The following is a 57,671-nucleotide window of genomic DNA, read 5'->3' as shown; positions in this document are numbered from 1 at the left end:
ATTGAAATAAAGAATAGAGGTTGGGACAAAACAAAATAGTAGATATAAAACACGAACAATATTTCAAGTTAGCGAAAGAAATATACGGAGACTCCAGTCAGAAGAAAAGCTTTGATAAGGCACTGAAAGGCGAAGCCTGAAGGGTCTTATCAGCGCTGGTGGAAAGCGGAGTATATTTCTGTAGCGACTATTATAAACTTAGTCATTCGTGTTTAAATAACTCTTTCTAGCTTATGTCCCAATCTCTTAAATTTAATGAAACACAATTGTTTTATTATCTTTTACGATGATTCGATCTTGTAAATGCCATTTAACAGCACGTGCCAAAACTCTTCTTTCTACTTGTTGTCCTATTTTCTTAAGTGACGGGATATTGTCTCGGTGATCAACCCTTTCAATATCTTGCTCAATAATTGGTCCTTCATCCAAATCATTGGTTACGTAATGAGAAGTAGCACCGATTAATTTTACACCACGATCATAAGCGCGTTCATATGGGTGTGCACCTATAAATGCAGGTAAAAATGAGTGGTGGATGTTGATTATTTTATTTGGAAAACGTTTTACAAAACTAGGTGTTAAAATTTGCATATATCGAGCTAAGATAAGAACATCAATTTCATATTTTTCCATTAGTTCAATCTGTTTTGCTTCTACTTCTTCTCTAATATCTTTATTTGCTGGGATATAATAATAAGGAATTCCTAGTGGCTCCACGATTTCCCTTGCTGTTTCATGATTACTAATGACGAGTGGGATGTCTGTGTCCAAATCGCCACTTTGCCATTCCCATAACAGCTCAAGTAAACAGTGAGTTTCTTTTGAAACAAAAATGGCACTTCGTTTTTTGGTTTTATTATATGTGAAAGTAAAATCCATCTTAAACTTCTCTGCTAATTCAGTAAAATCATCTTCCATTTGAGCACTTTTTTCTGAAAGACCATCACAGTAATATTCAAAACGAATATAAAACATATTACTTTCATCATCGCTTGAATATTGGCTTGACTCAATAATATCCGCCCCATGCTCAAATAAAAACTTCGATAATGCTGCTACAATCCCTGGTTTATTCGGGCATTTTACTAACAAACGACCTATGTTTTCTTTTTCTTTATAATACTCTGTGAAAATTGACATAATATCTACGACTCCTACAAAAAAATTATTCTTTATTGATTATACATTAAGATGGCTAATAAATGATATTAATACAGTTGCGTTACATTTCTCACAGATGAAGTGAACTGCGATATAACTATGAAAGAATTTCTCGCTCTTCAAGATGATCGAGTCAATTTCCAAGATGTCGAGTCAATTTCCAAGATGTCGAGTCATTTTCCAAGACGTCGAGTCGAATTTCAAGATGTCGAGTCATTTTCCAAGACGTCGAGTCGAATTCCAAGATGTCGAGTCATTTTTCAAGATGTCGAGTCATTTTCCAAGATGTCGAGTCATTCTCCAAGATGTCGAGTCATTCTCCAAGATGTCGAGTCAATTTCCAAGATGTCGAGTCATTTTTCAAGATGTCGAGTCGATTTCCAAGATGTCGAGTCATTCTCCAAGATGTCGAGTCAATTTCCAAGATGTCGAGTCGATTTCCAAGATGTCGAGTCATTTTTCAAGATGTCGAGTCGAATTCCAAGACGTCGAGTCGAATTCCAAGATGTCGAGTCGAATTCCAAGACGTCGAGTCATTTTCCAAGACGTCGAGTCGAATTCCAAGATGTCGAGTCATTTTCCAAGACGTCGAGTCGAATTCCAAGACGTCGAGTCAATTTCCAAGATGTCGAGTCCTTCTCCAAGATGTCGAGTCATTTTCCAAGACGTCGAGTCGAATTCCAAGATGTCGAGTCAATTTCCAAGACGTCGAGTCGAATTCCAAGATGTCGAGTCATTTTCCAAGACGTCGAGTCGAATTCCAAGATGTCGAGTCAATTTCCAAGACGTCGAGTCGAATTCCAAGATGTCGAGTCATTCTCCAAGATGTCGAGTCAATTTCCAAGATGTCGAGTCGAATTCCAAGATGTCGAGTCATTCTCCAAGATGTCGAGTCGAATTTCAAGATGTCGAGTCATTTTCCAAGACGTCGAGTCGATTTCGCAATATATGAGTTGCCCCAGACATGGAGTTGATACAGTAATAACATGTAGACTCTTATGTCGCAGTTTATAGATTTTGTGATATACGCAACAAAAATTTTGATAATTGAGCAGATTACAGCTCAAATTTAAAAATGGGAATTACTGTTACTAGTAGGCTTTTGAATGGATAATGAATAAACTTTATTCGTTTGCCATGACAACACCGATAGGCTTTAACGTATGAAGTACTTCGACCGTTCCTGCATGGGAATCAAGAACTTCTTGAAGTTTACGGTAGACAAATGGGCTTTCATCTGTACCGGCTCCTCTTAATTCGACGCCATACCTTTTAACAGCCTTTTGCATTTGTTCTTCTGAAATCGCTCCACCACGTCTTTTTCCTGTTTTCCAGTTCATTCGACCTGCCGCCTTCGTTCGGCTCATAATTCGTCCTGCTCCATGAACTGTGCTGTAAAATGCTTCTTTACTTTTATCTGATTCAACTCCCTGTAAAATAACAGAAATATCTGCCATACTGCCACCTACAAAACCTAATTGTCCAGGTGCAGCAGGTGTTGCTCCTTTTCGAACAACGATATATTCTTTACCGAAATGTGTTTCCTTCCATGCATAATTATGGTGATTATGCACTTCAAAAGTAGATTCCGCACCTAAAATATCAAGTACTTGTTGAATTACATGATCCCGTCCTGCATAGGCATAACGCCCAGCAAGTTCCATCGCACGGTAATACATATCTCCTAACTCACTATCCATATCAAGTAAGGTAGAAGTTGCTTCCATCAATTCGCGAGGTGCATGATCGGAGAAGGCGAGTCCTTTTGCAAGGTTTAGAAATCCAGTAGCTGTCCGGTGCCCTAAACCGCGGCTACCGAAGTGGTTTCCAACCCAAACATCTGTCGTTTTTTCATCAATTAAAATATCAACATAATGATTTCCAGAACCGGTTGTCCCAAGTTGTGCTTGAGCCGTTGCTTTTAAATCGTCATGTTCATGTTTTCCAATTTCTTTAAACACGTTCCAATTCTCATCATCGAAAACTTCATGATCAACTCGAACAGGATTTTTTCTGCCAAATCCAAAGGGAACTGCTTTTTGAACTTCATCCATAATGGTCGACAAATTATTTTTTATATCGTTGTAAACTAGATTCGTTTTCACTGCTTTATTACCACAAGCGATATCATATCCAACACCAGACGGGGGAATTTGCCCATCATAGACGATCACCCCGCCTACAGGTTGCGAGTACCCATAGTGTCCATCTGCACACAGAACCCCCCCGACAACATTGCCTGTTTCTAAACAATTGTTAAATTGCTGGATTGTATCTTGTTCATGATTGCCAAAAATAACTTTTTTCAAGTATAATTCACCCCTCTAGTTTATTATACATAATTAGTGCTTGAACCTCCTATTTTCAACCATCTTTGCTTACATAGTGAAAATAGGAGTTTCTTTCCATTGAAATTTTAACCGATTAAGGTTATCATATATTTAGTAGCTGCAATGTTCGTAATTTACTTAAGTTTAACCTCTAAACAAGAATTAGGGAGTTTTAATATCGAGGGCCAAATGTCATGCCTCTACCGTGTGGAAGACAGGAAGTCACTCTGCAAACACCCACTTATAAAGAGTGGTGGTTAAAACTTACTAATTTATTACGGCATTGTGGCTGTGTTTTTAAAGTCTAAATCCGCTCTTTTATAATGGCGGATTTTTATTTTAAACTACAGATTTCAAGAATATTAAAATCATTTGGGAACCATTTCTATGAAAAAATTTTTCACTCATAAAAAGTGAATTTATGAGAAACTTGGCTAATTATTGCCAAGTTTTTTTTGTGATGAATGTTTGTAACATGCTACTTCAGATGTGCCCCCAGAAGCAGTGATTAGTAACAAAGTGCTTAATTTTCTGCATAATTTAGCGCCCATATTTGAAGCTCCTTATAATGCGTGTTCAAAAAGGAGGATAAAAAAAGATCAAGAAGTTCGAGGCGGCGAAGTTTCGAGCAGCGGAATGTATGCATTTAGATACATGAGTAGCGGAAAAACAAGCATTCGTGCGAAATTCGCAGTGTCATTTTTACCGGACTTTTTGAACATCCTCTTATAGTCTTTTATAAAGTAGAACTTCTAATTGTAAATTTTGTGTAAATTAATTGATAAAATCTATACTTATTCGACAGATTACGATACTATTTTAGGTGGTATTATGAATAAGGTGGGAAAATTATGTTTGGAAAAAAAGAAGACAAGTTCTCGGTGCATTTGAAACACATTGCTCAAAACTTAGTAGAGAGCGTGGATTTTTTTACGGAATATAAATTAACAAATGAAGCTGATTTGAAATTTTTTTACGATAAAATGAAAGAATTTGAAAAGAAGGGGGATTCCTTTGTTCACAAAGTAATCAAGGATTTAAATAAGGTCTTTATTACTCCGATTGAGCGAGAGGATATTTTGGCTTTAGCGATGCATATGGACGATGTGTTGGATGGCTTGGAACACACCTCAGCATTATTTGATATGTATTCGATTCATTCTGCTGATAATTATATGCTCCAGTTCGTTGATGCAATCCAAAAAAGTGTCATTGAAATGGAAAAAGCTATTAATCTATTATCCGAAAAAAAATTACCCCAAATTAGAAAACATGCTATCAGAATTAAAAATTATGAGTCGAAATGTGATCAAATTCGCCGATCATCGATTAAAGAATTATTCAAAATGGAAAAAGATCCCATTCAAATTATGAAATATAAAGAAATCTACGAAAAATTAGAAGATGTTGCTGACTGTTGTGAGAGTGTGGCCAATACTTTCGAAGCTATCATCATGAAAAATGCATAAGGAGTAATCTTGATCATGGATACTGTGCTTTTAATAACAATTTTAATTGTTTTTTTTGCTGTGACCTTTGATTTTATTAACGGATTTCATGACACAGCTAATGCGATTGCAACTTCCGTCTCTACAAAAGCCTTAAAACCTAGACAGGCAATTATCTTAGCCTCTGTTATGAACTTTCTCGGCGCTATGACTTTTACAGGTGTTGCAAAAACGATTACAAAAGATATTGTGGATCCATTTACTCTAGATAATGGGTCATTAGTTATTCTTGCAGCACTTCTGGCAGCCATTGCATGGAATTTAATTACTTGGTATTACGGAATTCCAAGTAGCTCGTCCCATGCGCTAATCGGATCCATCGCTGGAGCTGCGATTGCCGCTGCTGGTTTTAACATATTAAATTATAGTGGATTTACCTCGATAATCAAAGCACTTATTTTTTCACCGCTTCTCGCTTTTATAGTTGGGTTTATAGTATATAGCATTTTCAAAATAGTTTTTAAAAATGCTAATTTAGCTAAAACGAACAAAAGGTTTAGAAGAATACAAATTGTAACTGCAGCTGCCCAGGCATATTCTCATGGAACAAATGATGCACAAAAAGCAATGGGAATTATTACAATGGCACTTATCGTTAATAATTACCAAACTTCAGGTGATGTCCAACTTTGGGTTCAATTTATTTGTGCACTTGCCATGGCACTTGGTACAGCAGTGGGTGGTTGGAAAATAATTAAAACTGTCGGTGGAAAAATTATGAAAATCCGCCCAGTCAATGGAGTAGCTGCAGACATAACGGGAGCAGCAGTTATTTTTGGTGCTACATTTATTCATTTACCTGTCAGTACAACACATGTTATTTCCTCTTCCATTCTTGGAGTGGGTTCCTCGCATCGCTTAAAAGGTGTTAAGTGGGGTACAGCTCAAAGAATGATTTTTACTTGGATTATAACATTACCCATTTCTGCAACACTTGCCGGCATTTTTTATCTGATACTTAATATGTTTTTTTAAGAGTTTTAAGAGGCTGTTGTTAAAAATCCATAAACTGTACAGTAACTGAGTAATTTTCTTTGTAAATATCAAACAAAGTTGCGATGTAAATACCGCTACGGAAATACACTCCGCTTTCCACGGGCGGCTGATGAGCCTCCTCGTCGCTTCGCTCCTGCGTAGTCTCACCGAGGCCTTTCCTCCCGTAGGAGTCTCCGTGTATTTCCTTCGCTGTGATGTGCATAGTAACAACTCTGCACCGTTTGATACTACTATTATAATGGTTGATTGGAGCCGGAGGGCAGTCGACTCCTGCGGGAAAAGCACGTGTCTAAAAACCCAGCAGGAAGCGGTTTTCTTCCGAGGAGGGCTGAAGCCGTGCCTAAGGATGCGCGAACTGCCCGGAGGCGGAAATCAACGAAGCTGTTACTAATTTACAAATTTTCACTACTGCACAGTATACATCAACTATGCTGTTTAGAAACAACAAGGCGTAAAAGAGAGTTTTAAATAATAATTTTGATAGTTGTTTTTTTATGTGTCCTCTCATACTCTACATGTAAATCGCAAATTTCCTCACTTATTAGCATGAAGACTGTTCTGAAGTATTGCCCAACTAACTCTTCTTACAGGTAGTCCTATTCCATTATCAACCAATAAGGCATTTTCTACATAAAATTATTCGGGAGTACTATATATAAAGTACAGGCTTTAGATAATGGAGATGAGTCTAATGCAAGAGTTTGTTACAAAAATAATGGAGCAATTTGGTTATATCGGTGTATTTATTTTGATGGCGTTGGAAAATCTCTTCCCACCAATCCCGTCAGAAGTAATTCTGTTATTTGGGGGATTTTTGACGACCTATACTAAGCTGACACTGTTTGGGGTAATTATTACTGCGTCAACAGGCTCTATTATTGGTGCAATTATTTTATATGGCATAGGTAAAATATTGAATATAACACGTATGGAAAAAATAGTTGACCGATGGGGACATGTGCTTCGATTAAAAAAAGAGGATTTACATAAAGCAAATAAGTGGTTTGAAAAGTACGGCTACTGGACTGTGCTTTTTTGCAGAATGATTCCGATTGTGCGTAGTCTTATTTCCATCCCCGCAGGCATGGCAGGAATGAAGTTTTGGGTGTTTTTACTTTTTACAATGATTGGGACAGGCATTTGGAATACGGTTTTAGTAATAACGGGGGCTTTATTAGGACGGTCTTGGACAGACATCCTTCAATTTTTAGCGGTCTATTCCTCGGTAGCTTATATTTTAATTGCTATTGCCTTCCTGTTAATGTTTGTATTCTTCTTTAGAAGAGATAAAAATTAAATCAAATGGAATACGAAAATATTTAAAGTTCACAAAATTAATCGATAAGGATGTTTTTATTGAAATTAAGATATATAATATATGTTAATATCTAGGAGCAGCAGGGGTTGAGTATGTGACAGAATTTACTACACAAAGTTCGGAACAATATAATCGATTAACGATCGTTGCCATATTACTTGGTGGTTCTTTTTTAGCTATTTTAAATCAAACATTATTAATAACAGCAACGCCTCATATTATGACGGAGTTTAAATTGACAGAAAATTCCGGTCAGTGGGTGACAACCATTTTTATGTTAGTAAACGGAGTTATGATACCAATTACTGCGTTTTTAATGGAGACGTTTACGACGAGGCGGTTGTTTGTTGTTTCGATGTCTACGTTTATTGTTGGAACAATTGTCTGTGCATTTTCATTTAATTTTCCAATATTAATGGTGGGAAGAATCATTCAAGCAGCTGGAGCAGGAATTATCATGCCCCTTATGATGACGATATTTATGTTAATTTTTGCAGTGGAAAGACGAGGTTTTGCAATGGGAATGACTGGGCTCGTCATTTCTTTTGCACCTGCATTAGGTCCTTCTTTATCTGGATGGTTGATTGAATTTTTACCTTGGAGATCATTGTTTTATATTATTTTCCCACTTGCGATCATTGACCTTATAATCGGTTACTTTTTTATGAAAAATATTATTACTCGAACATTTCCGAAAGTGGATTACGTATCGATTGTATTATCGATGTTTGGTTTCGGTGGATTACTATACGGGTTTAGTAGTGTCGGAAATTACGGTTGGGCCAATAAAGGTGTAATGATCTCACTAATTGTCGGAACAATTACACTGACCATGTTTATCTTAAGACAATTCAAATTAAAACAGCCTATTTTAGAATTTCGAGTATTTACATATAAAGTTTATACGTTTACAACAGTTATTGGAATGATCGCTTTTACGATGTTAATTGCATCGGAAACAATTTTACCAATTTACATGCAATTGATGGCAGGTTTTACAGCACTGGAATCAGGTTTAATGATTTTACCGGGCGCATTAATTATGGGGATTCTATCGCCATTCATTGGGCGGATTTTTGATGCAATTGGTGCAAGATGGCTACTTATTATCGGTTTATCAATTATGTCAGTTACAACTTTCTTTTTTACAAATTTGACGGAAAGTACCTCATTAGCATATTTAACGATCGTTTTTGCAATTCGAATGATTGGAATTTCCATGGTGATGATGCCATCTACTACTGCCGGTTTGAATGTATTACCAACCAGACTGATTCCACATGGAACAGCAATGACGAATACGATGCGACAAGTCGCTGCATCGATTGGAACAGCGACATTGATCACAATTATGTCACTAACTGCTGATGTTTCTACAAAACACGGTTCACAAGCATTAATTCATGGCGTAAATATCGCATTTTACGTTGCGACAGCTACTACAATTATCGGCCTAATCTTATCCTTTTATGTTAAGGATAAAAATCAATTCATCCAGGAAAGAACAGTAGCAAAAATGTAAACCTACAAAATAGAGACAATTGTTTGAATTTACTGTGAACAAGCTTTTTTCAACACTCCTAGGGGTATGTTTTTATACGGTTTAAAGTTATAATGAAGCTGTAAAATGATTAGAGGAGGAGAAAAAATGCTAAAACAAAAACGATTATGGATAACTGTATTTGCTTCTCTATTTATTATCATAGGTTGTACAGTAAATGAAAGTGAAAATGGTGAAACGATTGATGAAGAGACTAATGAACATACCCCACCCTCTATGGAAGACTTGGATCCGGATGATCCAATGACCGAAGCAATTAAATACGGAGAAGAAATTTTTAATGAAACGAATGTGGTGATGGCAGATTATGTAGGTAATGAATTGTCTTGTCAAAGTTGTCATGCGGATGGCGGTTTATCACAAAGTTCATCTATGGTAGGGGTAACCGCAGACTATCCGCAGTATCGTCCGCGTGAAGGAATTACGTTTACGTTAGAAGATCGAATAAATGGTTGTATGATTCGTAGTATGAATGGTGAAATGATACCAAGTGATAGTGAGGAAATGCGTGCTCTAATTTCATATTTAACGTATATTTCGGAAGGTGTAGAAATTGGTGCAGAAAGACCTTGGGTGACAGTCAATTCAATGGATGAAGTCCCGGAGCCAAACGTAGAGAATGGTGAAGAATTGTATGAAAAGAAAAACTGTCTCAGTTGTCATGGAGATGATGGACAAGGTACTGGTGCAAATACAGGACCTGCATTATGGGGAGAAAATTCCTTTAATGATGGGGCAGGAATGGGGCGTTTAACAAAAATGGCGGGATATTTACAAAACAATATGCCGATAGGTGCAGAATATGAATTAACGGATCAAGAAGCCGCCGATTTAGCAGCATTTCTTCTTATGCAAGATCGTCCAGTATGGGAAGGTCATGACGATGACTTTCCGCATGGTAATAGACCGACCGATATAATTACCGAAGATCGACGGGAAAAGATAAGAAATGGTGAGTTCGACTGGAGTGAAATTGAGAATGTCGTGCCAAGAAAAGAATAGGACAATAAAGGCTCTCCGAGAAGAGAGCCTCTACCTGTTTCTTTAGAAGTTTACGATGTTGTTTGATTGTGCTCATTAATCGTTTGCTATCCATTAAAGTAGAGATGACGAATACACAGTTCCGAAAGTTAATGGTGTATAAACGAGACCAAAGCCGACTGTACTCCATACAATCCAGGGGACTGAAGATTTTTTTATATGAATAAGAACCGGTTTAATATTTCGTCGGTATCCTACGATTAGAAAAAGGAACGGTAGCATGAAAAGAATCGTACGGATGAACTCCAAATCCAACTCCCACCTTTCCAGTTCCATCGCCTGTTTTAAAATAAATGTCACTGAAAAAACATTGCAGCTAAAATTCCAATTATATAGGTCTCACAATAATCACACCTTTCTGTGAAAAATATAACGCTCAAAAACAGTATTCCCTATAGCTTAACATATAATTTTTTAACAGGATGAAAAAGTTTAATAAAATAAATCCTTGACATATTTTTGATCAGCTAATATAATCAATTTAACTTTAAAAAGCGCATATGAATTTTAAAAACGTTGATGAGAAAAAGTAGGATTTGGAGTTTTTTACAGAGAGCTTCGGTAGCTGAAAAGGAGCAAAAATGAGAAATTCGAAAAATGGCCTCAGAGTTTCGTGCTGAACGTACGTTAATGTATTAGTAGGTTCCGACGGGGATTGGTACCCGTTATCTATAACCAAAGTATTAATAATGTTTATGTTTTACATTTGCGTACTTAGTGAGGTTGTTTGTGTGAGCAAACAACGAAGTAAGGTGGTAACACGTATATGATAACCGCGTCCTTATCGATATTAACGATAATGGCGTGGTTTTTTAATTTTCTTAAAAATTTTTATTACAAACTATGGAGGAATGAATGATGACGAGACATTTAGTATTACAAACAGATTTTGGATTATGCGATGGAGCAGTAAGTGCGATGTATGGAGTAGCTTTATCCGTTGATCCAAATTTAAAAATATATGATTTAACTCATGAGATTCCGCAGTACAATATTTGGGAGGGGTCATACCGTCTTTATCAGACGATTACGTACTGGCCGGATGAGACCGTTTTTGTTTCAGTAGTTGATCCAGGTGTAGGAACAGATCGTTTAAGTGTTGTTGCAAAAACTGTGGATAATCAGTATATCGTATCACCTGACAACGGTACGTTAACACATATTACAGAAAATATTGGAATCGTTTCGGTCAGAGAAATTGATGAAACAATCAACCGCCTTCCTAATTCAGGAGAGTCCTACACTTTTCATGGACGTGATATTTACGCTTATACAGGGGCAAGGCTGGCAGCAGGAGTAATCAACTTTGAACAAGTAGGGCGCGAATTGCTTGTAGATGAAATTATAAAATTGACCAATCCGGAGCCGACAGTAAGTGAGGGAGTCATTTCGGGAAATATTGATATTCTTGATATCCGCTTTGGGAACTTGTGGACGAATATTAGCCGAGAGTTATTTATTCAATCTGGTTTAACGTATGGAGATTTACTTGAAGTAACAATTGAAACGAATGATCGTCTTGTGTATAAAAATGCAATGACTTACGGCAGATCTTTTGCAGATAGTCGTTTAGGAGAACCGCTAATTTACGTCAATTCAGTTGATAAACTAGGAGTAGCGATTAATCAAGGTTCGTTTGCCCAAGCCTATCATATTGGAACAGGAATCAATTGGAAAATTTCGCTTCGAAAGATTAATAATCACACATATAAATAATAACATGTACCTAGAAACTTCTAGGTCATTAAAAAAATTTAAGGAGAAGATAAGATGGAAAAAGGGTTATCAATTAAAACAATTGTAGCAATTGGAATTGGTTCAGCAGTGTTTGTTATTTTGGGGAGATTTGTATCCATCCCAACAGGAATACCGAATACATCGATTGAGACAGCGTATGCTTTTCTAGCATTAATGAGTGTTGTTTTCGGACCAATTGCTGGACTTTTAATCGGATTAATTGGGCACGCGTTAAAAGATGCTGTTTTTTACGGTTCTATTTGGTGGAGTTGGGTAATTGTATCAGCGTTTGTAGGGTTATTTATCGGCTTCTTTGCAAATCGAATTAATATTCAATCAGGCGTTTTTGCTAGTAAACAAATCCTTATATTTAATATTGCGCAAGCGGTAGTTCAAGCGATTGGGTGGTTCTTAATAGCGCCAGCACTCGATGTGTTAATTTATGCGGAACCTGCAAATAAAGTATTTGTTCAAGGAGTTATAGCAGGTATTTCAAATATTATCACAGTAGGTGTTATCGGAACTATTCTGCTCGTTTCTTATGCTAAGACTCGTAACAAAAGTGATAGTTTATCGGTCGAATAAGCATTTTAAAAAACTTCAGAAATTATTCTATTATTTTATCCATTTATAACTGTATATTAGTATATAATGAAGATAGTAAACAGCCTCTTCCGATGTTTTGGAGGGGCTCGTTTTCTATATGGGGTATCGAGGAGTTTTACATTTCATAAAGGAGAAAAAGATGAAAAAACCGGTTATTCATTTCGAAAATTTTACATTTAAATATGATAGTCAGAAGGAACCGACAATCCACGATATTAATTTGACGATTTATGAAGGCGAAAAAGTATTAATTGTCGGTCCATCCGGTTCGGGAAAAAGTACATTAGGTCATTGTTTGAATGGATTAATTCCTTTTTCATTTAAAGGAGATATAAAAGGAAGTCTTACTGTTAAGAGGCAGGAAACGAAGGATTTAAATATATTCTCCTTATCAAAAATGGTAGGGACTGTTTTACAAGATCCAGATGGACAGTTTATTGGGTTAACTGTCGGAGAAGACATCGCTTTTGCACTTGAAAATGATGCGACAACAAAAGAAGTGATGCATGAAAAAGTAATTGATATATCAAAACTAGTTAAAATGGAAGAGTATTTAGATGCTTCTGTTCACGCATTATCTGGTGGTCAACGGCAGCGAGTTGCTCTAGGTGGTGTACTCGTTGAACAAGTGGATATTTTACTTTTTGATGAGCCACTTGCAAATCTTGATCCAGCTACAGGGCGTCATGCGATTTCGCTGATTGACGAACTTCAACAAGCATTAAACTGTACGGTCGTTATTATCGAACACCGCTTGGAAGATGTCTTGGACCAAGATGTGGATCGCATTATCGTAATGGACAAAGGGCGGATCGTAAGTGACACAACGCCGAACGAATTGCTTGCATCGGATATATTAGAGAAAAGTTTTATCCGGGAACCGCTCTATATTACCGCGTTAAAATACGCTAACTGTGAGCTAACTCCTACGAAGGAACTTGAACATATTGAAAAATTAAAAGTTGATACGTATAAAGCACCTTTACAACATTGGTATGAGTATGCTACTTTTGAAAAACATATCCAAGATAGGTCACCTGTCTTAGAAGTAAAAGATGTAACTTTTTCATACGGAGATAAGGTCCCCACATTAAAAAATATTTCTTTTACGATTCAAAAAGGGGAAATGATCAGCATCGTTGGGAAAAATGGCGCTGGAAAATCAACCTTATCAAAACTTATTTGTGGTTTTGAAAGAGATCATCGTGGCAACGTCGTTTTTGAAGGAAAGGACATTACAAACGATACAATACGTGAAAGAGCGGAAAAGATTGGTATGGTTATGCAAAATCCAAATCATATGATTTCGAAACATATGATTTTTGATGAAGTTGCACTTGGACTTGTTATGCGTGGATATCCTGAAAAAGAAATAAAAAAAAGAGTAGAAAAGACATTACAAATTTGTGGTTTATATCCGTACCGTAATTGGCCAATTTCAGCACTTAGTTTCGGGCAAAGAAAGCGTGTCACAATCGCGTCGATATTAGTGTTGAATCCAGAAGTTATTATTTTAGATGAGCCGACCGCTGGACAAGACTTTTATCATTATACGCAGATTATGGAATTTTTAGTTGAGTTAAATAAACAGGGAATTACAATTATTATGGTGACACATGATATGCATTTAATGCTTGAATATACGCCTCGTAGTATTGTACTTGCTGATGGGGAACTACTTGCTGATGATGCTTCAGTGAATGTACTATCGGATGAAGAACTTGTAGAGGCAGCCAATTTAAAGCAAACTTCCTTATTTGAATTAGCTCGACGTGCAGATATTGATGAACCGACAGAGTTTGTCGCACGGTTTATTTCCTTTGATAAGGAGGTAAGAAAAATTGGCAACAGAAATGTTAGCGTACATTGATAGGAAATCTTTTATTCATGAATTGTCTGGAGCAACGAAATTAATTATTTTTATTATGTGGTCAAGTATTGCAATGCTTACGTATGATACACGTATTTTACTGTTCCTATTTATTTTCAGTATTGTTATTTTTAAAATATCTAAAATAAAGATTCGTGAAATTGGGTTTGTGTTATTATTTATATTAGCATTTTTATTATTAAATAATATTGCGATCTATATTTTTTCTCCGCAAGAAGGTGTTAAAATTTATGGCACTAGCCATGTGTTGTTTGAAATCGCTGGAAGATATAATCTGACGTTGGAACAGTTTTTTTATCAAACGAATATCACACTAAAATACTTTGCAGTCATCCCGGCGGCACTTTTATTTGTTGTCACAACGCATCCAAGTGAATTTGCTGCATCATTAAATAAAATTGGTGTCAATTATAAAATAGCTTACTCAGTATCGCTTGCTCTTCGTTATATTCCGGATATTCAAAGAGACTTCCGGACAATTGCTCAAGCACAACAAGCTCGAGGAATTGATCTATCAAGTAAAGAAAAGTTATTTAAACGAGTAAAAAATGCAACATCGATTGTATTACCACTTATTTTATCAAGTTTAGACCGAATTGATACGATAAGCAATGCGATGGAACTTCGTGCATTTGGGAAAAAGAAAAAACGAACTTGGTACAGTGAAAGAGGTTTTAAACAAAAAGATTATGTAACAATCGTAATCGGTGCTATTATTTTGGTAGTATCATTAATTATAACATTTTATGACGGGAGCAGATTTTATAATCCGTTTATGTAAACAATGAGGAAGAGAGCTAGTTTTTCTTCTTGGAAAAAATGAAGCATGATCACCGGTCTATTAATATTAATTTATTGTTTTTGCGACAAAATTCATAATCTGTGCAATGTGCTAAGGCTGTAGAGATTTGAGCACAATTATGACGTAAAATATCGCTTTATGAATACACGCTTTTAATCTTTTGAGGCTGAAAAACCGCAGACAAAAAATGCTTGAATAACCGCACAAAGTTGTTTGTAACCCGTTCTCGCAAACAAAAATTGCAGAAACCAAGTATGAAAATGTCGCAGCGTGTCGTCGCAGACAAAAATTACAGAAACAAAGCATGGAATTGTCCGCACCGTGTTCTTGCGGACAAAAATTGTAGAAATCAAGCATGAAACTGTCTGCAGGCATTTTTGCGTTTTAAATAAGCACAAGAAGGGATACTTTTACCAAATAACCATGCTGTTACTATGTTGTCGTATACTTCTACTAAGTAGAATTAAAGCAATAAAAATCATGAAAATATTTTAATAAATAGAGTAGGAGAGATAGGAATGGGTGAAAAAGAATTTCCACTAAAAGAGAAATTATTTGTGAATTATGATACATCATTGGATCTAAATGGAATAAATGGTGAGCGTCTTGCTTCACGGTTACACAAAATAGCTCAAATTGGGCTCACAGATGACAACGGTTCCAATCGTCCAGGTTTTTCACCAAAAGAGTTACAAGCAAAGAAGCTCATCTCCGAGTGGATGAAGGAAGCGGGACTGACAGTAACGACTGATGGAGCTGGAAATGTGTTTGGTCGGCTAGAAGGTAAAGATCCAACGAAAAAGACAATCTTAAGCGGGTCCCATGTCGATAGTGTGCCAAATGGTGGTCATTTTGATGGTCCGCTTGGCGTGCTCGCAGCGCTTGAAGTAGCACAAGCTTGGGAGGAAGAAGGGTATGTACCGGAAAGACCGTATGAGGTTGTCATTTTTACAGATGAAGAAGGATCCCGGTTTAATAGTGGTTTTCACGGGAGTAAAGCGGTAACTGGTAAAGGAAATGTGGAAGAAAGCTTAAAATTAACGGATCTAGCAGGACTATCTTTTACCGAAGTTTTACAGTCGATCGGCTTAACGGTCGATGGATATGTTGCCTCAAAACGCAATATGAAAGCATATGAACTTTTTGTTGAAGTTCATATTGAACAGGGAAAAAGACTGGAAAGAGAAAACTTACCTTGTGGAATTGTAACAGGTATCGCAGGCCCTTATTGGGTAGAGTTTACCTTTACTGGAGAGGCCGGACATGCAGGGAATACACCAATGAACGATAGAAAAGATGCGCTTGTTGCTGCAAGCGAATTCATCCAGCGCGTACCGGAAATCCCTATAGGTATTAGTGAAAATGCAGTTGCAACTGTTGGGAAAATGTCTGTAAAGCCGAATGGTGTAAATGTTATCCCAGGAGAGGTTAGTTTATATGTTGATATGAGAGATATTAATCAGATTGACCAAGAAACTATCGTTAAACAAGTGAAGGAAGCGGCAAAGGCAATTGCAGAAAAACACGGAGTAGGATTAGAGTGGGAGGAAAAAGCACGAGTTGCTCCTGTTCCAATAAATGAGGAAAATCAAGCATTATTAAAAGATGCCCTAGAAGAACATGGTATTACTCCATTCTATTTACCAAGTGGGGCTGGTCATGATGCGATGATCATAGGTGAAGAAATTCCTGCCGCTATGCTTTTTGTAAAAAGTAAAGATGGAATAAGTCATAATCCTGCCGAATGGTCCGACTTAAATGATTGTGTGCAGGCTGTACATGTGTTAAAAAGTTTTCTTGAAAAATATTGAAGAAAATGAGATAACTAGATCTTTAGAAACATGTTGGGTGAATTTCAAAGACGTCAAGTCGAATTTCTAGGAAGTTGAGCGGATTTCCAAGATGCCGAGTTGTTTTCGAGATGTCGAGTGGATTTTTTTCCACTATAATCGCTGAAGAAAACATTCGTTCATGATACAATATAGGCGTGATTATAGAGATTGGAGGAACATGGCACGCATCAAAAAACAACACATAAAGTACTCTCATCACGACTAATACGTTTGAAAAGAGTACTTTGCCGAAAAATCAAGGACATGAAAAGTTTCTCAAGTTTAAGGAACAAAGTATTTCCCTTCATGTCCTTCAACAAATTTTTTCATAACATGCCAACATTTTTACTATCTTTTTGTGATTCTAAAGAATGTTTATAAAAAAACATCAACGTTAAACAACGATATTCCCTCCCTTATAGTAAGTCCCAATTGAAAAGGGACATTTGTTGCATATTTCGAAAAATATTATAAAAAAGATGTGTGTTGTTGACCAATGAAAATTCCCTTTTATATTAAGTCCGATTCAAATGGGCGGTTTGTTGCATTTTTTGAAAAGAATTTCTATTTTGTATTAAAAAGATATACTCACAAAAAAACAACTGAAAAATTCAATAGGCTAATAAAAATTAATCTGCTGTATTTTAGGAAATGGAGGAACATTTTACTCGTCTCCATTCATTAAAAGTGTATCATTTTGTCCATCCTTATCTACTCGATAGGATTTGTTGTCTATCTTACTTTCGTAATAAATATAATCATTATCACAAGTAATACTCCATACCGGTTTATCCATGACTTTTCGAATGTTAGAATGGCTTAAGTTCATGGCATAAATGCTATAATTATCCTGTCGGTTGATATAAAACAATTCACTTTCTGTAAGGAAAAACTGTGTCGAAATAATTTCAGGAATAGTGATCTCTTTTTCTGTTTGAGTATCATACTTGATAATTTGGTAAGCTTCATTTGGATAATAAATATATCTACCGTCATAAGCTATATTGTTAGATATAGAAGTTTGAATAATCGTATCTGTTTTTCCTGTTAATCGACTAATTCGTCTTATTTGATTATCATCAACCACAAGATAAATATGTTCCTTATCCACAAAAACAGAAGTGATGCCAAGAAAATCTATATCATCTGTCGTATGTAGACCTAGAAAAGTATCTCTATCCGTATTTGTATTTTGCTCATAGATTACTTTTTCATCAAAGGTTGTTGTATCCACCTCGATAAGGGAAAGCCGATTGTATAACTGATAAAAACCTGACTTATCATAATCCATTTTCATATAATAGACGTATGAATCATTACCATATATATAAGGTTCTACACTAGTTAAAGAGGACAAAGGATTTCTTATAAGATCTTTAATTTCTCCTGTTTTTTTATTTTTAAATACAGGTCGAGTATGATCTAAGTCTGTTTCATCTATATAAAAGTCGTAGAATTCATTTTCGAAACTTTGTCTAGATATAGAGTTGAAAATACTATGTTCCTTACTTACATCGGATTCAGGATTACACCCCATAAGAAAAACGAGAAGAAAGAACATAAATATTGAGCTAGAAGCCTTAAGATTATAACGAACTTTCCTCGTCCTCCATACGTTAGTATGTCGATGAAGAATGACTATCCATGCAAAAATTCCTATGCATAAGTTAACAGATAGTAAGAGAAGAATCGTCATCATTGGCACTTCATTAAATAGTACGTTCATTTGATCAGTAAAAGTATCTTGTTCATATTCACTTCCTCTAAAAAAACCTGTAGAAAGCATGAAGCCAAGTGGACCAGGCATGAAATATTTAGATGATTCTAGATTAAATAGAAAGTAAGGAAGTAAAATGATGATGGTCGAAGAAAATAACGTTAAAGCATATTTTCTCGTCCATACAGAAAATAACATAATGAACATCACAAAAATCAAATTCCCAAATAGTTTTAAACTTGTAGACCATAAAAATGTCGAGGATAATGAAAGCTTCTTTAGAGATGTCCCAAAGTAAGATAAACTTTGAAGCGGGTAGTCTCCATGATCTAAACCATATCTCATCTCATAAAATCCATATCTCATCATGACTGATAAAATAGAAATGACAATCACAACGAGGAGCACTAGCAACATTTTAGTAATCGCGTGCTCTCTTGTTCCTTTGCGTAATGTCAAGTGGAGAGAATGCATGTCACTTGAAAATTCCGCACAAAATACAGGAGTCACTAGTAGTAATAACAATAACAATAAACCAAAGTCCAACTGTTCGGTAGATAACAAACCATCCCAACCATTTGTAGCTAAATAGTATCGATTATCTGGGTTTTCACGGACATACATATATTGGTCAAAAATAACTTTAAAACCCTGTTCATTCTCTATTATTTTTTCTAAGCTAGGAATTGAATCTTGTAGTTCTTTCTCTGAAATATGCCCATCATAATAATCGTCATATATTTTTGTCAATGCTACCTGCGCTTCAGAAATTTTAGCAGCTTCATTTTTAAATAGTTGCTCGGTTTCTTCTGTATGCGGGCCATGTACCAAATCTAAATAATAGTGATAATCAGAAGTATTCATTACTATTTCTGGATTTTTCGGCGTATCAAAAATGAAAAGAAAGGCTAAACTAAAACTAAAGTATAAACTAACCCAAAGCCATCCTTTTTGATAATAAAACATTTTTTTAATCTCATACCACCATATCGCCACGTTGCTTCACCCCGATTCGGTATATAGTATTTTTTCTTTGAAAGATGAAAATGGCTAACAGAAAAATTCCTCCACATATTATTCCAAAACAGATAGCTGCTGTATAGCTAAGCATAGGAAACCCAAATATATTCACAAACTCTGTACCACTAAATAACATGCGATGAACAACTAAAGAAAATGGATTAATCACCTTCAAGATGATTCGCTCCGAACCCATGTATGCTTCTTGAAAATAAATCAATCCGAACGCAAAAAACAAGCTAATGATAAATGGAAGTAAAGCATTTTTAAAGAATAATGAAACGAATAAAAACAGATACGAAACGATCAAAAATCCTATCGTCTTTACCATTAATGATATTAGTGCATATTCTCCTAAACTTATATTCAGGGCGGTATCTGCAAAATTTTCAATGGCATATATTGGTGAAAATTTCGCTTCTAAAGAACCGAAAGAACTAGCAAATGCAATAAAATCAATGAGTCCAAACCAAAAGGAAACAGCACAAACAAAGATGGAGGCAGAAAACAGCTTGGCAAAAATAGTTTTTTGTCCACCTGCTTTAGTGGTCAACAAAAGTACATCCATTTCTGTTTCCTTTTCCGTTACGAATACACTCATTAAAGCATATAAACATATTAATATGACAAGAAAAGCAGAAAAATCATAATGAATATAGTATTGAAACATTTCGGTATAGGAAAATGAATCGATACTTCTTCCTTGAAATCGATCTAGTATGATGCTGTTTTTTTTATATTCATAATCATTTCCTAGCGATTCAAAAAAAGATAAGTTTTCGTTAGCGTTTTTTACAACATCATTTGCATACTGTTGGTACATATAAGAATATTCCATCGGGTCAACAAAATTCCATTTAAAAAATAGATGATCGTTGTATAGATTTCCAGTATATGTATTCGGATTATTGCTTTCAGTACTAGCAGTCTTATCCGCTGTTTGTTGCTCTAATGGTTGATAGATAGACATTAACGATTCAATCTTTTGCTTGGTCATAACTCCCTTAAACTTTTCATAGAGTTCACCCCAATAAAGTTCATGCCAGTCCGGATTAGCTGATGAGGATAATAGTGATTTCTCATGATATTCACTATATATTTTCGCAACATTTAATAAACTAAAGCATATCATTACGATTATTAAAGATTTTTTCATGAAATGTTTTCGAAACTCAAAAAAGAACAATCTCACCATTTTTCACCCTCACTAGAATAATACAAGAATACATCCTCTAAGTTTGGCTTTACATGAACAGCATGGTCATTGGGTTTATCGTCTGCAATCACTCTTAAATGTATCCCTTGGTCATCTCGCATCATGCTACTAATTTTAAGATGAAGCATTTCTTCTAAAGCATCGTCTGTCGCTGTGATAGACCAAACTTTTCCCATTATTTCATCTGTAAGTTTCTGAGGAGCTCCCTGCCTAAGAAGTTCTCCATCTTTTAGTAAAATAACCTGATTAGCTACATGCTCAATATCTGATACAATATGTGTCGCTAACAAGACAATTCTATTTTTTGAAAACTTCGTAATTAAGTTGCGAAATCGAATTCTTTCTTGGGGGTCAAGCCCAGCTGTAGGTTCATCTAAAATTAAAATATCCGGATCATTAAGCATTGCTTGAGCAATACCAACGCGTTGTCGCATTCCTCCCGATAGAGCACCAACCTTCATATCCTTAGCTTCACTTAAATTGACCATTTCTAATAATTCTTTTGCTCTTTTTTCTCCTTGTTCTTTTGGTATTCCTTTTAGTACAGACATATATCGTAAAAACTCCATGACTTTAAACTCTTTGTAAAATTGAGGATACTGCGGTAAATAACCTATATGAGATAGAAAATCAATACCAATTTTTTTAACGTCAGTACCATTAATTAATATCCTACCTTGATCACTTTTTAAAATACCAACAAATATATTAATTAATGTGGTTTTACCAGCGCCGTTTTCGCCCAGTAGACCATAGATACCGTATTCTAAATGGGAAGTGAAATCTTTTAGTACCCATTTTTTCTTGTATTTTTTAGAAATTCTTTCAAATGATACTTTCAATAGTAGATGCTCCTTTTAAAATAATGGATTTAAAATTGATCAATCATTATTTTCGTCTCTATATCTTCTTGTTTAGAACCTAATAAAATAATGATTTTTCTTGTATCATCCAATACTTTTAGAACCGGCATTCGATCAAGAAGTGCCTTTTCATCAACTGGTTTCTGTAGTTTTTTTATCAATTCTCCAGTCTTAGTATCATAAATACGGATGATGAACTCTTTATCTGATGAATGAAAAGTCGCAAAATATGCTCCTTTGTCAGAGCCTGTAACGATACCGCTTTCTTCTTTCTCTGTCAGTGTATGGATGGTTATTTTTTCTGTTTTAGCATCCATCACCATTAATCTTCCAGTAGCATTTGTTACGTCTTCAGTTAATAACACCCAGTCATTATAAGAGATCAATTCTTTACAAGTGTAATTATCGAACGTTTGATTAGACAAATCAGTACCATCTATATTAACCATTCCACAAGTATCATAAGATGGTTGATCCAGTTGTGATGGTAATGTTTGAGCTTTAAAAGCTATCTTTGTTCCACCATTAATAAAGCCAATTTGTTCTAATGCCGCTATGTTGGAACGTTCCTCAAGATTATCAGCTACTAAATCAAGTACTTTTGTCTTTTTTTCTAATTTGAAATCATAAACATATAAACCTGAGTCGGTTGCATAAGCCATGTGCGTTCCATCATGATTAAAGGAAATTTGCTTAAATGACATTAATAAATCGTCTTCTTCCAGCAATTGATTGAAGTCAAAATCAAAAACTTGTTTTAGCTCCTCGTTATAGAAAGTACCTTGATAATTAGGCTCCCATTCTGTCATACTAATACTGTCATCTTCCGTTTCTTGAATAACCACATAGCCGTTATCAATCGACCAAGCCTGCTCATTCTCTGATGGTTCTTGTGAAATTTCTGCTAGAATGCTTTCTGTTTCTAGATCATATAGATATAACATTTCTGCGGATATCAAAATTTTCCCATCGCCAGCATAATGCACATGACGTATCTCTCCTTTTACTTCTTCCAAACTCGAAGTGTCTTCCGTAGATATAGAAGGAAGGGAGGGATTCGTCTTTTCTTCTATACCTATGGAAGTATCTTTTTTTTCCTCTTGCTCTGCTTCCTTTTCTGGATTTGTACATCCTGTAACGAAAAGTATAAATAGAACACATATAGAAATAGTAAATCTTGATTTCATGGCTGATACTCCAATCATTTATATAATAAAACAGATGATGTTTTTACAGACGTAATAACATCTTCATGAAAGTCTTCTGGATTTACTGGTGTTGAAGCAACATAAAAAGTGCTAAAATCATCTAATGTTTCGACATCAAGTTCAACATCAATCACAGACACATCTCCTTTCGTCAATGTTGTTTCAAATGAAGTCTTTCCTTTTTGATCGGAGAGCGCTTGATGATTCAAATAAAAAGTGTTTTGATATGTTGCTCCTGGTATACCAAGTATTTTTAACCTCATATGTACATTGCCTTGATTATTTATTTGAAAAGTTGTTTCCATATCTGGTTTATCTTCGATCTCGACTAAATTAAAAACATCTACTTCTAACATTTCTAGATCAATTGTCATAACTCCACCACCTAATCTTTCCAATAAATCATCGGTCACGGACTCTGTTATGAAACGTACATCCTTTAACACTTTATTTGTAGGTAACTCCGTCAAATCTAGCGGTTCAGGATTTTCATGAAATTCTATTGGACGTGTTCCTGCCAACGCCTCGTGATAACCACCGTAAGAGGTTGTTTCTTTCATATCTGGAATAAAGGAAGGATGGTATATGCTAGTGATAGTAATATTAACTGTTTCTCCTTTTTCTCCAGTAATCGGTGTAAAAATAAATTGAAATGGTGTGTCAACATTCTCTTCTTTTAAATCAATAATATGCATGTATTGATAATCTGAATCCGTCGTATTAAGCTTGTATGGTTGTGCAATACCGTCTACATACACTAGAAAGCCAATATTAGTAGCTTTTCCCTCTGCTTGAACCTCGTAATCTAATACTAATTCCCCACCATCATAGGTTAAAGGTAGTACCTCATCATTATCGTCTAATTCTAAGTTGGCGTAACCATGACTTATAGAGCCCATAATAACAGCGTTTTCTTCATCTATTTCAAATGGATTATCATTCATATCACTGATTGCTGCTTGTTCTTTTTCTTCCTCTACCTTATCTTTAGAGCACCCTGTGATAATCAGAAAAAACGTAGTAAGCAGAAACCCATATGCAAAAAGTAGTCGTTTGTTCAACATATATTTCTCCTTTCCATACTTTCTATTTGTAAAGTTTTTTCAAAGTAGTATTAGTTAAGATACACAATGACATTTTCCATAATAATAGAGAAATGTTCGTACCGTGCATATAAAACAAAACAATTTGTTAACACGTATACGAACATTCCTTTATTCAACAGTTTTTATGGATGAGTATAAGTATAAACTGCTGCTGGACCATATTTACTACCGCCTTGTACCCCATGAGTGCCGTAGATTACATAAATACTTGAAGGAACAGATGACCATTTCCCTCTAAGATTTTTAGCTCCTCTTGAACTAGAAAGTTGTTGTGTATTAACAACAGTTTGTCCCTTTTTATTTTGCATACTTCCTTTAATTGTTAAATACGCTCTATCAGGGTTTTTAGTTACCTTTGTTGTATAACTTTTTCCGGATAAAGTTCCTGTTAATTCTCCGTAGCCTGTGACAGATTTCGAACTTGTATTTGCAAATGCACTTCCAGTTACAAGGACTGTGCAGAGTATAAGAGCGGCCAAACTACTAGCGAATATTTTTTTAACAAACTTCATTTTAAATCTTCCCAATAATATTTTTTAATTCTAATTTCTCAAAAAATATGAATCTGAAACAAGTTATGCTAAATAATTCAATCTACATACATCCAACTTTTTTAAAAAATCTATATTCTACACCAAGTGACCCACCCCCATTAAAAGAAAATATTAATTTTATACAAAACATAATAGTCTAATCAACCTTGTTGAGTATTGTTAATATGATTTGAAAGGATGTTCGAGATGTTATATGATACAGTAAGAAATGTCAGTTGAACAAACTACAAGCACGTAGTTTATATGTACTATATCACCGTAGTAGTTGTTTTGCAAACTATTATTATTTTAGGAGATGAACATATTGGAGAAATTTCAAAGTTTATCAGAAACAGAAATGAAAGTAATGCAAGTAATTTGGAAAATGAATCGTCCAGTTAAATCCAATGAATTATTAGATATATTTTTTGCAAAAGAGGGGAAGGAATGGAAAGGGCAAACAATTGCAACCTTTTTATCTAGACTTGTTGATAAAGGCTTGTTATCTGTAAAACGAGAAGGAAGAGCAAATACGTATACCCCATGTCTTACTTTTAAAGAGTATAAGAGGAAAGAAGCACAGAGTATGTTGGACACTATGTATCAAGGTTCATTAAAGAATTTTTTAGCAACACTTTATGAGGACAAAATAACTCCTAATGAATTAGATGAACTTAAAAAATGGTTTGCAGATAAGTAGGTGTGAAAAATTGAATAATTTGCTCAGCATGCTTATTACTTTGTCGATTGCAGGGACTACTCTTCTAATATTGTCTTATTTAATTACTTATATCTTTAAAAAAACATTGAATGCTAATTGGCACTATTGGATTAGAAAAATTGTTCTTTCTCTATATATCGTCCCTGTCTTTTTAATATTAGATTTATTGTCTTTATTTAAACGTGAACAGCAGTTCAATTATGCATTTAGTCACTTTCCCATCGATCAGAACAGCCTATCTCTACCAGTGATTGTTATTCAAATTATCCTTGTCATTTGGTTACTAGGTGCTGTCATAACTAGCTTTCGATTTCTATATATACATCATAATTTCATGAAAAAATTAAAGGCAAATTGTATATCTACATCAAGAGATACTATTGCGCAATCTCTTCTGGAAAAAAACATGAACGAAATGAATCTTACTACAAATATAAATTTAATGTTTTGCAGTGTAAATATAAGTCCTATTTTACTCGGTGTTTTTAAACCTACTATTGTTCTACCAATGTATGACATTCCAGATGATGAATTAGATTTGATTATCAAACATGAATTAACGCATTTTAAGAAAAAGGATTTATGGGTAAAACAAGCCATGTTACTTGCTATGATTTTACACTGGTATAATCCATTCATTTACATATTACAAAAAAATATCAACAAGTGGAGTGAACTTTCTTGTGATGAGGATATTGTAATAAAAATGTCTCATGCTGACAGAAAAAAGTATGGAGAAACGTTATTAAATATAATAAGTAGAGCAAATCAAGATACAAGATATAATTTTTTAGGTACAACATTTTCAGATGAACACACAAACTTAAAACGTCGGTTGTTGAAAATATTAAAATCTAAAAAAAACAGTAAAATGATTACTTTTTTTTCTATCATCATAATGACGTTTATTATTTCAAGTGGAATGTCCCTTTCTTTTTTTACTAATAGTTATATTCCAATTGAAATAGAAGAAAGGCCCCAGAATATTGGTATCATACCCCAAGATGTTTCGGAAAGAAATTTAAAACAGCAAGACGAGATAAGTACGAATGATGCAACAGAAAATTTATGGACATCGGAAGTGACTCTTATCCCTGTACAGACTAATGAAAATATCATTGACAATAAGCGTTTTGAGCTAGAATCAATAGAAAATGTTATTTTAATAGAATATTAACATTTTGAGTAAAAGTATTTTTAAACTAGTGTTCATCTACTTTAATCCTGCGTAATGCTTGGTATGAATAGTTCTTCTCCATATTGAACATCATGCTGTGATCAACAGGAATTCGCTTTTCTCGATCTTTTTATTATAGTGCGTGTTCAAAAAGATAAAAAGGATCAAGAAGTTCGAGGCGGCGCAGTTCCCGTCAGCGGAATGTATGCATTTAGATACATGAGTAGCGGAGAAACAAGCATTCGTGCGAAATTCGCAGTGTCATTTTTACAGGACTTTTTGAACATCCTCTTATAGGGCTTATTGGAACAGCTTATTCCTAATCATAGTTTTTAAAAACATGTTGGGTGAATTTCAAAGACGTCAAGTCGAATTTCTAGGAAGTTGAGCGGATTTCCAAGATGCCGAGTTGTTTTCGAGATGTCGAGTCGATTCCAATATGCTGAGTAAATTCGTAACATGTATATCACAACATCTATTGTTCCTCACTCATTGTTGCAAAAAAATAATGCATGTGTACTTCGGAGGAAAAACATGAACCAATTTTTAATTCGATTTTTAGTATTTGGATTTCTCTGGATAATGATGCTCTATCAATCTAGCGGTCAACTTATTTTTAGTTTATTCATGTTGACTGCTAGTTTGACGATCTTTTTTTTCCTATCTAATGAAAATACTCCCATATACTTATACATCCTATTATCAGTCATACTGTTGATCCATGGTTTCGTCATTGAAGAGGCTTTTTATACCTCAATACTTTTATTAACAGTAGTCGGGATAGCACTCTTTCGATTTTCAAAAAAAGTGATGTATTTTTTTATCACGATAAACTTTCTATTCGTTATTGGATTAATCGTTTATCAAGGAAAAGCTCTGTTACCTGCGCTGATTATCGGGGCATTATTTGTTTTATTCATGATTCAGTTGAATGAACTTGTTTTGGATAGAAAGAACCAACAAGAGTTGTATGAAGGGCTATTGTCAGAGTATCGACAGTTAAAACGAATGCATGTATCGGCAGAAGAGATGGCAAAAGCGGATGAACGGACGCGAATTGCTCGTGAAATACATGATTCTGTGGGACACCGGTTAACGGCATTAATAATGAAACTGGAAATGCTCTCTATTCAAGAGCCGAGTGACTATTTAACCGAGTTAAAAGAGATGGCAAATAAGAGTTTACTAGAAACTCGAGAAGCGGTCCAGACGCTACAAGAGATAGAAACAAAAGGAATTGCAGCTGTTGTCCAGTTAATTCGCAAGCTCGAAGCAGAAAGTCAGTTATTGATCGAATTTACTGTGAAGGAGGGGGTATTATCGATCCCTCTTTCAAATGAAAATGGAGTTGTATTGTACCGAGTTATTCAAGAAGCATTAACGAATGTGATGCGTCATGCAATATCGAAACAAGTACATATTGTTATCGGTAAATCTGCTATTGGCTCACTCGCTTTTACAATTTCAAACCCGATTCGAACACGTGAGAAATTTACGTTCGGTTTTGGGTTAAACAATATGCAAGCAAGAGTTACTGAAGTTGGCGGTCAACTCGAAGTGTATCAGACAGAAGCGGATTTTGTAATTCAAGGGATGATTCCATATGAGTAAGGGGTGATGATGTGTGGAAGGTAATGATAGTCGATGATCAAGATATTGTCCGACAAGGATTAAAAGTAATGTTAGAACAAGATAAAAAAATTACTGTCGTTCATGAAGCCGGGAACGGAAAAGAAGCGATTGAAATTTTGGAAAAAAATCACTTAGTAGATCTTATATTACTAGACGTACGTATGCCAGTGATGAACGGGATGGAAGCAACTAGACTAATTAAAGCAAGATGGTCGGAAGTTAAAATTTTAATTTTAACTACTTTTAATGATGAAGAGTATGCACTTGAAACATTGAAAGACGGAGCAAGTGGGTTCTTATTAAAAACAGCAGATTCTGCAAAGTTAATTCAAGCAGTATACAGCACGATGAAAAACGGGCTACCAATACAAGAAGAAGTAGCGGCAAAAGTTATCCCGAATTTGTTGAAAAGAAAATGGCAGGAGGAAGAAATTCCAGAAAATATAACAGAACGTGAGCTTGCGATTATAAAACGAGTAGGGGAAGGGAAAACAAATAAAGAAATCTCTGAAGAGTTGTACTTATCTATCGGCACGGTAAAAAATCATGTAACGACAATTTTGCAAAAATTACATTTAAGAGACCGGACACAATTAGCGATCTTTGCTGTGAAGCATAATATTTCTTAGGAATTGAATAAAGATTTTTGATGGTTGATCATAAAGTTTATTTGTTATTATTTAATAATGGAATACGTTTCTTAATATCCTGCATTGTAAAGGAAACACTGGTGATGGTTGGTGAAGACATAGTTTCCATTGCTTGAAAAACATTAATAATTTCATAACGGTCATTTGTTAATAAATATTGTTCTAAAACATAAGAATTGGGATCTACAATCCAATATTCAGGAATCATGTATTCTGCGTTAGTTTTTAGTTTATCAATTTTATCACGCTCTAAAGAAGAAGGGGAAAGAATTTCGATAACTAGATCTGGCGTCCCTTCTATTCCACGGTTCGTTAGTATATCAATCCGCTTTCGATTAACTAGAACAATATCAGGTTGGCGTATATCTGTAGTTGATAAAATGACATCAATAGGTGTATAAAAAATAAAGTGAGTCTGTTCGCTCGTTTCTGTGAGCTTTTTCTGTAATAAGCAAATAAGTGTTTGTGGAAATGCAGTATTTAAATGAAGATCCAGTTGTATTGGATGGAGAAAAATATGAGCAACATATCGGCTCATTACCAAGGACGCCTTATGAGGAAGGTATAAGAAGAACGATCGAAGCGATGGGGAATTAAATGAGTAAATAAGAAGCGGCAGGGCCAAAACCGGTCTTGCTATTTTTATTCTAAGGCCTAATTCGCCGATAACATCATCCAGCCGCCGTTAAAAAGTGCATTTCGCCGATAAATTGGGTGTCCCCTTTTAAGCCGATAAATTGGATCCTCCGCCGTTAACTGGTATCCCCGCCGTTAAATTTAAGTACCCCAACCAATATACTCACCTCCCAATTATCCACTGTCATTTCTAATAATCAAAAAAACAAAATTCTCCCGCGAAAATGACTTAAGTCATTTTTTTCCTTTCAAGTTATGACCTGAGACAGTTTTCGCTTAACAAGTTAAAAGATAAACTATGTATAAGTAAGGAGGGAGTTATATGCTTGAATTAATGAATCTATCGAAACGATACAAACAGTTTTATGCAGTTAAAAATATGAATATGTACATTGAAAAAGGAGAAATTGTTGGTCTACTAGGACCAAATGGTGCCGGTAAATCAACGGCAATCTCTATGCTGTCTACGTTAATTGATCCAACAGAAGGAGATGTGTTCTTCAAAAAAAAGAGTGTATTAAAAAATCCAACTCCATTACGAAAAGTGACGGGGGTTGTTCCACAAGAAATTGCACTTTATCAAGACTTAACCGCAGAAGAAAATTTATATTTTTTTGGACGTATTTATCAAATGTCAGGAAGTAATTTAAAACAAAAAATAGATGAAGTACTCAAGTTAATCGGGTTAGCGGATCGTAGAAAAGATGTTGTGAAAAAATTCTCTGGTGGAATGCGGCGGAGACTCAATATAGGAGTAGCACTTCTTCATGATCCGGAATTTCTCATCATGGATGAGCCGACAGTAGGGATTGATCCACAATCTAGAAATTATATTTTAGAAACGGTGAAACGTCTAAATGAAGAAAAAGGCCTAACGATTCTATACACAAGTCACTATATGGAAGAGGTCGAATATTTATGTGACAGGATTTACATCATGGATCGGGGTAACTTGATCGCAGTCGGAACGAAAGACGAAATTAAAGAAATTTTATCGTCGGAACATACGATTTATATTGAAGCGGAAATCTTAAACAAAACATTTATTAAGGCGCTTGATGACGAGCCAACGATAAAAGAACTAGTCACAAAAAATGAGACAGTAACGATCATTGTCCCTAAGGAAATTAATGTTTTTCAGCTGATCACAAAACTTGCTTCAGAGGCAAAAGTTGAACTGAAATCAGTTAATGTCAAAACACCGACACTAGAAGATGTTTTTTTACACCTTACGGGCAGAGCTTTAAGAGATTAGAGGTGAATTCAATGATATGGGAGATTATGAAAAAACAAGGTATTATTTTTATCCGCAACAAACAGCAATTATTTTTGCTACTCTTACTTCCGATTATATTAATAACCATTTTAAGTGCTTCACTAAGTGGCTTTATTAGTGGAGATACCGTCGAAATAGAAGCACAAGTCGCATTGATAGAACATACGGACGAAGCGGAACAAATAGAAAAGTTTGTTCAAGAAGTAAAAAGCAGAGAACTATCCGAAGATGTCGAAACATCTTTAATAGAAACTGCTCAAAATTTACCTTTTGTTAGTCTTCTCAAACAAGAAGCCTTCGAGCAAGTGTCGAATATGATTGAAGTAGTAGAAGTCGCCCCAGAGGAAAAAGCACAAATCTTAGCAGATGATACGTATGCCGCTGTCATTGAAATTCCTGAAAACTACACTTATCACACGTTAATAAGTTTACTGCTCGAAGAAGGGATCCCTGTTTCAATAAATGTTTATGAAAATGAAGCAAAAGAGCTCGGGGCAGCAGCTGTAAAAAGTGTGGTCGAATCGTTTCAAGAACAATTGACAATGTCTGTATTTGCACTAACTAATCAGATTGATCCAACTGTACTCGAAGTTAGTGCGGAACAAAGCCTTGGAACAATTGAACCTATTGGGCAAAGTGAGCCAGTAACGTCTAAGGAATACTATACGATTGGCATGGCTGTAATGAATGTTTTATATCTTGCAACAACAATTGGTTCCTTTGCATTTCTTGAAAAACAGTCACACGTTTTCAATCGAGTTATTTTATCTAATGTTTCAAGATGGACATATTTCACGGGTGTTTTTGCTTCCGGTACCATTTTCGCATGTATTCAATTACTCATTATTTTTGGTTTTTCATGGATTATATATGGTGTGACTTGGCCTATTCCTTCTTTTCTCGTCGTAACAATTTTTCTATCGATGGCGGTTGGGGGATTATCTACACTACTTACAGCGATCAGTTATCGCATGAATTCCGAATCTGTCATCAATTTTTTCTCGACTATATTAATAGCATTTCTGGCGCTGCTTGGGGGAAGTTTTTTCCCAATTGGTGAAATTTCCAATGTTATTCAGTGGATTGGAGATTTTACACCAAATGGAGCGAGTATGAGCGCATATTTAAGTCTGTTGCGAGGGGAACAATTCATTGATATCCTCCCACATCTTTCTTATTTAGTTATATTCACTGTTGTACTACTATTGGTGGCCGTGCTTAGTTTCCCAAAAAGGGGGCAAATCTAATGATTGGAATTTTTATCACAAAACTTACATGGTTATACCGAGATCCTTGGACATTTATTTTGATGACAATAATGTCGATCCTATTTGCTTTTATTATTGGCGGAAATAGTTTTGCAAAAATGACAGTTCCTGCCTATGCAGAAGATGACCTGGTGAAAGATGTTGTAAATATTTTTGAAGAACAAAGTATTTTTGAAATTGAATGGGTTACCGATAAGGAAGAGTTGGATAAGAAAATAAGTAGTGGAAAGCGTGAATTTGGATTAATCTTACAACAGGATAATTTTAAAATTATCGTAGGGATAGACTCTCCGAATGTTAATTTACTCGAACAATCAGTGGAAGATGCTTATGTAAAGGAAAAGCAAATAAAACAGTTAGAAACAGTTTCAGGCGAAAATAATTTAAAAGAAGATTTCGTTCAAAACCCTGTCTTTACCATTAAATCAGAAACGTTTCATGGCCAAAACGCTTTTATTTATGATGGCAATCTACATCCATTATTTGGTTTTTCATTGTTTTTTGTTATTTATACGATCGCTTTTAGTGTGTTTCAGATCATACTTGAGAAAAATAGCGGTTTATGGGACCGGATGATTTTGTCACCTGTTCGAAAATGGGAAATGTATATAGCTAATTTTCTTTATAGCTTTCTAATTGGTTATATTCAAGTTCTGATCGTATTTCTCGTGTTTCGCTATATTGTTAAAATTGATTTTCAAGGTACTTTTTGGCAAATTGCTATTCTTTTAATACCGTATGTGTTATCAATTGTTGCTCTTTCTATTTTAATAACAGGTCTTGTTAAAACGGTCCAGCAATTCAACGCAGTTATTCCAATTGTCTCATTAGGATCCGCAATGCTTGGTGGTGCATTTTGGCCCCTTGAAATAGTTGAATCAAAATTCATGCTTAGTCTGTCAAAGTTTGTACCGATTACGTATGGGATGGAAGCATTATATGGTGTTACAAGTAATGGTTATTCAATGGAACAAATTTTATATCCCGTTATTATTTTGCTCTTCATGACAGTGTTGATGACTGGGATCGGCATTCATTTAATGGAAAAAAGATATATTTCTTAATTCGCATGTTTCTACATTATTTGGGGAATATAAAAGGCAGTATTAGAAAACTTGGCTTATCGCCAAGCCTTGGCGAGAACTAATGTTGCACTTATTATGCAGTAGGAAAGTTTTATACTTTCTTATCTGCCAAAAAGTAATGGAATGACAAATATGCGAAATAGCTGGGATGTTTATAAGCTTGATATAAAAAATATAACAACGAATTGGGTTGTTGCTATAATAATAGGAGGGCTCATTATTTTGCCCTCCCTTTATGCATGGTTAAATATTAAAGCATCTTGGGATCCTTATGCACAGACAAATCAAATTCCAATCGGTGTTGTCAATGAGGATAAGGGAGCATTAATTCGAGACCAAGAAGTTCATGTTGGAGATACGTTAGTTGATACATTACGTAAAAATTATGATTTTAATTGGCAGTTTGTAGATCGTGAAAAAGCGATGGATGAAGTTCAATATGGAAATTACTTTGCTGTTATTATCGTACCCGAAAATTTTTCAGAAACGTTAGGGACAGTGATAAGAACGGAACCTGAAAAAGCGCAGATAGAATATTATGTAAACGAAAAAATAAATGCGATTGCTCCGAAAATTACAGAAAAAGGTGCATCCGTAATTGTCGAACAAATAAGTAGTGAATTTATTGCGACCGTCAATGGGATTATTTTTGACATGTTTAATCAAATCGGTATCGAACTTGAAGCAGATCTTCCAGATTTAAAACAGTTCGAAAGGTATATATTTACATTAGAAGAAGAATTGCCGGAGGTTCATAATTTATTAACTAGCACTAGTCAGGATGCAGATGAAGCAGAGAAGATATTAACAAAAGCTACTAATATGATACCAAAAGCAAAGTCAATGACAGCAAGTGGATTAGAAGAGACGGATAAAGCATTAGAACTATTAAATAAAGCAAAGAATCGCTTAAATGAAATTGGCCCCAAAATAGAGGAAGATTTGAAAAAAACTCAAGCTACATTAAATCAAGTAAAGGAATTGATAACTGGCTTTCAGGAAATTGATATTAAACAGAAACGTGAAACAGCTGGAAACGAGATCAAGGACCATATCAATAATTCTTTAGCAACAATGCAAGAAGTAGAACAAGCACTATCCGTAGTACAGGAAAGTTCTACAGAGGAGAATCCACAAATTGCAAATGCTTTGGAAAAAATAACAGCACTTAAAACATCGCTACAAAGTACACAAGCAGAAATTGACGGTTTCGGACAATTAGTAACCGAAAGTGAAGAAAAAATGAATGAAGTAACTGGAAGAATAACGGAACTTGGAACTGTCACTAGTACCAACTTGGATGAATTTATTCAGATATATAATGAGGAAATTAAACAAGCAGTACATGATAAGCTAGAAGAAGGAAGGACAACGATTACACAAGCGAAAAACATGCTTACCGAAATGCAATCGACAATTCCAAAAGTTGAAAAGTTGCTTGCCGATACGAGTACTCATTTAGGTGAAGGAAAAGGTATGTTGAAAAGCGTATTAGGAGAATTTCCATATATCAATGATAAAGTGAAAGAAGTCGCAAATCGGATTAGAAAGTTACAAGCAGAGGCAGATGTATATGATATTATTCAGTTGCTTCGAAATAATCCAGAAGCGGAACGTGGTTTCTTTTCAGAACCTGTAGTCTTAAATAAAAATGAATTATTTCCGGTTCAAAATTATGGAACTGGTATGACGCCATTTTATACGGTATTATCCATTTGGGTCGGTGCACTGTTATTAATTTCACTGCTCTCAACCGACATACCACATGCAGAACAAATAAAACCACAAGAAATGTATGTTGGGAGAATGTTTACTTTTATTACAATTGGTTTATTACAGACAGCCATTGTAACCTTTGGTGATATATTCTTTATTGGGGTAGGGGTAAGTAGCAAGCTTTGGTTCATTCTTTTTGGTTTATTTATTAGTATTATCTTCATGTTGTTCGTGTATACTGTTGTCTCCATTTTTGGAGATGTAGGAAAAGCAATAGCTATTGTCTTACTCGTCTTACAAATTGCCGGATCAGGTGGGACTTACCCAGTCGTATTACTACCGGAGTTTTTCCAATCAATAAACCCATTTTTACCATTTACATATGCTGTTGATCTGATGCGGGAAGCAGTTGGCGGTATTATATGGCAACGAGTGTTTCGCGACATATTATTTCTCTTCATATTCGGAGTGATGTTTGTTTTAGCTGGATTATTTTTAAAAGGTCCTATTAATAAACGATTGCATAAATTACTCCAATCAAAGGGATCGCGACTATTCCATTAATAGCGATCCTTTTCTTTTAACTCGATTTATCCCCGGAAAGTAGTTCTCCATCCACATCCCTATACTGTAAAAAAACACCAGATAAAATATGCAGATTAATATTTTCATTTCTATTATAATAGAATAAGAGAAACCTCATCCAAGGGGGAATAGAAATGAAGAAAAAGAAGTGGATGATAGGAATTTCCGCAGTTCTTTGCGGTTTTTTAATTATAGATGTTGCTGCGAGTTTTTACTTTTATGACTTAGCAATAAAACGTGGTCCGAAAGATTTTCTGCAAGGGAATGAAGATTTAGAAGTTTCCGCAGAGACGTTAGGTGAGTTTTTAGAAGGGGATTGGATTTCCTGGATGAGAGAACAACCTTTTGAATCGCTTGAAATGACTTCTTTTGATGGATTGAAACTTAAAGGATATTATTTACCTGCTAAAGAGCCAACAAATAAAACAGTAATTTTCGCACACGGATACCTTGGAAATGCATTCGATATGGGGTTATTCAGCGAGTACTATTATGAAAATCTCGGATATAATGTGTTTACACCAGATCTCCGTGGTCATGGTCAGAGTGAGGGAGATTATTATGGTTTCGGCTGGCATGATCGCCAAGATCTTACCGACTGGATGAACATATTAATCGAAAAAAATGGCCCAGATACGGAAATCGTGATGCATGGCTTATCGATGGGAGCAGCAACTGTTTTAATGGCTTCTGGCGAAAAACTGCCAAACAATGTGAAAGCTATTATCGCCGATAGTCCATATACTTCTGTTTACGATTTATTTGCATACCAATTGAAGCGTATGTTTCATTTACCAGACAAACCAGTGTTACCGACAACTAGTTTCGTAACAAAACTAAAAGCTGATTATTCGTTAACTGAAGCGTCTGCACTTAATCAAGTTAAACAAGCAGAAGTCCCGATTTTATATATTTCAGGTGAGTCGGATACATTTGTACCAACAGAAATGACAAACGAATTATATGAAAATACGAAAAGTACAAGTGAGATTGCCACATATCCAGGCGCAAATCATGGAGAATCATTCGTTTTATATCGTGAGGATTATTTGCAAACTATTACAACCTTTATAGAAAAATATATGTAAAAAATTCCTGCCTCATTTACTGGCAGGAATTTCTCTTATTTCACTTTTTCAAGTATTAATTGTGTGTCTATTTCATAAGCCTTTTGAAGCTTTCTTGAGATTTCACCTGGTTTTCCATCAGCAATTCGTTTGTTGTCAATTTCTATGATCGGCAGGACTTCGGACATACTACTCGTTAAGAACATTTCATCCGCATCGTGAATATCATCTACAGTAAACGCCTCTTCAATGAATGGGATTTGTAACTCTTTAGCAAAACGTTCAACAGCAATGCGCACACACCCTTTTAATATTCGGTTTGTTGCAGGGTGTGTATAAATTTTTCCATCTTTCACAAGAAAAATATTTGACGAGCCACATTCCGTTACACGTCCATCAATATGCAGAATCGCTTCATAACATCCTTGCTCCATTGCAGTTTGCTTTGCAAGGACATTTGGGAGCAAGTTTAGACTTTTAATATAGCAATTTTGCCAGCGTTCATCAGGCAATGTAATCGTGCTAACACCATTTTCTAAACCTTCCAAATTACGAGATTGATTTACTAGATATGCATAAATATTCGGTTCAATTGCTTCAGGAAATGTATGAATACGTGGTGCTGTACCTCTTGATACTTGTAAGTAAATAAAACCATCTTGTTCCATATTATTTCTTGAGATTAATTCAGATAATAGTGTAGTAATTTCGTCCTTTGATTGCTTAATTTCGATTCGAATTGCATCTAATGAACGGAATAAACGATCCACATGTTCATTTAATAAATAAAGTTTTCCATTGTAAATGCGGATTACTTCATATACGCCATCTCCAAACTGGAGGCCACGCTCTTCATAAGGAAATTGCAAACTGTCTTTATGTGTAAACTTACCTTGTGACATAATTATTGGATACATTGACATTAGATTATCCCCCTTATTTACTTGGCAGATAAGAAATTATTTCTTACTGCATAAGTGCAACTAGGGCTTTTGCCATTAAGGATTGTCAAAAGCCAAGTTTTACTAATGTATTTTACATCTTATTCACCAGAATGTAAATTAGTTCATTTGATACATTCGTTCATGATATTATTTATTTGGAATTTACATTTGAGAAGGAGGTGACTCGTTTGGATGTTGTTACATTAAAACAAGAAATTAAAGCTTATAGTAAAGAAATCGGTATTGATAAAATTGGATTTGCATCGGCTGACGTTTTTACAGAATTAAAACAGCGGCTAATAGAACGGGAAAAACTAAATTATTCCTCAGGTTTTGAAAAAGGTTCTGTAGAGGAAAGAACCGAGCCTGAAAGGTTAATGGCTGGGGCAAAATCAATTATTTCCATCGCACTTGCTTATCCTTCAAAAATTAATAACCCTCCTAAAAGTAAACCGGGAGAACGACGCGGTATTTTTTGTCGTGCATCTTGGGGAACAGATTATCATCATGTATTGCGTGCACGATTAGAAAAATTGGCAGACTATATTCAAACGAGAGTACCTCAGTTTTCTTATAAAACGATGGTCGATACGGGAGAGTTAAGTGACCGTGCAGTAGCCGAAAGAGCTGGCATAGGATTTTCAGGTAAAAATACAATGATGATAACGAAAGAGTTTGGTTCTTGGGTCTATCTAGGAGAAATGATTACAAATATTCCTTTTATACCAGATAAACCAGTAGAAGATAGTTGCGGGGATTGTCGTATTTGTTTGGATGCTTGTCCAACCGGAGCACTTGTTCAAGGTGGACAACTTAATGCACAGAGATGCCTAGCATTCTTGACGCAAACGAAAGATTTTCTCCCAGATGAATTTCGAGCAAAGGTTGGTACAAGAGTATATGGATGTGATACATGTCAAGCAGTTTGTCCATATAATAAAGGGATTGATTTTCATTTAAACGAAGAATTTGAACCGGATTCAGAAGTAGCTAAACCGTTGTTACGCCCAATGCTGCGAATGTCTAATCGTGAATTTAGAGAAAAATTTGGGACTGTTTCTGGATTTTGGCGAGGGAAAAATCCACTCCAACGAAACGCAATGATTGGACTTGCTCATTTTAAAGATGAAACGGCAATCGATGATTTAATTGCTGTTATGACAGAAGATGTAAGACCAGTCATTCGTGGTACTGCTGCCTGGGCACTTGGGAAAATTGGAACGACAAAAGCGCGCGAAGCAATTGAGCAAGCAATGACAAAGGAAAAAGACGAACGAGTAATTGTAGAAATGGAAAAAGGCTTAGAATTCACAAAAGCAAATTAGGATATTGAAAAAATTCTCTCATATATATAAGTGAGAGAATTTTTTATTTAAACGTCCGATGCTTAAACGCAATTTTTCTGTTCAAAAATGAGCTATCTCCATATTGTGCAAGTGGCCTCGCATATTGTTCTAGCCACTTAGCATGTTTATTTGTGAGTTAGCATAAAGTATGAGCCACTCAACATTCACTCATAGTCAACTGACCTATTTGATCACAGTAAAAGTGCCTTTTGCGTTTTAATTGGACGCCTAACTTTCTGAGAGGAGAATTCTATGAACGGCTTTATGTATGATCGGCAAAAAGCGGTAGAATATGCTGAATTGTGGTGGAATGATTATAATCCGGCTTTTCAACAGTTTGCGGTTGATTGCACAAATTATATTTCCCAATGTTTATTTGCAGGAGGAGCTCCGATGTGGGGAGAACCTAATCGGGAACGTGGTTGGTGGTATCGGAAAAATAATTGGAGTTTTAGTTGGTCTGTTGCCCATTCGCTTTATTGGTATTTAAAAACCTCTAAGACTGGTATGCAAGCAACAGAAGTGGGATTTGCACAGAAACTTTCTCCGGGTGATGTTATTTGTTATGATTTTGAAGGTGATAACAGGTGGGATCATACGACAATCGTTGTCGGTTATGATAGGGCTGGAAATCCGCTTGTAAACGCCCATACAGATAATAGTAAGCATAGGTTTTGGACTTATACAGATTCAGCCGCCTGGACTCCAAATATTAGGTATGCTTTTTTTCACATAAACGGTTAAAATAGATGAGGAAGTTTATAAGTAAGGAGTTTTAATCATGGGACTAAATATTGTATTATACCAACCAGAAATACCAGCAAACACAGGGAATATCGCACGTACATGCTTAGCTACCAATACGTCATTACATTTAATTCATCCCTTAGGTTTTTCAACAGATGACAAAATGCTTCGAAGAGCAGGACTAGATTACTGGGAAAATGTAACGATTTTTGAATATGAGTCTATCGATGAATTATATTCGAAGCACAAACAGGGAACATTTTATTATATCGAAAACTTTGGAACAAAATATTATACGGATTTTGATTACAGTAAACCTGAGGAAGAGTTATTTTTTGTTTTTGGCAGGGAGACAAACGGAATTCCAAGAGAGCTGATTGAAGGAAAAGAAGACCATTGCCTTAGAATTCATATGACTGATAAAGTACGTTCATTAAACTTATCCAATACAGCAGCCATTGTTATTTACGAGGTACTACGTCAACAAGGATTTCCTGATTTATCCTAAAAGAAGGTTGTTTTATAGAGGATGTTCAAAAAGTCCGGTAAAAATGACACTGCGAATTTCGCACGAATGCTTGTTTCTCCGCTCCTTGAAAAAGGAAAGCACTTTTTCTGCGTGCTAGAAGCGTTCGCTCATGTATCTAAATGCATCCATTCCGCTGCTTGAAACTGCGCCGCCTCGAACTTTTTGGTCCTTTTTATCCACCTTTTTGGACACGCACTTATAAAGGGTTTGGGACTAAACGCTGAATTTTTTACAAATTTTCCGAATGAGAAAATCCATTACGGTACGTTGGAACCCGCTTTAGGGATGGGATGAAAGTTCGGTGTATTCGCTATCGCAATTGTCTGAAAACATGCTATACTTGGAATAGAGACAGGTAAAAAGTTTCTAATACAATCTCGTTCATTGAAAATTAGATATTTTATCAGGTTCGATAGCCTAATTTATGCTATTGGCAAAACAATATGTGTCGTCATAGAAAAAGACTTCGGTACATATCGAAAAGAGCTGTACGCTATGGTAGTAGTAGCGTAGCGTAGCCCTATTTACTATAAGCACTGGATAGGGAGGGATAATGAGATCCCTTCATCTTGCAGGGGCTGTTCAAATCAGAACTTTTTACTGAGAAACTTTGGATATTACGCATTATAAAGGGAGATGCCAATGAAAACTCATGTACATACAATTGTTTTTTTGTCTATTTTCACTATTTTTCTTTTAACAACAGCGTTTATATCTCTAAGTTCTATAGGACCATTAGAACAAAATAAAACTGCACGTAATCTAGTTACCTCATTATATTTTAAAGACCCTAAAGTACAACGGGATGCTGCTAAGGGCAAACTTAAGATTCATCCGGATCGTTTTGCTACTGATGTTTTATCTTATCTTAATCCATATATAAATTATCCATTAATCGCATTAGTTTTTTCTGTTTTACTAAATGTATTAAGTCTAACTTTATTAAAGCGTAATGAAAATTTAGCTGGGAGCTTACTTATGTGTGCGGCCCTTGCATCTATTTTTACAATTATACCGCCTATTATACAAGCAATTTCCGGATATGTTTTGATTGAAAAAGATAAGTTAAACACTAGTATTCCATAAGTGCAAAGAGTCCACTAAGTGCGGGCTATTCGACGCTTCCCTAAAAAAACAAAAGTAATAATCAAAAAAATGAAAAATCGTCATGTAATCAAAGTCACATGACGATTCTATCATTGATTGTTTTTTGGTACGCCTGGTTTTGCTACGTATGCTGAGGTTAGGCAAGCAGTAATGAATGTTAAACTAACGGCTATGATTAATATAAGTTTCATGTGAATTCCTCCTCGTAAAAACGATAATGATATCTGTCCTAATTATAACGGCTTAACACCCATTTGTGAACTCAAACAATAGTTTATCCATAAAAATGTCGATTATTGATAGCTAAGCCGATATAATGGGATAAGGTTTTCATACGTCTGTCTTGCAAATGTAATAAATGCATCACCGTCTTTTAAAATCGGATTATTTGGAAACAGTTGTTTACCGATTAAAAACTCAGCCTTTTTCACATCGCGAAATCGTTCCAGTGCACTTTTTAAATCGATATTTTCAATCGAGGTTGCATCTTTTTTCGTATGATCCAGTGAGATAACATAATTATCTGCACGTAGGTTTTTTATTTCGCTTATATGTTGTAAAAAAGTACTAGCTATTTCTGATTTACCTGGCAATTCATAAATGAACGCAAGCCAAATAAAGACACGATCATCCCAAAGACCGATTTGAAAGTGAGGGTGTTTTTTATAACCACGCTTATTTCCCGCAATTGCCAGCCAGGTATCGTCTGGAGGATTGACCGTTCGCCTCGCATGTCTAGCAATATGTAAATACATTTCTGAACCAATCATACTAGACAGGTCATCAGTTAAAACATCACCAATTGCTCTAAACTTAGGTTGAATATTATCTTCAATCGCCCTTTTTCTAGGAATTAATCCATCTATATGAAAGATATTAAAATCTGCATCACTAAAACCATTAAAGTTCATAATAGCATTTTCCTCTCTGCGTATTTTTATATATAATTAACTCGGCAGACAATCATTTATTACTAGATAAGTGTAAATGTTTATTCACTACAACTCGATGTAATTTACTTAATCAAAAAGCCGAGTTTTTTTAATAGCGTAACATGAATTATTATAAATATACATAAATTAGTCTGTAAAAACTGGATACTACTAAAAGGTAGCGCATACATAGTTGTTTCGCCCTTTTCAGGGGTTATTAGTTGCTCAAGCTATCGGACAGTTCTATAATGAAAGCAGAGTGTAAATTTCGTATTAAATACGGAAAAGTCAATATCTAATGGGGGTATAAGACGTGGCACAGAGTGCAGAGCCTAGGGAGAAGTTTTGGAAAAATTTTTATGGTCCAAACATGGGATATGTAGAAGAACAATACGAATTATATAAAGAGGATCCGAATGCAGTTGATCCTTCTTTAAAAGCAGTATTTGATGAACATGGTGCCCCTAAATGGTTGGATCATATTGACAGCGGACAGCACACAGGTGGCGAGTTTTCGACAGATGATGTGCGGAAAATTACTGCTGCGATGAAGTACCTTGATGCAATCCGACGTTATGGTCATCTAGAAGCCGATATTTATGCAGTCGGTGGTTGGGATGAAAAAACAAACTTGTTAGATGCAGAAACGTACAATATTAATAATGATGACCTACGAGCAATCCCTGCTTCATGGCTTTGGGATAAAGCGCCTGCAAACTTAGAAACAGGATATGATGTAGTAGAGTTCTTACGTAAAAAATATACTGGTAAAATATCATTTGAATTTGATCATGTCAATAGTGATGAAGAAAGAAAATGGTTTTTAGATCGAATTGATTCTGGAAATTTTGAGTTTGAACTTTCTGATACCGAGAAAAAACAATTACTAGAAAGATTAATACACATAGAAGGTTTTGAACAATTTTTGCAAAAAACCTTTGTTGGACAAAAACGATTTTCCATTGAAGGATTAGAATCAATGGTACCTGTGCTAGATCAAATTGTAAAATCGGCAAATGCTGACAAAATTGAAAATATTATGATGGGAATGGCTCATAGGGGCCGTTTAAGTGTGCTTGCACATGTTCTCGGAAAACCTGTCGATAAAATATTTTCAGAATTTCACCATGCACCTAATAAAGAATTAATTCCTTCTGAAGGTTCGATGGGGATTAACTATGGTTGGACAGGAGATGTGAAGTATCATTTTGGTGCAACCCGTGTTGTAGAAAATGATCAAGCATCAACAAGAATTAAGTTAGCGAACAACCCATCTCACTTAGAGTTCGTTAATCCTGTTGTTGCAGGTTTTACTCGTGCTGCACAAGATGTACGAACAGAAAAAGGTTATCCGAAACAAGATTTAGATAAAGCAATTAGTGTACTTATTCATGGAGATGCGGCATTTATTGGAGAAGGTATTGTACCTGAATCAATGAACTTAAGTGGTCTTGAAGGATACCGTGTTGGTGGAACACTTCATATTATTGCTAATAATCTAGTTGGATTTACAACAGACCGAAAAGAGAGTCGTTCTACTCGTTATACTAGTGACCTTGCTAAGGGCTATGAAATTCCTATCATTCGTGTCAATGCTGATGATCCAATTGCGTGCGTACGTGCAATTCAATTAGCATATGAGTATTCACATGAATTTAAAAAAGATGTTGTACTTGATCTTGTCGGTTACCGTCGTTACGGACATAACGAAATGGATGAGCCAAGAGCAACACAACCACAGCTTTATAAAGAAATTGATAACCATCCAACAGTTACAGAAATTTTTACTAATGTTTTAAAAGAACAAAACATTGTAACAGAAGATGAAGTAAAAGAAATGAAAGCGAAAGTTCAGAAAGAGTTGCAAGATATTTATAGTGCAATGAAAGAAGATACACTTGTAGGTATTTCTGAAGTGAAAATGCCTGATTATCTAGCAAATAGTATTGACCATTATGAGACTGCTGTACCTTTAGAAGATTTGAAAAAGTTAAATGAAGATCTACTAAAGCGTCCAGAAGGTTTTAATACGTTTAAACGTTTAGACAGAGTTTTTAAACGACGTAAAAATATTCTTGCAGAAGGCCATAAAGCAGAATGGGGCGAAGGAGAAGCATTAGCTTATGCATCAATCTTAAAAGATGGTACTCCGATAAGACTCACCGGGCAGGATTCTGAACGTGGAACATTTGCTCACAGACATCTTGTTTTATATGATACAGAAACAGGGGAAAAATATTGCCCAATGCACGGGTTAGAAGATGCTAATGCGTCATTTGCTATTCATAATAGCCCGCTTTCTGAGACAGCTGTGCTAGGTTTTGAATATGGTTATAGTGTGCAATCACCGGAAACTTTAGTAATATGGGAAGCACAGTTCGGTGACTTTGCGAACGTTGCGCAAGTAATTTTTGATCAATTTATTTCATCTGCTCGTGCAAAATGGGGCGATAAATCCAATATGGTCATGTTATTACCACATGGTTATGAAGGGCAAGGTCCAGAGCACTCAAGTGCCAGATTAGAACGTTTCTTGCAAATGGCTGGAGAAAATAATTGGATCATTGCAAATGTAACATCATCTGCACAATTCTTCCATTTATTACGCAGACAAGCAAAAATGCATGGACGTGAAGAAGCAAGACCGTTAGTTGTAATGTCTCCGAAAAGTTTATTACGTAATGAACGAGTAGCATCTGAAGCAAAAGAATTTACAGAGGGTAAATTTGAACCATTGCGCGATCAACCTAACTTAAGAGTGAGTAAGAAAAATGCAAAACGTCTTTTACTCGGATCTGGTAAAGTGATGGTTGATATTGAAGAAGCAATTGCAAATTCGGAGGAGAATTTCGATTGGTTGCGTGCATTAAGGGTTGAACAATTATATCCATTCCCAATGGAACAATTGAAAAAAGAAATAGCCCAACTACCTAATTTAGAAGAAGTTGTTTGGGTACAAGAAGAACCTAAGAATATGGGAAGTTGGCGTTTTGTTTTAGAGTATTTACGTGAACTAGTAGACGACAAAAAAATTAGATATGTTGGTCGTCCGGAAAGAGCTGCTACATCAGTAGGAGAGCCGAATATCCATAAAATTATTCAAAACAAAGTCGTAACAGAAGCGATTAATCCAGCAAAGGGAGGAAATAGTAGTGAAGGAAATTAAAATTCCAGAACTAGCTGAATCTATAACAGAAGGAACAATTGCAGAATGGCTCGTAAATCCAGGTGATAAAGTTGAAAAAGGTGATCCTATTGTCGAGCTGGAAACAGATAAAGTAAATGTTGAAGTTAACTCAGATTATGCAGGAGTACTTGTAGAAGTATTAGCTGAAGAAGGGGACGACGTAAGCGTAGGTGATACGATTGCAAAAGTCGACGAAAATGCAGAAGCAGGAGCAGTAAGTGAACCTTCCGCTGACGCACCAAAAGAAGAAGCGAAAGTCGAAGCTCCTAAACAAGAAGAATCATCTACACCGGCTGAAAGCACAGAAGAAACTGTAGATAATTCAGGTGTTGTAGCTTCACCAGCTGCAAGAAAACTTGCTCGTGAACTAAACATTGATTTAACGAAGGTTAAACCACAGGATCCACTTGGTCGAATTCGTCCTGAAGATGTGGAAGCTGCAAATCAAGCGGCCCAATCAGCACCAGCACCGGCTGCAAAACAAACGCCAGCTGCTGCATCAACACAAGAATTCACTAAGCCGGTTAAAGTCGAAAAAATGTCGCGTCGTCGTCAGACAATCGCTAAACGTTTAGTTGAAGCACAGCATAATTCTGCAATGTTAACGACATTTAACGAAGTAGATATGACTGCAGTCATGAACATGCGTAAAGAGCGCCAAGAAAGCTTTGTTGCTAAAAATGATATTAAATTAGGCTTCATGTCATTCTTTACAAAAGCAAGTGTTGCTGCACTTAAGGAGTTCCCATTGCTTAATGCAGAAATTGATGGAACAAACTTAATTATTAAAGAATATTATGACATTGGTATTGCAGTATCTGCTCCAGGCGGATTAGTGGTTCCAGTTGTACGTGATGCGGATAAATTAGACTTTGCAGGTATTGAGCGTGAAATTGTTCGTTTAGGGTCAAAAGCACGTGATAACCAACTTGGATTAGATGATTTATCAGGCGGATCATTTACAATAACAAATGGTGGTATTTTTGGATCAATGTTATCGACTCCGATCTTAAACGCACCACAAGTTGGTATTCTCGGAATGCACAATATTGTTAAACGTGCAGTAGTCATGCCAGACGATACAATTGAAGTACGTCCAATGATGTATCTAGCATTATCTTATGACCACCGAATCGTTGACGGTAAAGAAGCTGTTCAATTCTTAGTACGTATCAAAGAAATGCTTGAAGATCCATATGATTTATTATTACAAGGATAATAATATTAAAATTGAAATCCCGCTGGAGAGTTTAGTCTCAAGCGGGATTTTAGTAGATAGAAACTAATGTTTGCTTACTGGCTAAATGTATTTTTTAGGAATCTATAAATATAATCTTTTGAATTTCTTCTTATACAGATGTTAAGTTCTCGTTCGGGTAATTTATCTTTCGTTTCAGATTTTCTTTCTTTCCAATCTAAACTCTTGACTTGGTCAGTCAATATTACACCTTCAATTTTTAAACCTTCTGGGATTTTAACCTCAAATGGATAGTTTTTTTGATTTATAATAGGACAAGTGATTGCAAACCCTGTTACTTGATTAAATGATTTTGGAGATAAGGGCAGGTCGCCTTCCTTTTTGTTCACGATCTACTTGTGCTCGATTTGCGCCTAACGATTACATATAAAAATTTGTATATTTATTTTCACTCCCATTCCAAGTAATATATAATGTAAAGTGGAATAAGATTGTAAGTGGGATTGTTTTTAGGAAAGGAATTACATAGATGAAACAAAAACGTATATTATTTACCGGTGGGGGAACGGCTGGACATGTAATTGTTAATTTAGCGCTTATCCCGTATTTTCAAAAAGAGGGCTGGGAAGTTGATTATATCGGTTCAAAACAGGGTATTGAGCGTGACCTGATAAAGGATTTACCTAATGTTACTTATTATCCGATTTCTACGGGTAAATTACGTCGCTATATGTCATTAGAAAATTTTAAAGATCCATTTAAAGTTTTAAAAGGAATGCTAGACGCTTGGAATGTTATCCGAAAGACGAAGCCGAATGTCATTTTTTCTAAAGGGGGATTTGTTTCTGTACCTGTCGTTGTAGCATCACGTTTAAGAGGCGTACCTACTATTATTCATGAATCCGATTTTACTCCGGGGCTTGCAAATAAAATTACGACACCATTTGCCAAAAAAGTATTAACGACTTTTCCAGAAACAATGATATATTTACCCAAGAAAAAAGCAACTCATGTTGGTGCGGTAATTCGTGAGGAGTTATTTCAAGGCGATAAAAGCCTTGGATATAAGGTAACAAACTTAATCCCAGGAAAGCCAGTCATATTAATTATGGGTGGAAGCATTGGATCGCAAAAGATAAATGAAGCGATACGAGCGAATTTGGACATTCTTTTAAAAAAATATCAACTTATTCATATTTGTGGAAGGAATAACGTAGATTCAACAGTTAAACGAAAAGGATACGTCCAGTTTGAATATGTAAATGAAGAACTAAAAGATATTTTTGCTATTACTGATTTTGTTATTTCCCGTGCAGGTGCGAATGCAATTTTTGAATTTCTCGCATTAGATTTGCCGATGCTGCTCATTCCATTGTCTCTTGCTGCTAGTCGAGGCGATCAAATTGATAATGCGAAGTCGTTTAAAGAACAAGGTTTTGCACATGTTTTAGAGGAAGAAGAGCTTTCAAAAGAGCGGCTTTTAGAAGAGGTTGAAAAGTTAGAGGAAGCTGCACCAGTATTGAAAGAGAATATGAAAAAGTATTCTAGCAAAGAGTCACGAGAAATGGTTATTCAACTCATCCATGAAATGGCAAAAAAATAAAAACTCCCCTGAGGGAGTTTTTATAATTTAACTCTTCATCTGATTTTTAAATGGCCACCAATTATATTTTCCAAAGAATCGTACCATTATTGGAGTAAATAATGGTAACATGAGAAATGCATACAACACCAATCCGATAATAACGACTGTCGCTATTTGTAAGAGTGACAGTACACCGGATGGGAGCATAGCACCGAATGTTCCGCCTAATATGATCGTTGCTGATATGATGACTGTTCCCATGTTTTTCATTGCATTGATTAATGCGTCTTTGATAAATCCATTTTTATATTCATTAAACCGATCCATCAGGAAAATACTATAGTCGATTCCAAGCGCAACTAACATAACAAATGAGAAGAATGGAATAACCCAAGTTAAGCCGTCATATCCAAAAATATTTACGAAAATTAATTCAGCGAAACCAAGGGATGTGTAATATGTTAATAGTAAGGATCCGATTAAATAAAGCGGCATCGTTAATGATCGGAATAAGATCACTAAAATGATGAAAATACCAATTAACATGTATAAAGCTGTGCGTGAATAATCTTCGTCTGAAACATTTTTTAAATCATTATTTAAACTGCTGACACCGCCAATCTCTGGCATACTTCCTGCAAATTTAGTATTTTCAATTCCGGTTTGTGCAGCATCATTAATATCACCGACTAACTCAATTGCTTCTTGAGAATACGGACTATAATCTAAAATGACATCAAACTTTACGACTTTTTTGTCATCTGAAAGATACTCATTAGCTCCTTCCAAAAAGTCATCATTTTCTACAGCTTCTTCAGGTATGATGACGACAGGAGGTTCTTGATCGACAGAAAAATCCCCTAAGTATTCTTGAACTGTCGTTAATCCCTCGTCAATCTGTGAAAGCCCATCTGAACCTTCGACTAAGCCACCAGAGAGTTCATCTAAACCTTCTTGTAATTCCTCAAACGCATTTTTAAGTTCTGATTGTCCGCCATAAATTTGAGATAATCCTTCTCTTAAATTAGGGAATTCGTTGACAACTTGTTTTTGCCCGCTTGCTGCTTCACTTAAACCTGACTCAAGTTGACTGATACCAGCGATTAATTCATCGAGTGCTGTAGATAGCTGCTCTTGTCCGCTTATTACCTCTTGAAAACTATTGTTTAACTGATTTAGTGGTTGAACTACTTCAGTTTGTAACTGTTCACTTGCACCAGACAATTTCCCTAATTCTTCTTCAATTTGATTAACTCCTTCGGCTAAACCATCTAATACTCCAACTGCACTCTGGTATGCCTCTTGATAACTTGGGTCAGTTTCAAGGTTAGGATTATAAGCAATGGAGATTTGGTTCATTCCTTCAACACTTGCTTTTGCACCTTCCACCGCTTGTTTTAACTGAGATAAATTAACAGAGTCCATTTCACCAAACCCGGCTAATCCTTCGGCAATTTGTGTATATCCACTTAAAATTTGTTTATTTCCAGCGATTGTCTCATCAAGATTCCTTTTCACTTCCTCAAGTCCAGCTTTTACTTCACCAGCCCCACTAGAACCAGACATAATTCCTTGTTCGATTTCTGTTAAAGCAGTTTGAATTTGTCCAATTCCATCATTCGCAGCATTTGTTCCATCCATTAATTCACCGACACCGTCTTTTGCGTCATTCAGTTTTGGAGACTCATTTTTTAACTCATCAGCCGCTTCCCGGAGTCCATCTTCTACCTCATTTAATCCGTCTACTCCTTCACCTAAACCGTCAGATAATTGCTCAGTTTGCGATTCCATTAAAAAGTCTTCAATAACATCACCTGCAGGACGAGTTGCACTCCGAACATAATCAACACCTTTAATACGATTTATTTCTTGAGAAATTGTTTCGATTGCTTGATAGTCTTCTGCTGACGTTATCGGCTCATCGACTTCCATTACTACAGTTGTTGGTAACGTTTCACCAGGTCCAAAACTTTCTGTTATCCAGTTAAATGCGATTACAGAACCAAATCCATCGCTTAATTCTTCTAAAGAGTCATACGATTTGTCTCCATTATAAGTTAATAAGGATGGTACCGTAATAATTGCAATAATGAATAAAGCAAAAATTGGCCGCCTCCATGCAAATACCCCAGCTGTTTTCCAAATTCTACTTTCTTTATGTTCGACTTTTTTATCAAATGGCCAAAAAAGCCGTTTACCTAATAAAATTAAGAAAAATGGAACGAGTGTAACGAGTGCGATTAAAATGACAGCAACACCAATTGCAACTGCAACAGCAGATTGATAGAGAGTAAATGACGAAAAACCGATTGTAGAAAACCCGATTAATACAGCAAGTCCAGCGAAAAATACTGTTTTACCACTTGCTTGATATGTGGCAATGACCGCTTCTCCAATTGTTTCATGTTGATTAATTTCTTCTTTAAATCTGCTAATCAATAAAATACAATAATCTGTTCCGATTCCAAACATTACCGCAACCATAAAGATTTGCGAAAATGTGGAAAGCGGAAAATCCATCGTATCAGCAAGAATTGCAACAATCCCTTCAGAAATTAAATAACTGATTCCAACAGTTAGTAATGGAATAAGAGGTGCCACAAATGATTTAAACACGAGAAAAAGAATGATCAATATTAAAACAACAGTTATAGATAAGGTTTTCTCAAGCCCTTCTTCGGAATTGATTATAATATCTTCCTGTAAAAAGATTTCCCCTGTTACATGATGATCTACTGGTATATTGGCAATCAACTCTGTTATCATATCCCGAGCTTCATTAGCTGAGCGATCTTCAACAGAAACTTTAAAAGGAACAATAATCGTAGTGCCATCTTCAGCTACTGTTAAATCTTTTACTTCTTCCCCTTCTCTAAAGTCGATAATATCTGAGATTGCTAGATTCTCTTGATTTTTTTGTAAAATATCGATTGCTTTTGTTATTTCTTCTTCATCTGTTTTTGTTAACATGTCTTCATTATGAAAAACTAATACAGCATCATAAGCACTTGTACCATCTTCATTCATTTTTTGTAATAGCTTATCAGCTTGGATGGATGTATTGTCATCTGGAACAGTCATCTGACCTTTTTCAGCTACTAGCGTTTGTAAATTTGGTCCAAATAAAAGAAGTGCCACTGCAACAACGACCCAAAGAAACGCGATCCACCACCGAAATTTAATAATTTGTTTCATATATTCTATCCTTTCTCAATATCAATCATTAATGTTGCGAGCTTTTCTAAAGATTTTATATAGCCTTCAATTTCAGCATGATCAAAATGATCGAGCTTTTCCTCGATAACTTGATAAAGTTCTTGTTCTGTTCGTTCAACAAGCTCACTACCCGCTTCTGTTAATTTAAGATATACGATCCGTCGATCCTCTTTATCTCGTATTCTTTCAATAAGTCCTTTATCGAATAATCTAGTAACAAGAGCTGTTACAGCGCTTTTTCCGACACTAAAGTATTTAGCTATTTCTGTACTCGTACAGATTTTTTTAGTATGAATATGTTGTAATATTGTAAATTGATCTGGCGTTATATCATGTTTTACATTTTGTTTTAGAATATTGTTTATTCCTCGATATATTGTATTTATCGCAAGTTGATAGCGACTGATTAATTGGTGTAATTCCACATATAAGGTCCCCTTTTTTATAGACTTAAATTAGTTCATATCATGATTAGTTCACTATATGAACTATTATACAAAATTCATTCCCTTATTAAAATAATAACGTCCGATCAACATAATAATTGATGGAAAAGAAGATATACACTAAGTATATTAAGTTATTATAAAAAATATTATGCCTAAAAATAATATGAATCTTTTCTAGAGGATGTTCAAAAAGTCCGGTAAAAATGACACTGCAAATTTCGCACGAATGCTTGTTTCTCCGCTACTCATGTATCTAAATGCATACATTCCGCTGCTCGAAACTGCGCCGCCTCAAACTTCTTGGTCCTTTTTATCCCCCTTTTTGAACACGCACTTCTAAGAAAAAATCGTTGAAAAACGGCAAGAGATACCGAATTCAACGATTGGTTATTAAAATTTTGAGTTCTATTGAGAGTGTTACAGCAAACTTCTACATACAAGATATGTCACAATTTTAGCAGGAGAAAGGTATTTCAGTCCAAAGCCGTTTTTAGACTGAACGAGCGTTTGCGCCTTTGTTATCTTTCATCCAATGAAATGACATCGACTTCTCCAGTGTTAGGGTCGATGACAAGCCCGTGTACGAGGACACGCGACGGGAGAAGCGGATGTTCACGGATAATTTCTACACTCTGAGCAATAGATTCCTCAACTGTTTCGAATCCATGAAATTCTTTATGAAAGTCAATTCCAGAATAATCGAGTGTTTTAAATGTCTCATCTGAAATTCCTTCATCCTTCATTTTATCCATTAAGTCATTGGTATCGACACAAGACATCCCGCAATCATGGTGTCCGATGACTACTACTTCCTCTGCTTGTAATTTATAAACAGCCACGAGAATACTTTTAATAATACTATCGAAAGATTTTCGAATGATTGCGCCGGCGTTTTTAACCATCTTAACATCACCGTTTTGGATGTTTAAAGCTTTTGGTAAAAGTTCAACTAATCTTGATTCCATACATGTGAAAACAACCATTTTTTTATTTGGAATCGTATTTGATAAAAATTGCTCATAATTTTTATTTGCAACGAATTGTTTATTATAGTCCAACATTTTCAGTATTCTAGACATACATAAAGCTCCTTTCTAATGTTGCCATTTTTTTCTATAATAGCAATCATTATAGCATACAGTTGGTTGGCTAGTAATCATTTTGTCATATTGACATCAAAAAATGAAACATTATAATTAAATAGACATGAAGGGGATTTGTGGAAATTTTCGATAAAAAGGGGGATGAGGCATGTTTGATGTTTTAGGAAAACTGAGTTGGTTTTTTAAAGATTATTGGAAGCGGTATACATTTGCAATAACCGCATTAATAGTTGCTAGTGCAATCGGATTAATCCCTCCAAAATTGTTAGGTTACACCATTGATCATATCCGCTTCGACTCATTAACTTCTAAACTATTATTTGCAGTAATTTTGATTTATCTTACCATCATCGTTGTTGGTTATGTTATTACATTCTTATGGGATTATACTTTATTTGGTGGAGCAGTAATTTTAGAGAAAAAGATGCGAAGTCGCTTGATGGAGCATTTTTTGAAAATGACGCCAACATTTTTCAGTAAATATAAAACAGGGGATTTAATGGCCAGAAGTACAAATGATCTAAAGGCGATCGCTTTGACCGCTGGATTTGGTATTTTAACTTTAGTTGACTCGACTACATTTATGTTTATGATTATCGCGATGATGGGGTTTTCGATCAGCTGGAAATTGACCTTTGCAGCGCTTATCCCGCTACCTATAATGGCTATCATTATGAGTAAGTATGGATCAGCTATTCATTCTCGTTTTATGAAGGCGCAAAATGCGTTTGGAGATATGAATAATGAAGTGCTTGAATCCATCCGTGGGGTTCGTGTACTTCGTGCCTTTGTACAGGAACGTCAGGATAAAGAACGGTTTTATAAAATGACGGATGACGTTTATGAAAAAAATATGGCAGTTGCTCGGATTGATGCTTTATTTGAGCCGACAATGAAAATATTAGTAGGCACTTCATATACGATTGGACTCGGTTATGGAGCAATGCTCGTATTCCGAAATCAAATTACACTAGGTGATCTCGTTTCTTTTAATGTGTACTTAGGGATGTTGATTTGGCCAATGTTTGCGGTTGGTGAGTTAATCAATGTGTTACAAAGAGGGAATGCCTCTGTGGATCGAGTGAATGAAATTCTTCGGTATAAAGCAGACGTAAAAAGCCCACTAAATCCAATCAAAGTAAGTAACATATCTGAAATCCATTTTAAAAATGTGAAGTTTTCTTATCCTTTTACAAAAAGCAATCAATTAGAAATTAACGATCTTTCCGTGAAAAAAGGCGAAACGATTGGTGTCGTAGGTAAAACAGGTGCTGGTAAAACGACATTGTTTAAACTCATGCTCAGAGAGTATCCGAATATGATAGGAGAGATTGCCTTTTCAGGCGTTCCAATAGAGCAATTACATTTAAACCAATTACGAAATTGGATCGGCTATGTACCGCAAGATCAAATAATGTTTTCTAAATCGATTCGTGAGAATATCCAATTTGGAAAAGAGGATGCAACAGATGAAGAAATTTTTCGGGTAATGGAATTGGCTCATTTTTTAGATGATATTAAGCAGTTGCCAAAAGGGCTGGATACGCAAGTAGGAGAGAGCGGAGTAACACTTTCTGGGGGACAGAAACAACGTGTTGCGTTAGCACGAGCTTTTATTAAAGATCCTGAAATTTTAATTTTAGATGATTCCTTATCTGCAGTTGATGGAAAAACGGAAGCGAATATTATCGCACATTTAAAACGGGAACGGAAGGAGAAAACGACGTTTATTGCTGCACATCGATTATCAGCAGTCGCTCATGCAGACCATATTATTGTACTAGAAGATGGAAAAATTATGGAAGAAGGAAACCACGAAGAATTAATGAAAGCTGATGGCTGGTACAAAACGCAATATGAAAAGCAACAATTAGAGAATTAGGAGGTGCGCTTATGTTTAAAGGATCAACGGAAAAGCGTCTTCTGAAATATGCTTCCCTATATAAAAAAGGGATTATTTTAGGAATTATTTGCTTAATGATAGCAACTGCATTAGAGTTAGCTGGACCTTTTATTGCCAAAGTAATTATCGATGATCATATTTTAAGTATTGAAGGGACATGGCATGAGGTTGAAGAAACAAATAATAATACTGTCTCTTATCAGAACCGAAATTTTATTAGAAAAGACCGGCTTACTAGAGAGCATACGCTTGGAACAGTGACGATTGTAGCTGTTGAGAAAGAATATTTTTTAGTGGAAGAAGATGTCCCGTTTGAAGGAAGCAGAAAAGTAGAAAATGGTATGCTTACGATCGGAACAGATCAATCCGTTCAAGTAGAGGCAAAACAATTATCGCTTCAAGAACTATATTCCTTTTTTAAGCCTGAACAAAAACCGATTTTGTTTCTATTAGGTCTCTATGTTGGATTACTGTTAATTGCAGGTGTCTTTCAATATTTCCAGACGTATTTACTACAACAAGTCTCCAACAGAGTTGTTAAAAAAATGCGTAATGATATTTTTTTACATACACAAAAAATTCCAATCGATTATTTTGTCGATCAACCTGCAGGTAAAATTGTTGCACGAATTACAAATGATACAGAAGCAATCCGAGAATTATATGAGCGTGTTTTATCGATTGTCATCACACGGATCATTTATATGGCTGGAATTTTAGTCGCTATTTATATTTTAAATCCGAGTATTGCTCTCATTTGTTTATTAATTATCCCGATCATTTATGGTCTTGCAAGAGTGTATAAACATTTCGGCTTAAAATACAATTTAGTCATTCGCAAGAGAAATAGTGAAATAAATGGAAACATTAATGAGGCAATTCAAGGAATGTCCATCATTCAAGCATTTCAAGTTCAAAGGAAAACAATGGAATCATTCGAACAATTGAACGAAGAAATTTTTTCAAATCAAAAAAATTTAGTCACATTAAGTGCTTTAACATCATTTAATTTTGTTGATGTCATTCGAAACATTGCATTCGTTGGCTTTATTTGGTACTTCGGATCTTTTTCTCTAGAACCTAACAGTATTATTTCTATTGGAATGTTATATGCTTTAGTCGATTATTTGACGCGTTTTTTCGAGCCAGTAACAGCAATTGTCAATCAGTTTCCACTTATTGAGCAGGCGAGGGCTTCAGGAGACCGAATGTTTAAATTGATGGATCATGAAGGGGAAGAAGTAGTAGAAGCGAAAATACCCCGTTATAAAGGGGATGTTGCTTTTTGCGATGTATCGTTTGCTTATTTGGAAGATGAGTTTGTATTAAAAAATATCTCTTTTAAAGTAAATGCAGGTGAAACTGCAGCTTTTGTCGGACATACAGGTTCTGGGAAAAGTTCGATTATGAATTTGCTATTTCGTTTTTATGATCCACAAAAAGGATTGATCACAATTGATGGTACGTCTACAAGAGAATGGTCGAGACAACAAGTGAGGTCATATATGGGAATTGTATTACAAGATCCATTTTTATTTTCTGGTTCGATTATTTCAAATGTGACGATGAATGATCCTAAAATAAAGCGAGAAACAGCGATTAATGCATTAAAAGCTGTTGGAGCTAATCAATTTATTGAGAAATTACCGAACAGTTATGATGAGGCGGTAACTGAAGGGGGAAGTACTTTTTCACTTGGGGAAAGACAGCTCATATCTTTTGCACGTGCCTTAGCGTTTGACCCGGCCATTTTAATTTTGGATGAAGCAACAGCAAACATTGATACAGAAACAGAATATATTATCCAACGGGCATTGGAAGTGTTGAAAAAAGGTAGAACGACGTTAATTATCGCCCACCGTTTATCAACGATTCAAAATGCGGATAAGATTTTTGTCCTGGAAAGTGGTAAAATAAAGGAAACTGGAACACATGAAACGTTAATTGAAGAGCAAGGAATTTATTATCAAATGTATCAAATGCAAAAAGGCAGTGCCAAGCAGGTTGGCTAATGGGCTAAAGAGGTGTCTATGAAGCAGATGAAAAAGTATGAAAAAGACATCATCGATGAAGATTTATATGAAGAAATTGATGAAGAGGAATTATATGAATTAGTAGAAGAAGCGCGGCAGGACGCCCTTCAAAAAGAAAAAGAGAGAAAACAAGACAAAAAGCCAAAATCTCCCTTTCCTAAATGGATGTTTTGGCTTATTGCACTTGCGTTAATGTTTCATGTAGTTGCTTTGTTACCACAGACATTCTCTATTCCAGCAGTCGACTTTCTAATGACATCAGCCAAATTGTCACAACAAGAAGATATTAAGACATATAAGGAAGCTATAGTCGTTATTGAAACTGAAGAGAGTAAAGGAACAGGCTTTGCAATGAATGCGGATGGCGATATTTTAACGAATTATCATGTAATCGAAGGGAATAATACGGTTACTGTTGCCTTTCCTGAAGAAGGATTATTTACAGGGGAGGTTGTGGAAACATATCCAGAAATTGATTTAGCTGTATTACATGTGGATGGAAATAATCTGCCTTATTTGCCTTTAGCCAAAACATTCCTATATAAGCCAAATGAAAAGATATATTTTATCGGAAATCCATTAAAGTTCCAAGGAATCGCTAACGAAGGGACTATTATTGATTATGTAGGAGTAAAGAGTAAAGATCTTCCGGTCGTTATGCTAGATGCCCCAGTGTACCGGGGAAACAGTGGTAGCCCAGTTATAGACGAAAATGGGGAAGTAATCGGTGTCGTATTTGCCACGATGCATCATAAGGAAGAAGGGCGTGTCGGACTTTTTATTCCAATCGATTATTATTATGATGAAAAGAATAGGTGATAGTGTGAAAACAAAATCAGTGAAACACTTCTATGTAAAAAATTTCAAAATCCCGCTGAATATCATGGGGTTTGCGCTGAATAATCGGTCAGATCGCTGAATTATAGACCCAAACCGCTGAATCCCGTCAGTGCGCTGAATAATTTTGTAATTCGCCGAATAATTGTAAATCCCGCTGAATGTCATGGGCTTTGCGCTGAATAATCGGTCAGATCGCTGAATTATAGACCGAAACCGCTGAATAATTTTGTAATTCGCCGAATAATTGAAAATCCCGCTGAATATTATGGGGTTTGCGCTGAATAATCGGTCAG

44 protein-coding genes, 1 other RNA gene, 1 pseudogene and 1 other annotated feature are annotated in these 57,671 nt (G+C 35.5%); of the genes and pseudogenes, 30 read left to right on the top strand and 16 right to left on the bottom strand.

Annotated elements, in window-relative coordinates; all coding sequences use genetic code 11:
• Window positions 1–252: 252 nt before the first annotated feature.
• Both purU and SPD89_RS09585 read right to left on the bottom strand, forming a co-directional pair.
• On the bottom strand, window positions 253–1,140 hold the full coding sequence (gene purU, locus SPD89_RS09590; protein WP_336261736.1) for a formyltetrahydrofolate deformylase: 888 nt from the start codon (window positions 1,138–1,140) through the stop codon (window positions 253–255).
• Window positions 1,141–2,285: 1,145 nt separating this feature from the next.
• Window positions 2,286–3,458 (bottom strand): RtcB family protein, encoded by a 1,173-nt coding sequence (locus SPD89_RS09585; RefSeq protein WP_442961109.1) that lies wholly within the window; start codon window positions 3,456–3,458, stop codon window positions 2,286–2,288.
• A gap of 145 nt (window positions 3,459–3,603) precedes the next feature.
• Here SPD89_RS09585 and ssrS point away from each other — a divergent pair.
• The 6 genes from ssrS to SPD89_RS09555 all read left to right on the top strand — a co-directional run bounded on the left by ssrS (window position 3,604) and on the right by SPD89_RS09555 (window position 9,876).
• Window positions 3,604–3,787, top strand: a non-coding RNA gene (ssrS, locus tag SPD89_RS09580) — 6S RNA.
• 552 nt (window positions 3,788–4,339) lie between these two features.
• Entirely contained in the window at window positions 4,340–4,960 is a 621-nt protein-coding gene (locus SPD89_RS09575) for a DUF47 domain-containing protein (RefSeq protein WP_336261761.1), read from the top strand.
• A 15-nt stretch (window positions 4,961–4,975) separates the two neighbouring features.
• Complete coding sequence (locus SPD89_RS09570; RefSeq protein ID WP_336261734.1) at window positions 4,976–5,974, top strand: inorganic phosphate transporter; 999 nt, start codon at window positions 4,976–4,978, stop codon at window positions 5,972–5,974.
• 712 nt (window positions 5,975–6,686) lie between these two features.
• Window positions 6,687–7,292 carry a DedA family protein gene (locus SPD89_RS09565; protein WP_336261733.1) on the top strand — a complete coding sequence of 202 codons (606 nt, stop codon included), beginning with the start codon at window positions 6,687–6,689 and terminating at the stop codon, window positions 7,290–7,292.
• Window positions 7,293–7,407: 115 nt separating this feature from the next.
• Window positions 7,408–8,835 carry an MDR family MFS transporter gene (locus tag SPD89_RS09560; RefSeq protein WP_336261732.1) on the top strand — a complete coding sequence of 476 codons (1,428 nt, stop codon included), beginning with the start codon at window positions 7,408–7,410 and terminating at the stop codon, window positions 8,833–8,835.
• A gap of 126 nt (window positions 8,836–8,961) precedes the next feature.
• Entirely contained in the window at window positions 8,962–9,876 is a 915-nt protein-coding gene (locus SPD89_RS09555; protein ID WP_336261731.1) for a c-type cytochrome, read from the top strand.
• A 93-nt stretch (window positions 9,877–9,969) separates the two neighbouring features.
• Here SPD89_RS09555 and SPD89_RS09550 read toward each other — a convergent pair whose 3' ends face one another.
• Entirely contained in the window at window positions 9,970–10,137 is a 168-nt protein-coding gene (locus tag SPD89_RS09550; protein WP_336261760.1) for a multidrug resistance efflux transporter family protein, read from the bottom strand.
• Window positions 10,138–10,422: 285 nt separating this feature from the next.
• Window positions 10,423–10,701 (top strand) — a binding site (T-box leader).
• A gap of 72 nt (window positions 10,702–10,773) precedes the next feature.
• Here SPD89_RS09550 and SPD89_RS09545 point away from each other — a divergent pair.
• From SPD89_RS09545 to SPD89_RS09525, 5 genes are all read left to right on the top strand, one after another.
• Entirely contained in the window at window positions 10,774–11,631 is an 858-nt protein-coding gene (locus tag SPD89_RS09545) for an SAM hydrolase/SAM-dependent halogenase family protein (RefSeq protein WP_336261730.1), read from the top strand.
• A 54-nt stretch (window positions 11,632–11,685) separates the two neighbouring features.
• Window positions 11,686–12,237 (top strand): ECF-type riboflavin transporter substrate-binding protein, encoded by a 552-nt coding sequence (locus SPD89_RS09540; protein WP_336261729.1) that lies wholly within the window; start codon window positions 11,686–11,688, stop codon window positions 12,235–12,237.
• A gap of 160 nt (window positions 12,238–12,397) precedes the next feature.
• Window positions 12,398–14,128, top strand: coding sequence for an ABC transporter ATP-binding protein (locus tag SPD89_RS09535; RefSeq protein ID WP_336261728.1), 1,731 nt, complete (start codon window positions 12,398–12,400; stop codon window positions 14,126–14,128).
• Window positions 14,100–14,930: an energy-coupling factor transporter transmembrane component T family protein gene (locus tag SPD89_RS09530; protein ID WP_336261727.1), complete on the top strand. Its 831-nt coding sequence runs from the start codon at window positions 14,100–14,102 to the stop codon at window positions 14,928–14,930. Before SPD89_RS09535 ends, SPD89_RS09530 begins: the two co-directional genes overlap by 29 nt.
• Window positions 14,931–15,469: 539 nt before the next feature.
• The gene (locus SPD89_RS09525) at window positions 15,470–16,762 is read left to right on the top strand and encodes a M20 family metallo-hydrolase (protein ID WP_336261726.1); all 1,293 of its coding nucleotides are present in this window, start codon (window positions 15,470–15,472) and stop codon (window positions 16,760–16,762) included.
• Between the two features lie 685 nt (window positions 16,763–17,447).
• On the opposite strand, the gene SPD89_RS09520 is transcribed toward SPD89_RS09525, so the two are convergent.
• From SPD89_RS09520 to SPD89_RS09495, 6 genes are all read right to left on the bottom strand, one after another.
• Window positions 17,448–19,496 carry a DUF5050 domain-containing protein gene (locus SPD89_RS09520; protein ID WP_336261725.1) on the bottom strand — a complete coding sequence of 683 codons (2,049 nt, stop codon included), beginning with the start codon at window positions 19,494–19,496 and terminating at the stop codon, window positions 17,448–17,450.
• A complete protein-coding gene (locus SPD89_RS09515) occupies window positions 19,477–20,517 on the bottom strand; it encodes an ABC transporter permease (protein ID WP_336261724.1) in 1,041 nt (346 codons plus the stop codon). Before SPD89_RS09515 ends, SPD89_RS09520 begins: the two co-directional genes overlap by 20 nt.
• A gap of 191 nt (window positions 20,518–20,708) precedes the next feature.
• The gene (locus tag SPD89_RS09510; RefSeq protein ID WP_336261723.1) at window positions 20,709–21,578 is read right to left on the bottom strand and encodes an ATP-binding cassette domain-containing protein; all 870 of its coding nucleotides are present in this window, start codon (window positions 21,576–21,578) and stop codon (window positions 20,709–20,711) included.
• Between the two features lie 29 nt (window positions 21,579–21,607).
• On the bottom strand, window positions 21,608–22,786 hold the full coding sequence (locus SPD89_RS09505; RefSeq protein WP_336261722.1) for a transcriptional regulator: 1,179 nt from the start codon (window positions 22,784–22,786) through the stop codon (window positions 21,608–21,610).
• A gap of 14 nt (window positions 22,787–22,800) precedes the next feature.
• Window positions 22,801–23,868: a beta-glucanase/beta-glucan synthetase gene (locus tag SPD89_RS09500; protein ID WP_336261721.1), complete on the bottom strand. Its 1,068-nt coding sequence runs from the start codon at window positions 23,866–23,868 to the stop codon at window positions 22,801–22,803.
• A gap of 167 nt (window positions 23,869–24,035) precedes the next feature.
• Window positions 24,036–24,425, bottom strand: a complete 390-nt coding sequence (locus SPD89_RS09495) for a hypothetical protein (RefSeq protein WP_336261720.1) — start codon at window positions 24,423–24,425, stop codon at window positions 24,036–24,038.
• A gap of 346 nt (window positions 24,426–24,771) precedes the next feature.
• On the opposite strand from SPD89_RS09495, the gene SPD89_RS09490 reads away from it, so the two are divergent.
• The 4 genes from SPD89_RS09490 to SPD89_RS09475 all read left to right on the top strand — a co-directional run bounded on the left by SPD89_RS09490 (window position 24,772) and on the right by SPD89_RS09475 (window position 28,605).
• The gene (locus tag SPD89_RS09490) at window positions 24,772–25,146 is read left to right on the top strand and encodes a BlaI/MecI/CopY family transcriptional regulator (RefSeq protein ID WP_336261719.1); all 375 of its coding nucleotides are present in this window, start codon (window positions 24,772–24,774) and stop codon (window positions 25,144–25,146) included.
• A gap of 10 nt (window positions 25,147–25,156) precedes the next feature.
• Window positions 25,157–26,344 (top strand): M56 family metallopeptidase, encoded by a 1,188-nt coding sequence (locus SPD89_RS09485; RefSeq protein WP_336261718.1) that lies wholly within the window; start codon window positions 25,157–25,159, stop codon window positions 26,342–26,344.
• 534 nt (window positions 26,345–26,878) lie between these two features.
• Window positions 26,879–27,955, top strand: a complete 1,077-nt coding sequence (locus SPD89_RS09480) for a sensor histidine kinase (protein WP_336261716.1) — start codon at window positions 26,879–26,881, stop codon at window positions 27,953–27,955.
• A gap of 11 nt (window positions 27,956–27,966) precedes the next feature.
• Window positions 27,967–28,605, top strand: coding sequence for a response regulator transcription factor (locus SPD89_RS09475; protein WP_336261715.1), 639 nt, complete (start codon window positions 27,967–27,969; stop codon window positions 28,603–28,605).
• Window positions 28,606–28,642: 37 nt separating this feature from the next.
• On the opposite strand, the gene SPD89_RS09470 is transcribed toward SPD89_RS09475, so the two are convergent.
• Window positions 28,643–29,164: a Uma2 family endonuclease gene (locus SPD89_RS09470; protein WP_336261714.1), complete on the bottom strand. Its 522-nt coding sequence runs from the start codon at window positions 29,162–29,164 to the stop codon at window positions 28,643–28,645.
• Between the two features lie 420 nt (window positions 29,165–29,584).
• Between SPD89_RS09470 and SPD89_RS09465 the strand changes: the two genes are divergently transcribed.
• From SPD89_RS09465 to SPD89_RS09445, 5 genes are all read left to right on the top strand, one after another.
• On the top strand, window positions 29,585–30,517 hold the full coding sequence (locus tag SPD89_RS09465; RefSeq protein WP_336261713.1) for an ABC transporter ATP-binding protein: 933 nt from the start codon (window positions 29,585–29,587) through the stop codon (window positions 30,515–30,517).
• A gap of 11 nt (window positions 30,518–30,528) precedes the next feature.
• Window positions 30,529–31,785, top strand: a complete 1,257-nt coding sequence (locus SPD89_RS09460) for an ABC transporter permease (RefSeq protein WP_336261712.1) — start codon at window positions 30,529–30,531, stop codon at window positions 31,783–31,785.
• Entirely contained in the window at window positions 31,785–32,870 is a 1,086-nt protein-coding gene (locus tag SPD89_RS09455) for an ABC transporter permease (protein ID WP_336261711.1), read from the top strand. Before SPD89_RS09460 ends, SPD89_RS09455 begins: the two co-directional genes overlap by 1 nt.
• A 153-nt stretch (window positions 32,871–33,023) precedes the next feature.
• Window positions 33,024–35,171 carry a YhgE/Pip domain-containing protein gene (locus SPD89_RS09450; RefSeq protein WP_336261709.1) on the top strand — a complete coding sequence of 716 codons (2,148 nt, stop codon included), beginning with the start codon at window positions 33,024–33,026 and terminating at the stop codon, window positions 35,169–35,171.
• Between the two features lie 155 nt (window positions 35,172–35,326).
• The gene (locus tag SPD89_RS09445; protein WP_336261708.1) at window positions 35,327–36,280 is read left to right on the top strand and encodes an alpha/beta hydrolase; all 954 of its coding nucleotides are present in this window, start codon (window positions 35,327–35,329) and stop codon (window positions 36,278–36,280) included.
• Window positions 36,281–36,315: 35 nt separating this feature from the next.
• Here SPD89_RS09445 and dat read toward each other — a convergent pair whose 3' ends face one another.
• On the bottom strand, window positions 36,316–37,182 hold the full coding sequence (gene dat, locus SPD89_RS09440; protein ID WP_336261707.1) for a D-amino-acid transaminase: 867 nt from the start codon (window positions 37,180–37,182) through the stop codon (window positions 36,316–36,318).
• Between the two features lie 209 nt (window positions 37,183–37,391).
• Between dat and queG the strand changes: the two genes are divergently transcribed.
• The 4 genes and pseudogenes from queG to SPD89_RS09420 all read left to right on the top strand — a co-directional run bounded on the left by queG (window position 37,392) and on the right by SPD89_RS09420 (window position 40,911).
• Window positions 37,392–38,528: a tRNA epoxyqueuosine(34) reductase QueG gene (queG, locus tag SPD89_RS09435; protein ID WP_336261706.1), complete on the top strand. Its 1,137-nt coding sequence runs from the start codon at window positions 37,392–37,394 to the stop codon at window positions 38,526–38,528.
• A 282-nt stretch (window positions 38,529–38,810) separates the two neighbouring features.
• A pseudogene (locus tag SPD89_RS09430) lies at window positions 38,811–39,293 on the top strand (amidase domain-containing protein); the annotation flags it as partial.
• A 37-nt stretch (window positions 39,294–39,330) separates the two neighbouring features.
• Complete coding sequence (gene trmL, locus SPD89_RS09425; RefSeq protein WP_336261705.1) at window positions 39,331–39,804, top strand: tRNA (uridine(34)/cytosine(34)/5-carboxymethylaminomethyluridine(34)-2'-O)-methyltransferase TrmL; 474 nt, start codon at window positions 39,331–39,333, stop codon at window positions 39,802–39,804.
• 663 nt (window positions 39,805–40,467) lie between these two features.
• A complete protein-coding gene (locus SPD89_RS09420) occupies window positions 40,468–40,911 on the top strand; it encodes a DUF4064 domain-containing protein (protein ID WP_336261704.1) in 444 nt (147 codons plus the stop codon).
• Window positions 40,912–41,225: 314 nt separating this feature from the next.
• Here the strand turns inward: SPD89_RS09420 and SPD89_RS09415 are convergent, their stop codons facing one another.
• Window positions 41,226–41,843, bottom strand: coding sequence for a YktB family protein (locus SPD89_RS09415; RefSeq protein WP_336261703.1), 618 nt, complete (start codon window positions 41,841–41,843; stop codon window positions 41,226–41,228).
• A 334-nt stretch (window positions 41,844–42,177) separates the two neighbouring features.
• Here SPD89_RS09415 and SPD89_RS09410 point away from each other — a divergent pair, with 334 nt between their 5' ends.
• Complete coding sequence (locus SPD89_RS09410; protein WP_336261702.1) at window positions 42,178–45,030, top strand: 2-oxoglutarate dehydrogenase E1 component; 2,853 nt, start codon at window positions 42,178–42,180, stop codon at window positions 45,028–45,030.
• Window positions 45,017–46,270, top strand: coding sequence for a 2-oxoglutarate dehydrogenase complex dihydrolipoyllysine-residue succinyltransferase (odhB, locus tag SPD89_RS09405; RefSeq protein WP_336261701.1), 1,254 nt, complete (start codon window positions 45,017–45,019; stop codon window positions 46,268–46,270). The genes SPD89_RS09410 and odhB overlap by 14 nt, the downstream gene beginning before the upstream one ends.
• Before the next feature lie 74 nt (window positions 46,271–46,344).
• On the opposite strand, the gene SPD89_RS09400 is transcribed toward odhB, so the two are convergent.
• Window positions 46,345–46,638 carry a type II toxin-antitoxin system PemK/MazF family toxin gene (locus SPD89_RS09400; RefSeq protein WP_336261700.1) on the bottom strand — a complete coding sequence of 98 codons (294 nt, stop codon included), beginning with the start codon at window positions 46,636–46,638 and terminating at the stop codon, window positions 46,345–46,347.
• Between the two features lie 140 nt (window positions 46,639–46,778).
• Between SPD89_RS09400 and SPD89_RS09395 the strand changes: the two genes are divergently transcribed.
• Window positions 46,779–47,852 (top strand): undecaprenyldiphospho-muramoylpentapeptide beta-N-acetylglucosaminyltransferase, encoded by a 1,074-nt coding sequence (locus SPD89_RS09395; RefSeq protein WP_336261699.1) that lies wholly within the window; start codon window positions 46,779–46,781, stop codon window positions 47,850–47,852.
• Window positions 47,853–47,879: 27 nt separating this feature from the next.
• Here SPD89_RS09395 and SPD89_RS09390 read toward each other — a convergent pair whose 3' ends face one another.
• The 3 genes from SPD89_RS09390 to SPD89_RS09380 form a co-directional block, all read right to left on the bottom strand.
• On the bottom strand, window positions 47,880–51,029 hold the full coding sequence (locus tag SPD89_RS09390; protein WP_336261698.1) for an MMPL family transporter: 3,150 nt from the start codon (window positions 51,027–51,029) through the stop codon (window positions 47,880–47,882).
• A 5-nt stretch (window positions 51,030–51,034) separates the two neighbouring features.
• Complete coding sequence (locus SPD89_RS09385) at window positions 51,035–51,475, bottom strand: MarR family winged helix-turn-helix transcriptional regulator (RefSeq protein ID WP_336261697.1); 441 nt, start codon at window positions 51,473–51,475, stop codon at window positions 51,035–51,037.
• 542 nt (window positions 51,476–52,017) lie between these two features.
• Window positions 52,018–52,578 carry a beta-class carbonic anhydrase gene (locus tag SPD89_RS09380; protein ID WP_336261696.1) on the bottom strand — a complete coding sequence of 187 codons (561 nt, stop codon included), beginning with the start codon at window positions 52,576–52,578 and terminating at the stop codon, window positions 52,018–52,020.
• A gap of 172 nt (window positions 52,579–52,750) precedes the next feature.
• On the opposite strand from SPD89_RS09380, the gene SPD89_RS09375 reads away from it, so the two are divergent.
• From SPD89_RS09375 to SPD89_RS09365, 3 genes are read left to right on the top strand one after another with little or no spacing between them, the layout of a single operon-like run.
• Window positions 52,751–54,484, top strand: coding sequence for an ABC transporter ATP-binding protein (locus tag SPD89_RS09375; RefSeq protein WP_336261695.1), 1,734 nt, complete (start codon window positions 52,751–52,753; stop codon window positions 54,482–54,484).
• An 11-nt stretch (window positions 54,485–54,495) separates the two neighbouring features.
• Window positions 54,496–56,517, top strand: coding sequence for an ABC transporter ATP-binding protein (locus SPD89_RS09370; protein WP_336261694.1), 2,022 nt, complete (start codon window positions 54,496–54,498; stop codon window positions 56,515–56,517).
• Between the two features lie 18 nt (window positions 56,518–56,535).
• Entirely contained in the window at window positions 56,536–57,357 is an 822-nt protein-coding gene (locus tag SPD89_RS09365) for a S1C family serine protease (RefSeq protein WP_336261693.1), read from the top strand.
• Window positions 57,358–57,671: the final 314 nt, after the last annotated feature.

The organism is Pseudogracilibacillus sp. SO30301A, from assembly GCF_037072025.1.
Lineage (GTDB): Bacteria > Bacillota > Bacilli > Bacillales > Amphibacillaceae > Pseudogracilibacillus.
The sequence above is the reverse complement of the archived record's forward strand: the minus strand, read 5'-3'. Positions and strand labels throughout refer to the sequence as shown.

Coding starts and splice junctions, on each gene's coding strand:
- SPD89_RS09445 (WP_336261708.1), top strand. CDS start 35,327: ATGAAGAAAAAGAAGTGGATGATAGGAATTTCCGCAGTTCTTTGCGGT.
- purU (WP_336261736.1), bottom strand. CDS start 1,140: ATGTCAATTTTCACAGAGTATTATAAAGAAAAAGAAAACATAGGTCGT.
- SPD89_RS09455 (WP_336261711.1), top strand. CDS start 31,785: ATGATTGGAATTTTTATCACAAAACTTACATGGTTATACCGAGATCCT.
- SPD89_RS09465 (WP_336261713.1), top strand. CDS start 29,585: ATGCTTGAATTAATGAATCTATCGAAACGATACAAACAGTTTTATGCA.
- SPD89_RS09390 (WP_336261698.1), bottom strand. CDS start 51,029: ATGAAACAAATTATTAAATTTCGGTGGTGGATCGCGTTTCTTTGGGTC.
- SPD89_RS09540 (WP_336261729.1), top strand. CDS start 11,686: ATGGAAAAAGGGTTATCAATTAAAACAATTGTAGCAATTGGAATTGGT.
- SPD89_RS09370 (WP_336261694.1), top strand. CDS start 54,496: ATGTTTAAAGGATCAACGGAAAAGCGTCTTCTGAAATATGCTTCCCTA.
- SPD89_RS09565 (WP_336261733.1), top strand. CDS start 6,687: ATGCAAGAGTTTGTTACAAAAATAATGGAGCAATTTGGTTATATCGGT.
- SPD89_RS09395 (WP_336261699.1), top strand. CDS start 46,779: ATGAAACAAAAACGTATATTATTTACCGGTGGGGGAACGGCTGGACAT.
- SPD89_RS09450 (WP_336261709.1), top strand. CDS start 33,024: ATGCGAAATAGCTGGGATGTTTATAAGCTTGATATAAAAAATATAACA.
- SPD89_RS09375 (WP_336261695.1), top strand. CDS start 52,751: ATGTTTGATGTTTTAGGAAAACTGAGTTGGTTTTTTAAAGATTATTGG.
- SPD89_RS09365 (WP_336261693.1), top strand. CDS start 56,536: ATGAAGCAGATGAAAAAGTATGAAAAAGACATCATCGATGAAGATTTA.
- SPD89_RS09570 (WP_336261734.1), top strand. CDS start 4,976: ATGGATACTGTGCTTTTAATAACAATTTTAATTGTTTTTTTTGCTGTG.
- trmL (WP_336261705.1), top strand. CDS start 39,331: ATGGGACTAAATATTGTATTATACCAACCAGAAATACCAGCAAACACA.
- SPD89_RS09420 (WP_336261704.1), top strand. CDS start 40,468: ATGAAAACTCATGTACATACAATTGTTTTTTTGTCTATTTTCACTATT.
- SPD89_RS09470 (WP_336261714.1), bottom strand. CDS start 29,164: ATGAGCCGATATGTTGCTCATATTTTTCTCCATCCAATACAACTGGAT.
- SPD89_RS09460 (WP_336261712.1), top strand. CDS start 30,529: ATGATATGGGAGATTATGAAAAAACAAGGTATTATTTTTATCCGCAAC.
- dat (WP_336261707.1), bottom strand. CDS start 37,182: ATGTCAATGTATCCAATAATTATGTCACAAGGTAAGTTTACACATAAA.
- SPD89_RS09380 (WP_336261696.1), bottom strand. CDS start 52,578: ATGTCTAGAATACTGAAAATGTTGGACTATAATAAACAATTCGTTGCA.
- SPD89_RS09480 (WP_336261716.1), top strand. CDS start 26,879: ATGAACCAATTTTTAATTCGATTTTTAGTATTTGGATTTCTCTGGATA.
- SPD89_RS09550 (WP_336261760.1), bottom strand. CDS start 10,137: ATGCTACCGTTCCTTTTTCTAATCGTAGGATACCGACGAAATATTAAA.
- SPD89_RS09555 (WP_336261731.1), top strand. CDS start 8,962: ATGCTAAAACAAAAACGATTATGGATAACTGTATTTGCTTCTCTATTT.
- SPD89_RS09545 (WP_336261730.1), top strand. CDS start 10,774: ATGACGAGACATTTAGTATTACAAACAGATTTTGGATTATGCGATGGA.
- SPD89_RS09525 (WP_336261726.1), top strand. CDS start 15,470: ATGGGTGAAAAAGAATTTCCACTAAAAGAGAAATTATTTGTGAATTAT.
- SPD89_RS09415 (WP_336261703.1), bottom strand. CDS start 41,843: ATGAACTTTAATGGTTTTAGTGATGCAGATTTTAATATCTTTCATATA.
- SPD89_RS09515 (WP_336261724.1), bottom strand. CDS start 20,517: ATGACCAAGCAAAAGATTGAATCGTTAATGTCTATCTATCAACCATTA.
- SPD89_RS09505 (WP_336261722.1), bottom strand. CDS start 22,786: ATGAAATCAAGATTTACTATTTCTATATGTGTTCTATTTATACTTTTC.
- SPD89_RS09535 (WP_336261728.1), top strand. CDS start 12,398: ATGAAAAAACCGGTTATTCATTTCGAAAATTTTACATTTAAATATGAT.
- SPD89_RS09495 (WP_336261720.1), bottom strand. CDS start 24,425: ATGAAGTTTGTTAAAAAAATATTCGCTAGTAGTTTGGCCGCTCTTATA.